The following is a 57671-nucleotide window of genomic DNA, read 5'->3' on the forward strand; positions in this document are numbered from 1 at the left end:
TAAAAAAGAAAAAACGAAATAAGCAGTAGTCCAAGAGAAAAACACTACTGCCTGAAAAGAAAAAATCGAAATAGGCAGTAGTATATCACACAGAGCTCGTGGTATTTGATAATAAACTAGCTTTTCAGAGATTCAAGAGTTATACTTATATGGCTTATGAAGGAAAAGAATAGGTAGAGAATATGAGTAAACAAACAAAAAGTATCGTGAGTACCACACTGGTGGTTTCCATACTTACTTTGTGCTTTAAGTTACTTGGCTTTGTCAAACAGATGGTAATAGCCAAGGTCTTCGGCACAGTATTTGAAACAGATGCATATAATGTGGCATTCAATTTTGTGGGGATGCTTAGCTCTGCGTTTATAAGGGCTATAACTATTTCATTGGTGAGTATATACACTCATTGCTTGGTGCAAAAGGGCAAGGACGCAGCATCCCGTCTGATGTCCGCTTGCCTTGAGATATTGGTACCTGTTGTATTGATGGTGCTTCTAGTGGTATATATGATTACCCCATTTATTGCTGGAGTGTTAGCGCCTAAATACACGCCGGATCAGTCTTTGGTTTTGCAATCCTATTTGAGAATATGTTATCCATTCTTTTTATTTGCAGTGGTGACGCTTGTGTGGACATCACTTATGGATGCTAACAAAGATTTTGTGGTGAGTCGTACAGAATCATTTGTTACTAGCGTTACAACAATTGGATGTTGTATTTTCTTAAATTCGATTTTAGCTGTTAAATCCCTTGTGGTGGCGCAGTATTTAAGCTACATCATCTTCGGAACTCTTCTATTGATTAGGGGACGAAGATATTTTAAATTTACACTTGTAAATATTTTTGAGGTACCGGAAATACGATTTGTACTTGCGACAGCCCTTCCGCTTTTTGTAGGAAATTCTGTATCTCAGATTAATAAAATAGTTGATAATGCACTTTCGACTGGACTCGGTGAAGGCAATGCCTCTGCTCTTACATATTCAGTTACACTAGAGGATTTTGTAATTGTAATTCTAGTAAACAATGTGGTAGATATATTATATGTTAATTTCTCCACTTACATTGCGGAGGGGAATTTTGATAGCCTTATAGCCACAATGAAAAAGGCAATCAATATCATGATTTGCATGATGCTACCGATAACAATTGTTACTTGTCTTTGCGCCTCTAATATTGTTTCTATAATATATGAAAGAGGTAAATTTGATGGTGCTTCAGTAGCTATGACAAGCGCGGCTCTTATAGGATATGCACTTGGTTTCGCTAGCATGGGTGTAAGAGATATTATTTTGCGTGGTCTCTATTCATTTAAGAATATGAAGGGACCTATGATTACAGGTATTATAGCAGTAGCAGTTAATATTCTCTTTAGTGTAATATTATCCCGATTCCTTGGAATAATGGGAATAACTATTGCTAGCTCCATTAGTATGACAGTCAATTTTATAATTAATTCGCAGATGCTAAAGAAGCACTTGCCAAGCTACAATTTTTTGGCACACATTCCAGTGCTAATTAAGCAAATACCATCGATTGCTTTTTCTTTGGCGGTTATAATATTTATAAAAGAACATGTAACTAATAACATACTCGTCTTCCTGCTTTCGGCTGTTATAGGAATAGCAGGCTATGGGCTAATCCTTCTATTTATGAAAATAGAAGAGGTGGATTACATAAAAGCAAAAGTATTAGCTAAACTTCCAACCCGTAAATAATTGACGAGTTTAGATTTAGTTTTATATAGTAAGTAAATAATAGCATCTATAAAGATTATAAATAGCTTGTAGTTATCAAGCTCTAAGTGTTACGTAGGTTCACATGTAGTGAACCGAAGTAATATCTTAGGCTTGAGAACGTAACAAGCGAGAGAATCACTAAGGTGCGTATGTATTATAAAGGAGGAAATTATGATTCCTGTTATGAATGTCCAGAGACAATATGCGTCTCTCCAGGATGAATTAGATAAAGCAGCTCTTGAGGTTCTTCACTCAGGTGGATACATTTTAGGACCAAAGGTTGCAGATTTTGAGAAGCAGTTCGCAGACTACTGCGGAGCGAAATATTCTGTTGGTGTAGGCAATGGTACAGATGCCCTTGTAATTGCACTTTTAGCAGCAGGTATTGGCCAGGGTGATGAGGTAATCACTACAGCCATGACATTTGTATCTACTGCTGAGGCTATTGCTCAGGTTGGTGCTACACCAGTATTTGTTGATATTCAGCCAGAGGTTTACACAATGGACCCAAGCAAGCTTGAGGCTGCATTTACAGACAAGACAAAGGCAGTTATTCCTGTTCACATCTATGGCCAGGCTGCTGATATGGATGAGATTTGCCGTATTGCACATGCTCATAATGCAATCGTAATTGAGGATTGCGCTCAGGCAGCTGGTGCAAAATATAAGGGACGCCGCACATGCTCTCTTGGAGATATGGCTTGTGTTTCATTTTTCCCTACAAAGAATCTTGGCGCAGCAGGAGATGCTGGAATCATCGTTACCAACAACGAAGATTTCTACAAGGGATGCTTAGCTTACCGTGTTCACGGTTCAGGAATTAATGGCGCATACACTTATGCTCGCCTTAACAATCAGGAGTTTGATGAGAGCAAGATTGATTTCCACGGAAATCTTCCAAAGTACTACAACTACCTTGTAGGCTTCAACTCACGTCTTGATGCTCTTCAGGCAGCTATGCTTTCTGTAAAGCTTCCACATTTGGATAGCTGGAATGAACGCCGCCGTCAGATCGCAGCAATTTATAATGAAAAGATTACAAATGCGAAGATAACAAAGCCTGTTGTTGCAGACTACAATGAGCACATTTTCTATGTATATCCACTTCGTGTTGAGGATAGAGCAGCTTTCCGTTCATTCCTTGAGGAGCGTGGAGTTACAACTGGCGTATACTTCCCAGTTCCAATGCACGAGCAGGCATGCTTCGCAGGTCTTGGCTACAAGCACGGTGATTTCCCTGTTGCAGAGGATTTGGCAGAGCACGGTGTTACAATACCAATGTTCCCGGAACTCACAGACGAAGAAATTCAGACAGTAATAGATGCAGTAAATGCATACGCAAACTAATTCAGACTATGATGAGGGCTTACACGAAAGTGTGGGCCCTTTTTGTCTTGACATGCAGTACGGCAATACCGTATTATAAATACGAGGAGGACGTAATATGCAATTATCAAATGAAGATATTAGAATAACAATTTCTAATAATATAAAGTTTTATTTGAATAAAGAGGGTAAATCTAGAAAAGAAGTATGCAAGGATTTAGGATTAAAATATACGACTTTCTGTGATTGGATTAATGCAAAAACTATTCCTAACTATGGCTCTTTAGAACAGTTAGGGAAATATTTTGGGATTGAAGCATGGGATTTTTATAGATCAAGTGAAGATCAAATTAGAAGATTGAGTATATATGCGCAGGAATTAGAAAAGGGGAGGTTGCTTGATATGAGTATTATAGATAATTTAGATGACGAACAGATTAAAAAACTTTTAGAATCAGGCTTTAGATTTAAACATAGAACACTAGAAGAATATATACGTTTATCTGGAAAACCAATGCAAGCATCAGAAGAATATGAATGGGGAGAACCTGTAGGAAGAGAAATATGGTAGAGCAAGGTGATATTATAAAAATTGAAAATATAAATGATTTAGCGTTGGTTATTAGTAAAAACCAATATAACGAATCTGAAAAAGCTATTCTATGTCCTATTCTAAAAAATAGTTGTGGTTCAACTTTTGAGATTGAATTTACTTATAATGAACAATCATATTATGTTGTTTGTGATAGTATTAAGCAAATAGATTTAAGGCCAAGACATTATTCTAAGAAAGGGACAATCCCTCTTAATAAATTAATGTATATTTCAGATATGATTCAAGCAATAATAGATTATGTGTAGTTTTTTTGAAAACTCCAGGATTATAAGCACCTGGGGTTTTATTATGCTCTTTAATGTGGTAAAGTGGAAAAAGCGAATTTAATCAGGAGGGAAATGATTATGAGCAATAATGGAATAGGTACAAAATGTGTACAAGCTGGTTACACACCAGGAAATGGCGAGCCACGTCAGATTCCTATCGTGCAGTCGACTACTTTTAAATATGACACAAGCGAGGATATGGGCAAGCTTTTTGATTTGGAGGCATCTGGATACTTCTACACAAGACTTCAGAATCCTACTAATGATTACGTAGCTGCTAAGATTGCAGCACTTGAGGGTGGTACAGCAGCAATGCTTACATCATCAGGTCAGGCAGCTAACTTCTTTGCAATTTTCAACATTTGTGAATGTGGAAGCCACATCGTTGCATCTTCTTCGATCTATGGTGGTACATTTAATCTTATTGAGGTTACACTTAAGAAGATGGGCATTTATGTGACATTTGTAGATCCTAATGCATCAGAGGCTGAGCTTAATGCTGCATTTAAGGAGAATACTCGTGCTGTATTTGGCGAGACTATTGCTAACCCAGCACTTACAGTTTTAGACATCGAGAAGTTTGCTAAGGTAGCACATGAGCATGGTGTTCCACTTATCGTTGACAACACCTTCCCAACACCAGTGAACTGCCGCCCAATCGAGTGGGGTGCTGATATTGTTACTCACTCTACTACAAAATACATGGACGGTCACGGTGCAGCAGTTGGTGGATGTATCGTAGATTCTGGTAAGTTTGATTGGATGGCACATGCTGACAAGTTCCCAGGACTTTGCACACCAGATGACAGTTACCACGGTATCACATACGCTGAGAAATTCGGCAAGGAAGGCGCATTTATCACAAAGGCTACAGCACAGCTTATGCGTGACTTTGGTTGCATCCAGTCACCACAGAATGCATTCCTTTTAAATCTTGGTCTTGAGTCACTTCACGTACGTATGCCACGTCACGTTGAAAACGGACTTGCTGTTGCTAAGTTCTTAAGTGAGCAGCCAGAGGTTAAAAAGGTTACATACCCAGGCCTTGAGGGAGATGATTACTATGAAATCGCTCAGAAGTATCTTCCAAATGGCGGATGCGGCGTAGTATCATTTGAGCTTGAGGGTGGCCGTAAGGCAGCTGAGAGCTTCATGAAGAAGCTCAAGCTTATTGCAATCGAGACACATGTTGCTGACGCTAGAAGCTGCTGCTTGAACCCAGCTACATCTACACATCGTCAGATGACAGATGAGCAGCTTGAGGCAGCTGGTATCCCAGCAGGTCTTATCCGTGTATCATGCGGTCTTGAGGATAGCGCTGATCTTATTGCTGATATTGCACAGGCACTTAAATAAATTAAAAGTATAAAAAATAAGACATCCTACACTTATGCCAACTGGCCATAGTATAGGATGTCTTTTTTAGTGGACGTTTCTTGACTAGTGCAAACACTGATAAACATAGTCCACTTAAGAAATCCACTACACTTAAATCCACTATAGGTATACAATAAGCGTATATTGAATGGAGAAAAATATGACTTTTACAACGCTTTGTTATTTAATAAAAGATAATAAATATCTGATGCTTCATCGGACCAAGAAAAATGCTGATATCAATGCTGGCAAGTATATCGGTGTAGGTGGTCATGTGGAGGAGGGAGAGTCTCCAGCTGACTGTATCAAAAGAGAAGTGTTTGAGGAGACGGGACTGACTCTTAATTCCTACAAATGCAGAGGTCACATTACATTTGTGATGGGGGACATTACAGAGTATGCATTTGTATATACTAGCGATGATTTCTCTGGACAGCTGAGCTCTAACTGTGATGAAGGTGAGCTTGCCTGGGTGGATATTGATAGAGTTATGGAGCTTAATCTCTGGGAAGGAGATAGAGTTTTTCTTAAGCTTCTTGGTGAGACAGAGGAGTTTTTTAGCCTAAAGCTTGTGTATGATAAAGATGATAATCTGATTTCTACAACTATAGAATAGAAAATCACCATGGCACCCATGATAAAAGGGTGCCATTTTTATAGTGATTTTAGTTATAAAATATGAGAAAATATTATTTAATGTAAATTAAAGGGTGAACCTAAATAAGGAACAGATATGTTATTCAATTCATATATATTTATATTTTTATTTTTACCAATTTGCATAGTGGGATATTTCCTCTTAAACAAGACGGGGAAGTATCAGTTGGGGAGAGCCTTTTTGCTGGGCATGTCTCTTTGGTTTTACGGTTATTTTAATCCAGCATATCTGCTGATTATTGTTTCTAGTGTCTGCATCAACTATCTATTTTATCTATGGATGAGCAGATTGCAGCAGCAGGATAAAAATAAATTCCGCGAGCCGGTTATGATTTTTGCTGTGGCGGTTAACTTAGGGATTATCGGCTACTTCAAATACATGGATTTCTTCATTGAAAATGTAAATGCTGTTGCAGGTACCGATTGGCCACTTAAGCATATTATGTTGCCACTTGGAATCAGCTTTTTTACATTCCAGCAGATTTCCTTCATTGTAGATACCTACCGCGGACAGGTTCCGAGGTACGATTTCCTTACATACGCTTGCTACGTGACATTTTTCCCACAGCTAGTTGCAGGACCTATCGTAACTCACGATGAGCTGGTGCCTCAGCTTTTGGATGCTAATAAGAAGAAAATTGATTGGGATAACTTGGCAAAGGGATTTTATATTTTTGCCATGGGTCTTGGAAAAAAGGTGCTGATTGCGGATGTGTTTGGAGGTGCTGTTAACTTAGGCTATGGAAATATAGCTACACTTCAGGCTACTAATGCTATCGTGGTAATGTTTGCCTATAGCATCCAGCTTTATTTTGATTTTAGTGGTTACTGCGACATGGCAATTGGTCTTGGCAAGATGCTTAACATTGACCTGCCATTGAATTTCGATAGTCCATATAAGTCACTTAATCTAGCTGATTTTTGGAATCGCTGGCACATGACTCTTGGTCGATTTTTCACTAGATATGTCTATATTCCACTTGGTGGTAATCGCAAGGGAAATATGAGAACATACTTCAACATTTTCATTGTATTTTTGCTCAGTGGTTTTTGGCACGGCGCAGCATGGACCTTTGTAATTTGGTCAGTGCTAAACGGACTTCTTGTTATAGTAACTAGGATGTTTAAGAAGGCATTTGATGCTATGCCATCAGTGCTTGGATGGCTGATTTGTCAGGTTTATTTTAGTATGTCACTGGTGTTCTTTAGAGCAGTTAGAACTAGAGATGCTATAGATTTCTTTAAGCAGATTTTTCATTTGAATTTTACAAGCATAGATAAAAATATTATGACAGCATTTGCGACCCCTGGGCTAAAGTTTCTTCTTGATGGCTCAGCTCTTGCAAATTCATTGCCAGTAATTTACGCGGCCATCTACTATGTGATAGCCCTAGTTATTATTATAGGATGTAAAAATGCCCATGAAAAAATGGTGGCATTTAAGCCTAATGTACGAAGCCTGCTTTGGACTGTGGTGCTCTTTGTTACCAGTGTTTTGTCCTTCAGCGGAATCAGTACATTCCTCTACTTTAATTTTTAAAATTAGGGAGAATATAATAAGTGAGCTAGAGTAGTAAACAAGCTCTTAGCTTACTTAAGCGAAACGTGTATTGTTGAGCGAAGTAAGACTAAGGCTTGTTCACGTAACTCTAGCAGAGTGATTTGATATGATAAAAAACGTTAAAAGTTGGTTGGTATGTGCCTTGGTGCTGGTACTAGCGGCACTTGGGATTGTAGGTGGAACTATCGCTTACATTGACCCATATTTTCACTATCACAAGCCACAGCCTAACCTATACTATGAACTTGATAATCAGCGAAGCCAAAATGATGGCATCATCAAGAGATTTGATTATGATGGCATGATTATTGGTACCTCTATGTCGGAAAATTTTAAGACAAGCGAGGCGGAAGAGCTCTTTGGAGGTACCTTCATAAAGGTTCCATTTGCTGGTGGCACATATAAGGAGCAAAATGAAAATATTGCAAATGCCATAGCAGCTAATCCAAATTTAAAAACCGTGATTCGCCCTCTTGATTACGCATATATAATAGACGAGCCTGACAGAATCAGAGATGATTTGGGCGATTACCCAGAGTACCTTTATGATAATAATCCATTTAACGATGTAAACTATATTTTCAATAAAGAGATTTTATTTGATATCTGCCTTCCAATGATTCAAAAGTCTATAGCAGGAGCGCCAGCAGGAATCACTAGCTTTGACGACTATTCCAACTGGATGGATGAGGCTACATTTGGGGCACAGGCAGTTTTAGGAGACAGGACTGAATTTGCGCCAGCTCCATACAAGGTGCCTTTTGTAGATGAGATTAAGGCCAACGTATATGCGAATATTACTGAAAATGTTACTGACATAGCAATGGCTAATCCAGATATTGATTTTTATTATTACCTTACCCCTTACTCGGCTGCCTGGTGGGGAGCTCAAAATGAAAAGGGTGAGGTCCAGAGATGGATTGAATCAGAGAGATATGCCATTTCTCTTATGTTAGAATGTGATAACATTCATCTCTATTCTTTTAACAATGAATATGACATCACCACCAATCTGGACAATTACAGGGATGAGTGTCACCATGGTGATTGGGTCAATTCTCAGATTTTAGCTTGGATGTATTCTGGCACTGACCAGCTTACGCTTGAGAATTACAATGAATACATCGAAGTTGAGATGATGTATTACCTGACATTTGATTACAACAGTCTGCTAGAGCAAAAATAGCACCACTGTTTTGTATATAGGGACGATTGAGCAATTCTAGTCCCAGTTTTAAGGAGTTTATAGTTATGATAGAAATTAAAAACATCAACAAAAGCTACGGCAAGCACAAGGTGCTTAATGGCGTAGACTTTACAGTTGAGCCAGGAGAAATCGTTGGTATTCTTGGCGAAAATGGTAGTGGCAAGTCCACTCTTCTCACTATTCTTGCAGGCTTGCAGCATCCAAACAGCGGTTTTTTTAATCTGGATGGCAAGGATCTTATGAAAAATACGAAGCTCAGAAATGAGCTTGTTTCTTACGTTCCACAGGAGACTCCACTTATTACGGAGCTCACTGCATGGGACAATCTTAGAATGTGGTACCCAGTAGATAAACTTAAAAAGGAGCTGGAGGGAGGATTCCTTGCGATGCTTGGAATCAACCAGTTTATTAAGGTTCCGGTTAATCAGATGTCAGGTGGCATGAAAAAGCGCCTGACTATTGGCTGTGCCATTAATTCCAATCCCAAGCTTTTACTTTTAGATGAGCCAACAGCTGCACTTGATTTGGTGTGCAAAGAGAGAATCTATACCTACTTTGAGCAGTTCAAGCGTCAGGGAGGCTCTCTCATTATTGCTACTCATGAGGTTCAGGAGATTGAGCTTTGCGATAAGTGTTTTATCTTAAAACAGGGAGTACTTTCTCCATACAAATACGACGGGGACATTCCACATCTTATAGGAAGATTATAGAGTTATGATTAAGTTTAGAGATTATTTAATAATACAGTACAAGCGAATTTTCAAACTGCTTCCTGGAATTGTGGCAATGATTTTAGTTATTGCAGCACTTTTGGGTGCGGCTGGTATCGCGTTGATGTACAGTGATGCTTACAAAGAGGAGCAACAGAGATACAAGCTAGGCGTTGTAGGTGATACTGATGATGAGATGATTAGTCTTGGTGTTTATATGATAGGCACCCTTGACGAGAGTCGTTACATGATTGAGCTTGTTCAATTTGATGACGAGGACGCCGCAAGAGATGCAATGCGTTCTGCGGATATTTCTGCCTATATCGTAATTACGGAGGAGTTTAGTGATGCCCTTAATGCTATGACTAATGACCAAAAGCTAAAATATTACGCTACCTCTGGTCAAAAGGGCATATCCAATGTGATGATGGATGAAATAGCTGCTATCGCCACCAATATTATCGTATATTCGGAGACTGGCATCTGTACAGTGCGTCAGCTTATGAAGGAGCAAGGCTATAATAAGGCTTACCGCGCTGAAAAAATAGACGAGCTGTTTATGGTTTATATAGCCTCTCTAATGGTACGTACCAATGTTGCTGAAATAACAGAACTTGGGCTATCAGACGGATTGTCTACGCCAGCATATTATTTTTCAGGAATATTGGCATTTTTCATGATGCTACTTTCCTTCTGTGCTATTTCATTTTTCCTAGGCCAAAAGAATGCTCAGTATAAATTTATGAGTTCAAAGGGAATTACAGCACCATACCAGATAGGGGGAGAATACATCCCATTTTTATCTATAAATGTTTTGTGCACTGCTGTTACCCTAGTAGTTATATTTACAGTTATGGGACTTGGCATCTTTTCTATGGAGGAGTTTGCTAAGAGCTACGTATCCGACTATATCGGATTTGGAATAAAGCTTATCCCAGTGTGCATTATGTTTTCAGCACTTGGATTTATGATTTTTGAAATCCTTATTGGCGTTATCAATAAAATTTTAGTGGCATTTATGCTTTACATTGGTATGGGATATGTTTCAGGGTATTTCTATCCAAAGACATTTTTTCCAGGAGTGGTTCAGCGTATAGGTGAAATCATTCCGTCCGGTGTAGCCTTTAGATATATTGGACAGATTCTCACAAGAGGACATGCTCCCCTGTTAGCTCTGTCATTGTTTGCATATTCTTTGATATTTTTAGTTGTGGCGACAGGGCTTCGCCAGCAAAAGATTAGATAAAACTATGAGATATTTATTACTTTTAAAAAGATTATTAAAAAAGAAAAGCTATATAGCCATGCTTCTAGTGGTGCCGCTTATGGTATTTATGTTAAATGTCATGAGTTCGGCAGATGCGGGACTTATGACTATTGGCGTGTATATTCCTGGGGAGGATCAGTTCTCTCAGACTTTGCGAGAAGATATAGAGAGTAATCCTGGTGCTTTACAGTTCATTTTCTATGATGATAAGGATGAGGCGATTGCAGATGTTGAGAGACAGCAGATAGCAGAGGCATGGATTATCCCTGAGGATTTTGAAAAGACTGTCTCTGACATGGCGTCAAAGGGCAGGACTAAGGAAAAGGTGGAAATTGTAATCCGAGAGTCGGGGCTTACCCATATGCTAGGACGAGAGGTGCTTTGCAGCAGAGTCTATCCACTTGTAGCTAGAGAGATAGGTATTAAATATACCGCAGAGGCTGTCTACAATAATGAGCCAACAGACGCTGAGCTTTCCCACATTATTGATACTTACGACACTTACGGAATAAATGGAAATCTATTTGAAATGGGATATGTGGACCAGCCAGATGGTGATGATACAGAAGTTAGTTACCTGATGATGCCTCTTCGAGGAATTTTAGCTTTGTGGCTGTTGCTTTGTGGTGTTGCGGCATCAATGTATTATATTGAGGATGATAAAAATAGTCTCTTCATCTGGTGGAAGACAAAGTTCCCACTTGTTAGGGATTTCCTATATTATCTGGTAATCATTTTGATTCCATCAATTATGGTTTTAATTGGATTGGCCTATGGAGGAGTGTTTACAAATCCTCTCCGGGAAATATTAGCCCTTATGGTCTATGACTTTGCAGTCATCTGTCTGGCCAGTGTTTTGAGACTTTTAATTCGCGGAATTAAGGGGCTTGGAATAATAACACCAATACTGATTATGTCATCGGCAATACTATCGCCAGTTTTCATAGATTTAAAGGAAGGAAGGTTTTTGCAAAAACTTTTCCCTACTTTTCATTATTTGTATTGCATTCACGATGAATATTTTGTAAAATCATTATTGATTTATGGTACAATTTTGTTAATAATATGGTATGTGCTAAATACTTTAACCAGACGGTTTAAGTAGATAATTAGGAGGAGATGAATTATGAATTGTTCTAAATGTGGACACGAAATCAATGGTAACATTAAGTTCTGTCCTAAGTGCGGTACTCCAGTCGAGGCAGTTTCAGAGGCTACTGAAGAGTTATCAAACATTGAGGTAGAGCCTGAGACTACTCCAGTAGAGGAGACAGTTGTAGAGCCTGAGACACCAGTAGCTACAGAGGAGACTTCTGAAGAGGAAGCACCAGTGGCTGAAGAGGAGACACCAGCAGAGGAGACTGCTTCTTTATTTGGTGATAATAATGAACCGCTATTTGAAAAAAATGAGGGTTCTATTTTTGATGAGGCACCTGTTGCTGAAAATGATATTTTAGGAGATGCTCCTACTGAGGAACTTACTCAGAATCAGATTCCAGCTTCACAGGCACCAGCTGCAGACCCTGCTATGATTCAGCAGCCTGCATATGATTATGGAACACCTGAATATATTCCAGAAGCACCTAAGAAAAAGTTTAATAAGGTATGGCTTATTGTTATTGGTGCAGTAATTTTAGTAGGTGCTATCGTTGCACTTATTTTCTGCAATTTCCGCGCAGCTTTCTCTAGCCCAAAGAGCTTGATGAAAAATGCCCTTGTTGGATATGTAGAAGATACATTTGATAAGAATCAGGCATACTATGATTTGCGTGCGCAGACATTAAAAGACGATGGAAAGCAGCAGGTTGTTGATGCTACGGTCACTTTAGATGACGGCTTCAAAGACTTACTTGATAATTACGATGTAGATATGGACTGGCTTGAGTCAGCACATATCAGAATGGAAGTTGGTGCTAAAGATGAGAATAATGTAGGTGCCAATATCTACGGTGGAGTTAACGGAGTAGACGTTATTTCGTTATTATACCTTGCTCAGATGGAGGATGAGGCATTCTACATGCAGATTCCAGAGTTATCAGAAGAGTACTTAGGTGTAGATTTATCCGAGATGAGTGATGATGAATTAAGCGGTGCGGTTGCTAGCTTAGATGCTATTTCTCAGATGGGTCAGATTTCTAATGAAGACCTGAAAAAATTAGCAGTTAAGTACATTAAGTTGGCAGCAGATGAACTTAAGGATATTGAAAAAGATAAGGATGAGCTTGAGGTAGATGGCGTTTCAGCTAACTACTACACACTTACAGCGACTATCGATCAGGAGACATCGGCAGCTATTTCTGTAGCAGTTGGTGAGGAGATACTTGAGGATCAGGAGCTTAAGGCCCTGATGAATATTTACTTTGACTATTATGGTTCTAATCCAGTATTTGCTGAGAGTTACGGAATTTCTTCAACAGACTTCGAGGACTGGTATGATGATTTCTTAGATAGTGTTGAAGATATGGTTAAGGAACAGAAGAAGAACCTTAGAAACTATCAGAAGCATCACGATGGAGATACAGAGCTTGCAGAGCTTATCGTTTATGTAAATGCTAAGGGAGACCTTAAGGGATTTGAGCTTACACCAGAGTCTGAGGATGGCAAGCTCTATGCTTACTATCCAGAAGATGGCGATGAATTCGGTATGGAAATCGGATTTGTAGATGGTGGCAGCGAATCTATTATTACAGGTTCTGGTACAAAATCACATGATGTTATCAATGGCGATTTTACAATCAAGTCAGATGGTGATGAAGTTCTTGAAATTGAAGTGATTGACTATGATGAGGGAGCTTATGAAAAGGGACATATTATAGGTGAGTTTGTTGTAAGATCTGGTGATGATATTGATGCTGGTGGTGATATCGCAACCCAGATGCTTGCCAACTTAGAGTACGATATTCTCTTTGATTCATCTAAGGATACTTCAAAGTGTACAGTTACTATTAAGAATGACAGCGTAAGCTTTGCTACAATCAACTTAGAGACTTCATATGGTGAGGTCGAGCTTATGTCAGCACCATCTCATTATTTAGATATAAATGATTACGAAAATGAGGAAAAATACGCAGATTCAATGAGCTTTAAGACTCTTATCGCTAATCTCAAGAAGGCTGGTGTTCCTTCTGAATATACAGATGTCCTTGAGCAGTATGAGGAATTGATTCACTACTAATAATAAGTTTAGCCCCTGCTATTTGGCAGGGGCTTTCATATATTCTCTAGGTGTTTTATTGTATTTCTTTTTAAAGCATCGGTTGAAATGGGACAGGTTTTCAAAACCTACCTGCTGAGAGATGGTGAGAATGTTTTCCTCTGTGGATAGCAGGAGTCTGGCCGCCATCGAAAGCCTGTAGTCATTAAGATAGGTTATAAAACTTACTCCAAAAACGTCCTTGAAAAATCGCATAAAGTGGGATTCTGAAAATCCTGCAAGCTTTGCCATCTCAGCAACAGTCATCTGTTTACTATAATTCAATTCTACATACTTGATGACTGGCTTCAGTTTATCTATTCGTTTGTTTTCTGCAATATTTATTTTTGTCTCATAAAGTGTTACCAAATTAAATAAAAGAAGGTACATGTTTCCTTTTATGGCTAAGCCCCAGGCACCCTCTCTATGACTTGAGATATTGTCATTGGCATCTAAATATTTTTTGATGCTCTCGTATCCAGTAACCCCTCGACGGAAAATGTGGGGGATTTCCACTGTGTTTTCAAAAAAGGGCAGCAGAAAAGTATCATAGAAATCGTCTGTGGTGGAGGAGAACAATTTGGTATCGAAAAGAATGTTTTCATACTCCATGGAAGAGTTCTCAAACTGATAAATACCGTGCATACGTCCAGGAAGAATAAATGCTATATCTCCGGCAACAACAGTATGTTCCTGTCCGTCTATGACAATTATCCCTTTTCCCTTTTTTATATAGATGAATTCCGTGTCCTCGTGCCAGTGTAAGGGCACGCTGTCAAAATCCAAAGGAATGGTGCAAGGATATGTATTATATGGAATGTTGTAGTCAAAATGACTTATCTTTTCATGTATCGCTTGATACTCATTTATATTAATCATGATAGAATAGTATCACTTTTTAGCGTAATAACGCAAGCAAATCGTGGTAAAATAGCAGTATACTCTTACTATCGTAGGGTGTTAATTTAAATTAGTCTGTAGCTAACAAGCTCTAAGTGTTGTCGCAGGAGACGTGTTAGTCGACGAAGACAATATCTTAGGCTTGAGAGCGTAACAGACGGATTGATATCAATAGGAGGAGAATACAATATGACAGCTAACGAGTATATTAAGATAAGATTTGGTCGACACATGGATCAGTGCACTAATGAGGAAATCTACATTGGCCTCTTAGAGTATGTTAAGGATAAGGCTCAGAATAAAGAAATAAAGGGCGGCAAGAAGAAGCTTTATTATATAAGCGCAGAGTTTTTGATTGGTAAGCTTCTATCAAACAATCTGATTAATCTTGGCATTTATGATGAGGTTAAAAAGGAACTTGAGGCAAATGGAAAGTCACTTGCTGAGATTGAGGAAATAGAGGTGGAGCCATCTCTTGGTAATGGTGGTTTGGGACGCCTTGCTGCATGTTTCCTTGATTCCATTGCTACACTTGGTCTCAATGGTGATGGTGTAGGACTTGCTTATCATATGGGACTTTTTAAGCAGGTGTTTGCAAACAATCTCCAGAATGAGGAGCCAAATCCATGGATGTCTGAGCATAGCTGGATGACAAAAACAGACAAGACATATCAGGTAGATTTCGGTGGATTCAACGTACAGTCTCGTATGTATGATATAGATGTAACTGGCTATGACTCAGTGACAACAAAGCTCCATCTTTTTGATGTGGAAACAGTTGATGAGTCTATTATAAAGGACGGAATCAATTTTGATAAGAGCGAGTTTACTAAGAATCTTACACTTTTCCTTTATCCAGATGATTCTGATGAAAACGGAAGACTTCTTCGCGTATACCAGCAGTATTTCATGGTTTCAAATGCCGCTCAGCTTATTTTAGATGAGGCAGTTGAAAAGGGCTCTAACCTTTATGATTTGCCAGAATACGCTGTTATTCAGATAAATGATACACATCCATCAATGGTTATACCTGAGCTTGTTCGACTCCTTCAGATTCGTGGCCTTACTATGGACGAAGCGATTGATGTGGTTTCAAAATGTACCGCATATACGAACCACACAATCCTGGCTGAGGCCCTCGAAAAGTGGCCAATCCACTTTATGATGAAGGCTGTTCCACAGCTTATGCCTATAATTAGAGAGCTTCACAACCGTATTGCTAAAAAGGTGTCTGACCCTGATGTGGCAATTATAAGAGATGGCCTTGTACACATGGCACATATGGATATCCACTATGGTATTTCAATCAATGGTGTTGCGGCTCTTCATACAGAGATTTTAAAGGAAACAGAGCTCAATAAATTTTACAAGCTCTATCCAGAAAAATTTAATAACAAGACAAATGGTATTACATTCCGCCGCTGGCTTTTGTATTGCAATCCAGAGCTTGCTAGCCTTGTGGAGGAGCTTATTGGCCCGGGATTTAAAAAGGATGCCACAGAGCTTAAAAAGCTTGAGCAGTACATGAATGATGATGCTGTAGTGAATAAATTCCTTGAGGTAAAGGATCTTCGCAAAAAAGTTCTTAAGGATTATTTGGCTAAAACACAGGGAATTTCACTTGATGAAAATAGCATTTATGACATTCAGATTAAGCGACTCCATGAGTACAAGCGTCAGCAGATGAATGCACTTTACGTGATAAACAAATATTTTGAGATTAAGGAAGGTAAAAAGCCAAGCCGTCCAATCACTGTTATTTTCGGTGCAAAGGCTGCTCCTGCCTATGTAATTGCAAAGGACATTATCCACCTTATCCTTTGCCTCCAGGAGGTCATTGCAAATGACCCTCAGGTAAGCCCATATCTCAAGGTGGTTATGGTTGAAAATTATAATGTGACACTTGCTGAAAAGCTTATTCCAGCTTGCGATATCCATGAGCAGATTTCCCTTGCTTCAAAGGAGGCATCTGGTACATCTAACATGAAATTTATGTTAAATGGTGCGGTTGCCATTGGTACTATGGACGGTGCAAATGTGGAGATGCATGATTTTGTAGGTGATGACAATATATTCATCTTTGGTGAAGATTCTGATACTGTCATCAAGCGTTACGCTGAGGGCAGCTATGTTTCAAAGAATTACTACAAGAAGGATAAGAAATTAAAGAAGGCTGTAGACTTCATTATTTCAGATAAGCTTTTAGAGGTAGGCCAGAAAGAAAACTTGGAGCGCCTTTACAATGAGCTTTTAAACAAGGATTGGTTCATGACATTCCCTGATTTTGAAGACTATTGTGCAACAAAGGAAAAGGCCTATAAGGCATACGAGAACCGACTTGAGTGGGGCCGCAAGATGATTAAGAATATTGCAAATGCAGGCTTTTTCTCAAGTGACCGTACAATAGCACAATACAATGAGGATATTTGGAAATTGTAATGAATGTACTGGTGGCGGTTTCGCGAAGATTAGATTGATTTTGGGGTTATGGCATGATAGAATATCACTTAGTTGTGGCCCAGTAAGGGTCTAGGTAGGAGGATTATTTTATGAGCCCATTAGCAATTACTTTGCTTGTTATCGCAATAGTGCTTATCGTAGCTATTGTTGTTTTATATTTCTTAGGTAAGAAGGCTCAGGAGAGAGAGGCAGCTCAGAAGGAGCAGATGGATGCGGTTGCACAGCAGGTTTCAATGCTTATCATCGATAAGAAGCGTATGAAACTTAAGGACGCAGGTCTTCCAGAGGCTGTTGTTAAGGAGATTCCTTGGTACGCTAAGAACACAAAGGCTCCAGTAGTTAAGGCTAAGGTAGGCCCACAGATGATGACACTTCTTTGCCAGGCAGATATCTTTGATGAGATGCCAGTTAAGAAGGAAGTTAAGGCTACTGTTTCTGGTCTCTACATCACAAAGGTTAAGGGACTTAGAGGTGGCAATGCTCAGGCAGACACTAAAAAGAAAAAGGGTCTTAGAGCATGGGCTGCTAGAAAGCGCAAGGAACTTGCAGAAGAGCAGGCAAATACAAAAAAGAAATAAAATTAAGAATCTATAGTAAAACACCTTGTTTTTAGCGCAAGGTGTTTTATTTTTTTATGCAACGTGCTAGAATTGAGTAAATAGTCAGAATAATGTCCCATGTATATGGGAAATAATGATTTTATTCATTATTTAGAATTATGTTATGAAACATGGAGGAATTATGGAAAAAATTTTAAAAATCAACAAGCGAATTGTTGCATCAATTCTGTGCATTTGTTTGGCATTTGCCTTTGTGCCTAGTTTAGAAGTAAAGGCAGCAGCAAATGACAACATCCAGGCTGTAGCGGCAGTCTTCGATGAGGCATACTATGCCACAATGTATCCAGATGTAGCAGCAAATGCAAATGGTAGCCCACTTTATCTTTTAAACCATTACGTAAATTGCGGTATTTACGAGGGTAGAAATGCTAGTGCTACTTTTAATGCAACAGATTACAAGACAAAGAATCCAGATCTTGTTGCCCTTTACGGAGACAACTTGATTGCTTATGTTTATCACTACGTTCACATGGGAGCATCTGAGGGAAGAGATGCTACACCAACAGTAGGTGGTGGAATAGAAGTGCCAAGACAGCTTACACTTCTTGGCGTATACGCTACAGAGTATGATCCAACAGCTGCACGTGCAACTAATATTGCTCTTGCTGCAGCCAGTGTTAATGGCACAGTAGTTGCCCCAGGAAAGACATTCTCAGCAAATAGTGCAATTGGTCCTCGTTCTACAGCGAATGGATATGTTACTGCTCCTGTATTTATCAACAAGGAGCATGCAATGGGACTTGGCGGTGGTATTTGTCAGGTTTCTTCTACTATCTATGCAGCAATGAAGGTGGCAGGAATTCCGGCTACAGAGCGTCACGCTCATTCCCTTCCTGTAAACTATCTTCCTGCTGGTTGGGATGCTACAATTTCATGGGGTTCCCTTGATATGAAATTTGTAAATCGCTATGACAAGAACATGGTTATTTACATGAATACAAACAATGGCATTTTGACAGCTGCGTTATATTTGCAAAATTAGTCGTTTTGTCTAATGGATTTATAACGAAGCTGATGTTATAATTCTCTCATAATGTTATGCAAGTAGAGGGAGTGTTGGTTTTGGAAGATATCCTTAGCAAGAAATCACCAGAAGTCACCGAATTGGTTGATGAGATAAATAAAATTCGCAAGGTAGACAACGAACGTCACCTTGATTTGGCGTGCGATTTATTTGACATGGCCCAGGAGCGAGGCAATGACGATCTTAAGGATTTTGCTAGCTGTATTTTGGGCGATGCTTGCTGCCAAAATGGTGATTACTCCCAGGCTCTTTACTATCTGTCAGCAGGTCTTCAGGGACTGGCTCAGACAGATGAATATCTTTTAGCGTGTCTTTGTTACAATGAGCTTGGCATCATTTTCAGAAGTGAGTGCCACTATATTACCAGTGAAGAACATTTTATAAATTGCATAGAGTTGGCTAGAGCTCAGCGCCTGTATGGCGCTGAGGCTAATGCTTGCACCAATTTTGCCTCACTTTGTAAGGAGATGGCATCACCTGAGAGAGCTCTTGAGTACAACTATAGAGCTATTGAGTGCTGCGCATACATGGAGGATGGCATACAGAAGAGCTCTGTTATGGCGGGCAATTACGCATGCATCTTCAATATATATTGTGAGATGGGCAAGCAGGCTAATGCAGAGGATGCTTATAAAGAGCTGGAAAAGGTTATGGCAGAGTGTCCAGCCTGCGAGAAATATTTCGATATTATTCTTGCTAAATATCACTACTATCGCATGATAGGAGATGAAAAAAAGGCAGAGGAGACATTAAGTGATACTCTTGCAGCATTTTTCTGCTGCGATGATTACTATACATATTTTGACGAGATTAAGGATTTGCTTCAGATTCTCCTAGAGGAAAAGCAATATGAGACTCTTGAAAAGATGTTTATCAGAATCGCTGAGACATCAATAAGAGGAGACGTTTCCAATCTGAATCTGTTTGTTTGCAATTGCAAGATTCAGATGTATGAGGAGCTTGGGGATGAGCAAAAGAAGCTTCAGTGTGCTTACGATTATTTCAAGTATTCACAGCAGCAGTCTATCGATAATAAGAGAGCGTTCCTTACCACCCTTAGACTTCGTTCTGAGCTTGTTCAGCAGCGCACCAGAAATCTTTTCCTTTCTGCAGCAGCAGAGACAGACCCATTGACTGGAATCGCCAATAGACTAAAGCTCAACTCAGTTATTGATGAGCTTTTCGATATGGCAAATAAAGAGGGTAAGAATCTAGGCGTGGAGATGATGGATGTTGATTCCTTCAAGCACATCAATGACAGCTATGGTCACGATATGGGAGACAAGCTTCTTGCAGCCATAGGTCGCGTTCTTAAGAAGATTGTAAGTGACAATATTTTTGTCGCCAGATATGGTGGCGATGAGTTTATCATTTATTACTACGATATGAGCGATGAGGAAATTGTGGAAAAGGCAAAGTTTATCCAGAATGAGATAGATGCAGTATCTAAGAAATTAGAGCTTGAAAGAGTCACTCTTTCTCAGGGTGTGGTCAACCACATTCCACAACATGGAAACAGAGCTTGGGACTATATGAATTCTGCTGATTATGCTCTTTATTTTGTTAAAAAGCATGGCAAGGCCAATGTGAGACTTATCCACAAGCGAGTTGACCTTGAAAAGGAAGAATGGAAAAAGGTATTTTAGCCCAAGAATTTTGACACTACAACAATTAAAATGTAAAATATGTAATTAACTGGACAGAAGACTTCTATCAGTCTTCTGTCAATTTGTGTAAAGGGGTTTTGTTATGGCGAAACTGTATTTCTATTATGGCGCAATGGGCTCATCAAAAACTGCCAATGCGCTTATGACTCATTTCAATTACGAGGAGGTTGGTCAGAATGCTCTCCTTGTAAAGCCGGAGGTAGATACTCGTTTTGGCGAGCGAGTAGTTCGCTCTAGGATTGGTCTTGAACATGAGTGTGTTTTCCTTGAGGATCTTATGGAGATGTCTGAGGAGGAGATTAAAAAATTCGATTGTATTATTGTGGATGAGGTGCAGTTTGCCACACCGGAGCAGGTAGATTATTTGTCGGATATTGTTGATTTTATGGATGTGCCTGTAGTAGCTTATGGATTGAGAGCTGATTTTAGAAATGAGCTTTTCCCAGGTTCAAAGCGTCTCATTGCTATCGCAGATGTTATTCACGAGGTGAAAACAGTCTGCTGGTGCGGTCGCAAGGCTACTTGCAATACCCGTTACAATGAAAACGGAGTAGTGCGCTCGGGCCCTCAGGTCATGCTTGGTGCCAATGATTCTTACGTAGCACTTTGCCGTAAGCATTTTAAATTGGGACAGTTAGCTCCTGAAAAATAGAAAGGATTTTCCATGTTATCTAATATAGGAATTACATTTGTATTTTTTATATATAGCTTAATCTGGCTCCAGCTTCCAGGTATGCTTTTTGCCCAGCTTCTTTTGCCTAGGAGACTAAAGGTAGCCACCAGACTTTTAGCTAGCTACTTTTTAGGTTTTATGTATCTGGCGTTGGTATATTATATCCAGTCATTGGTGGGATGTAGTTGGCTTATTACTGTAGCTGGTCCTGTGGCCACAGCCAATTTTCTCTTCATATATTGGAAAAAGGGCAGACCATCTATATTTAATGCAGGGGAGAAGCTTAGCCTGTCATTTATAGTTATTTTTGTGGCTACATACATTATATCGCTGATTAATTTTAAGCTTAAATTTATTGGAGCTTTATCTGGACAGACTACCCAGATTTATCATGATTTTCTTTTCCATACTGGAAATATTGTATCTCTTAGCAAGGGCTTTCCTTCCGGAGATATTCGAGTTGATGGTCTTACATTTTACTATCACTATTTTTATGAGCTTATTTTTGCTATGTGCAAAAATATCTTCCATTTTGATGCCTTCAAGACATATCTCAATGGAAATGCGTTAGTGTGCGCTTGGCCACTTTCCCTTTCTCTTATGATTATAGGAGAGCGACTAAAGGGCGGCAGATACTGCAGACCTAGGACATTCTTTTTCTATTGCATAGGTACTCTAGTGTCTTGCATTTGTTTGCTTCCTCTTAATGTGGTGGGCGGTACATTTCCAGTGTCTTGGCTGGACAATCACCTATTTGGTAATGGCAATGCTATGGGCCTTGCTATGGCTCTTACCATTCTCTGTGTGGACATACTGGTGGAGGTTTGGTACGACAAATATTCATTCAAGGTGATGTGCGCAATATTTGTGCTTGCAGCAGCTACTACTGGATTTAAGGGTACATCTGGAGTTTTGCTTGCAGCTATTACTTTTATCGTATTTGTTGTAGAGCACGCTATCACCAGGAGATTTCACTGGGGTAGATTCTTGTATGTAGTTGCCACTGTTGTAGGCTTTTGCGTTACTTATATGACAGTTACAGTTGGACTTAGTTCTACAGGCTCTAATAACAGAGCCATGACCCTTACTCCTGAGGGCACCTTAGAGGCAGGGCGTGTAGGTCAGATTCTTTCTAAATTAGGTATTGATTACATGGATTCTCCTTGGATTATACCTGCAGTGATTGCAGCAGCTATTTGTATTGTTGGACCATGTATTTTGCCATTTGTTGGATTTACTGTTTCAAAATTTAAGACTCTTATACATGATGGAGTTATCGGCAATATTTTTGATTGGTTCGTCATAGGCTCAGTTATAATGGGCGTTATCGGCTTTTGCTTTGTTTCTGTGCCAGGACTTTCTCAGGGATATTTTGTCATTACCAATGCTGCCTTTATTTTCTACGGCGCTATGATGTATGTCATAGACAACAGGGGTAATTTGATATCTCACATTATGAATGGATTCTGGTGTTTGGGAGCTCTGCTTTTAGTGGTAGATATAGCATACTTTTGCCGCGACGACATCAGACAACATGCTATTTATAAAATGGAAGCAGGCGACAGAGCAGATCTTGTTTCTCGGGATACCATGGAGGCTTATCTATGGCTGAGGGACAATACACCTGAGGATGCCAAGATAGCAGTAGATAGATTTTCAGAAGAGCTAGATTATCGCAATATTTATTTTTATGCAGGAGCCTTTTCTGAGAGACAGTGTTATCTAGAAGGGTATGATTACTCAGATATTAGCGAGGAGCGCATTGGCGCAATGCGAGCTGTGAATGAGAGATTCTATAGCAGCGACTGGAAGGAAGCTGATGTAGCTATTGAGATTTGCGGCATTGATTACATCGTTGTGACAGACATGGGACATCCTGATTACCAGGGGGACAACTGGCAGTTAGATTTGGTGTTTGAAAATGATGATGTTAGAATATATAAATACAACTACGAAGCTAAGCCATAAGAAAGGCAAGGTAAGATGAAGGAACTAGAATATCCATTTGACAGTGATTATTTACTTTCCAAGAAAAAGAGAATAAAAAAGGAGCTGCTTGCTTCAGATGTTAAATTCATCGACAAAAAAGTAGCTATATTAGGCGGTAGCACCACAGCTAATATTATGCTGATGATGGAGCTGTTTTTGCTTAATAATGGTATTCGACCTACCTTTTATGAGAGCGAGTACAATAAATACTACGAGGATGCAGTTTTTCCTAATCCAGAGCTTGAAGAATTTGCTCCAGATATTATTTATGTTTGCACTAGCAATAGAAATATCAGCGACTATCCAGATTTATCTATGTCTAGGGAAGCGGTGGATGAGCTCATTAACAGCCAGTACGCCAAGTACGAGACAATCTGGAAGACATTAGCTGAAAAATATAATTGCCCAATTATCCAGAACAATTTTGAGATGCCTCTTTTTAGGCTTATGGGCAATCGCGACGCATATGATTATCATGGTCACATGAATTTTATCTCTAGACTCAATCAGCGCCTCTATGATTACGCTGAGGCCACTGAGAATTTCTACATTTGTGACCTTAACTATATTTCGGCAGACTACGGACTTAAGGAGTGGTCAGATCCATTTTATTGGTATATGTACAAGTATGCTATGTGTGTGCCTGCTATACCTAGTCTTGCTTTTAATGTTGCCAATATTATCAAGTCAATTTTCGGTAAGAATAAAAAGGGATTTGTCCTTGATTTGGATAACACTCTTTGGGGCGGTATAATTGGTGATGATGGTGTTGATGGAATTGTCATTGGACCAGAGGAGGCTGAGGGGCAGGCATACAGCGAGTTCCAGCAGTATCTTAAGGCACATCAGCAGCTTGGTATCATTTTAAATATTGATTCGAAAAATGATTATGAGAATGCAATAGCAGGAATTAATCATCCGGACAGTGCATTTAAAGAGGATGATTTTATCTCTATTAAGGCCAACTGGAATCCAAAGGATAAAAACTTTGCAGATATAGCAAATGAGCTTACCCTGCTCCCTGAGAGCTTGGTTTTTGTTGATGATAATCCTGCTGAGCGCCACATTGTAACAGAGCAGCTTAAGGGTGTGTGTGCACCTGAGCTTGATAATGTGGTTCATTACATACAGACTATTGATAGGTCAGGATTTTTTGAGACCACAAGCATTTCTGCAGACGATTTAAAGCGCAATGAAATGTATCAGGAGAATGCAGCTCGTGCCAAGCTACAGAGCAGCTTTACAGATTATGGTGAGTATCTTGATTCTCTTGAGATGACAGCTGAGATTGATGCTTTTTCGTCAGTTTATATGGCGAGAATTGCACAGCTTACTAACAAGTCAAATCAGTTCAATCTCACCACTAAAAGATACACTCAGGCTGAGATTGAGGCTACTGCAGCAGACGACAATTATGTCACACTATACGGCAAGCTCATCGACAAGTTCGGTGACAATGGAGTGGTAAGTATCACAATTGGCCACGTTGATGGCGAGGTATGCGATATTGATTTATGGCTTATGAGTTGTCGAGTTTTAAAGCGTGACATGGAATATGCTATGATGGATGAGCTTGTGGCTCGTCTTAAGGCTAGAGGCGTTAAGACACTTCGCGGTCACTACCTTCCAACAGCTAAAAATAAAATGGTTAAGAATTTCTACGGTGATATGGGATTTACACTTGTAGAGGAAAAAGAGGATGGAACATCTGATTGGACACTTGACCTTCAGGGCTATGTCGACCAGAATACACACATTAAACGCTAGTTTATAAAAGAGGTATTATGTTAAAAGATATTATTGCTAATAAAAAATTAATAGCAAAGCTTGCAAAAAATGATTTCAAGCAAAAGTTTGCCGGCTCCACACTTGGTGTTATCTGGGCTTTTGTACAGCCGGTTATCACTGTGCTTGTGTACTGGATTGTATTTGATAAGGCACTTAGCGCAGGAAGTCAGGGCACAAGAGAAGGAATAAAGGCACCATTTGTGCTTTGGCTATCAGCAGGTATTGTTCCTTGGTTTTATTTTAGCGAGGTACTTTCGGCGGGCACTGTTGTATTGCAGGAGTACAATTACCTAGTTAAAAAGGTGGTATTTCCAATTAACGTGCTTCCTGTGGTAAAGGCAGTATCTTCGTTATTTGTCCATGGATTTTTCGTGTTGTTTACATTGGTTATTTATCTGCTCTATGGATTTGGAATTACACCATACATTTTACAGGTTATTTATTATTCATTGGCAATGATGATACTTGTAGTAGGACTTATTTATTTATCAAGCGCCCTTTGTGTGTTCTTTAAGGATATGGCGCAGCTTGTTAATATTTTCCTTCAGGTTGGTATTTGGGCTACACCAATCATGTGGAATTTTGACGATATGCTCGATAAAATTCCTCTATGGCTGGCGTATTTGCTTAAGCTTAATCCTATGTATTACATAACAAGCGGTTATCGCGATTGCTTTATAGCACGTGTAGGTTTTTGGAATCGACCATTGCTTACCGCATATTTTTGGATATTTACAGTGATTGTATATCTTATTGGTACCCACGTCTTTAAAAAGTTGCAGCCACAGTTTGCAGATGTGCTATAAGAATTTTAGAAAATTTAGTAACGAAAAATTTATTGTAGCTATCGAACTATAAGTGTTACTAAAGCAAGGTTTTTGAATGTCAGTGGACGGTAATGACAACAACATTTTAGCCTTGTGGTTGTAATAAAAAAATATATAAAAATTGCTCGAAATTTTCGGGCAATTTTTTTATTGGAGTTTTAATGTCAGATAAAAGTCTCCGTGGTACAATATAAATAGCTAGAAGAGAGGGGGCTTGAATTATGAGGGGGTTATTATTTTCTAAAGTGAGGAGAACCGTTGCTGTCAGCGTGGTTGCCTTGCTTTGTTCTTTTCTATTCTTCAATGAATTCAAATTTTTACCAGCCGACGCTGATGAAGATATTGTGGTTCAAATAGTGGCTCACAGAGGTTACTCGGGAGCCTATCCTGAGAACACCCTTAGTGCCTTTGCAGGAGCTTATGCATGCGGTGCTAAGACGGTTGAATTCGACGTAAGAAAAACAAAAGATGGGGAGCTTGTTATCTTCCACGATGACACGCTAGAGAGATTTACTGGTGACGAGTCTACAGTTGCGGACTACACTTATGATGAGCTTCTTCAATTGGATGCCGGTTCTTGGTACTCAATTGATTTCATCAGTGAGCGTATTCCTACTTTGGATCAGACATTATCACTTCTTCAGTCTACGAACATGCGCATGTTCTGTGAGCTGAAAGACATTGGTGATGATCCAGAATTTGTGCAGCAGGTCTATGATAAATGCGCTGAGTATGGTGTGCTTGATAGAGTGATTTTCTTATCATTTAACTATGATTATTTGTCAGCTATCAAGGCAATCAATCCAAGCCAGCCAATAATGGTGCTTGCATCATTTGGTAAATCAAATTTACCAACAAAATATCCTGCTGATTACTACGGAATCAACATGAAGACTCTCACACCAAAGACTGTTAGAGCAATTCATGAGGCCGGAGCTAAGGTGTATTCATATGCGCCAGAGAATAAGGGCCAAATGCTTTCTTTGCAGCGGTTAGGCGTTGATGGAGTAATCACAGATTACGCTGATATTGACGCTTTATAATTCTATATCCTCCGCTTCAGGTATGGGGTTGCCTGAAGCTACTGTGCAAGTGGCACCTTTTCGGGTGCCACTTTTTTGGCCCTAGGGGACGGGGTCATAGGGCCAAAATGAAAATGGACCACTAACCCCGTCCCCTAGGACCATTTGCTCTTATAGCGTTTTATGTTAAAATATAGTGTAAATTTGGAGGCACTATGAGCAATAACGTAATCGAGGTAAAGAACGTAGACAAAGTCTACAAGCTTTACGACAGTAACAAGGCTAGAGTGGCGGATACTTTAGGCCTTACAAGAAAGAAAAATTACAAGGAGCATTTCGCTCTTAAAGATATGTCCTTTGAGGTTAAAAAGGGAGAGTGTGTGGGACTCATTGGAACTAATGGTTCCGGAAAGTCTACTATTCTTAAAATTATTACTGGTGTACTTTCTCCTACTAGAGGAGAGGTTAGTGTGGACGGCAGGATTTCAGCTCTTTTGGAACTTGGTGCTGGATTTAACCAGGAGTACACAGGTATTGAAAATATTTATCTTAATGGCACCATGCTTGGCTACTCCAATGAGGAAATAGATGCTAAGCTTGATGATATTTTAGCATTTGCAGATATAGGAGATTTTGTTTTCCAGCCTGTTAAGACATATTCATCTGGTATGTTTGTCAGACTTGCATTTGCGGTAGCTATCAATATTGATCCAGAGATTTTGATTGTTGATGAGGCACTTTCCGTAGGTGATGTTTTCTTCCAGGCTAAGTGCTACAAGAAGTTCGAGGAGTTCAAGGAGGCAGGCAAGACCATTCTCTTTGTATCCCACGATTTGGGTGCAATCAGCAAGTACTGTGATAGAGCAATCCTTATCAACAAGGGTGACAAGGTGGCTGAGGGTACACCAAAGGATATGATTGATATTTACAAGAAGATTCTTGTAGGTCAGGAGCCTGCCCTTAATAGCAAGGTTGATGCCTTAGATGATTTGACTGAGGCTAGTCCAGTGGCAGATGATGGGACTCTTTGGAAGTCTAACTATCAGCTTAATCCAAATGTTAACGAGTACGGCGATGGAAGAGCAGCAATCGTTGATTTTGCAGTGATTGATGACAATGGCACATTTACTAATGCTATTATGAAGGGTAGCACCTTTACAGTTAAATCCAAGGTACACTTCAATACAGATATTGAAAATCCGATTTTTACCCTTACATTTAAGACCCTGAAGGGTATAGATGTGACAGGCACTAATACCATGTATGAAAAATGTGACGTGGGCCTTTGTAAGGAGGGCAGTGAGTACGTCGCAACATTTACTCAGAAGATGGATATGCAGGGAGGAGAATACCTGATGTCTATCAGCTGTACTGGCTATGATGGAGTGGATTTTGTTGCTTATCATAGACTGTATGATGTAATGAATATTACTGTTGTTAGCACTAAAAATACCGTGGGATTCTATGACATGAATTCCAAGGTCAGTGTTGAACAGGTTAAATAATGGGGTGAGTTCTGAGAAAAATGGAGGAGAGTCTATGCTTCAAGAAAAGTACAACCGACGTATTTTTGATGAGGGAACTGAGGACGCGATACAGATGCTTTCGCATTTGCGAAGCAATGTACTTTCGCCTCTTAACATAAGAGAAGGTGACAATGTATTGATTCTCAATCCGGACAGTGTATCCCTAGTTGAGTGGCTCCTTGAGAAAGCTTCGGATGTAACCATTGGGATGACAGAGGATTATAAAGACGAAATGATAAATGTCCTATCTATGTTACCCAATGTGAAAAAAGAGATTATCGAGGATATTAAGGGCACATTTAATATAATTATCAGCTTAGGCCAGTTGGTAGAGACACCTACAGTCCTAAAGAGATTACTTTCAGCGGAGGGCAAGCTTGTATATGCCCTGTCTCAAAAGGATAGACTTTCGTCTTTCACAGAAAAGCTTCTTGATGAGGCTGGTTTTACTGACATCTTAAGCTATAGAGTTAGTCCTGATTACTTGTACACTACAGAGATTTATGCGGAGGATTACAAAGGGGGAGGAGCAGGTGATTATCTGCTTATTGCGAAATAATAATGGAACGATTACTTTACGAGAAGCTCTCTAATGAGCGCAACCCAAAATATAATATTATCACCGATATAGTAGAGCGAGATGGAAAAAAGGTGGTAATAAAAAAGCCATACGATGAAATGGCTATAGACCATATTCACAGAGTTTATGATAGTTACAGAGGCTTGCAAAATGTTTTGCAGGGCTCTGATTTTTGCGTAAATGAAAGTGAACTTGTAGGGGATACCATTGAGAGTGAGTACCTAGAAGGTGAGCATATTACAGCTGATGATGCCCCAGCATATATCGAGGCTGTTAAAAAGGCATATATGGGTCACGCTAAGGAGTTTGTCTCATCTCCAGAGTTTGAGCAGGTGTTTGGTTCTGTGGATTTGCCTAGAGGAGTGCTTGCAGCGAACTATTTAGATATAGATTTAATTTTTGAGAATATTATCAAAACAGACAAGGGCTGGGAGATAATTGATTACGAGTGGACATTTGATTTTCTAGTGCCAATCAACTACGTGTTATATCGAGCAGTGAAGTTTAGCCAGCTTCCTGGTAATTTGGTGGAGATTTCAGATGCTGAGAAGGAAGTATATCAGCAGATGGAGGATCATTTCCAGAAGAACTACTGCTTCAAGGACGTGAAGAATCTATTTGAGCTGAGAAAGCATGCGGATAGCCACAGCAAGACAGCAGCAGATTTTGCTATTGCATCTCGTGATTATCAGATTAAGCAGCTTCAGGAGCTTATCGCAGCCAAGGATGTTCACATCAGAAATATTGAGGCTGTAAATGCTGAGCTTCGCACTATCTACGACAATACTGTTAATACAAAGGGCTATAGGGCTCTTGAAAATATCCGTGCCTTCAAGGCATTTATAACTGGCAAGGACACACCTGCCAGACAGGAGCGCAGACAGCGCAAGGAATTTGACAAGGCAGCTAAGCTTGCAGAAAAAGAAGCTAAAAAACTTGCTGCAAAGGGCGAGCTTCCACCATCAGTTGCTGTGCATTTGCACCTTTTCTATGTGGATTTGCTACCTGAGTTTGTCAGCTATTTTGCTAACATTCCTTTCAAGTTTGATTTATACATTTCGTGCACGGAGGATTCTGATGTCAATGTAATCAGAGCAGGTCTGAAGGAGCTTAAGAATCTGGGAAAGGTCGACATCAGACAGCTTCCTAATAGAGGACGTGACCTAGCTCCTTTATATGTTAAGTTTGCAGAGGAAATATTAAGTCACGATTATTTTTTGCATATACACAGCAAGAAATCCCTTTATTCCGGACAGGAAAAGGGGGGCTGGAGACAGTTTTCTCTTGAGTTGCTTCTTGGCTCGCAAGAGAAGATTAACCATATTATGGAACTGTTTAAGACTGGCAATGCTGGACTTGTGTATCCAGACATTCACGAGGAGGTTCCTACAATTGCCTACTCTTGGTTAGCAAATGAGGCTATTGGTCGACAGCTTTTTGAAGAATATGATTTAGGCGATATGCCATCAGTTTTCAACTATCCAGCAGGCTCATTTTTCTGGGCCCGCACAGATGCCCTTCGCCCACTTTTGGAGCGAGGCTACAGCTATGAGGATTTCCCTCAGGAGCATGGTCAGACTGACGGCACACTTGCTCACGCCCTAGAGCGTATTGTTCCATTTGTATCTAGAAAACAGGGATATGATGATTATATTTTGTATCTCAAGGACGAGGATACAGCGAAGAACAAGAGCCTTAGACCATTTTTTAACACCTTCAAGACTGACAAGGAAATTCTCACTATGAAGCTTGCAAGCTATGATGTGATTTCTTTTGACATCTTTGATACCCTCATCACTCGAGGTATTTATGAGCCTGACGATGTGTTCAGACTCATGGAAAAGATAATTAAAAATACATACGGCAAGTCTGTCAACTTTTTGAAACTTAGAAAAGAGGCGGAGGCTGTAGCCACTGAGAAATACGGTGCCCTCACCACCATAGATAAGATCTACGTGGAGGTGGCTAAGGACAAGGTAATCGGCGATATTGCCATGGATGTCAAGCGCCTTGAAATCGACCTAGAGACTAGACTTTGCATGCCTAGAAAGGATATGGTAGAGATATTTAATTCTCTCAAGGCTATGGGCCGACATGTGATTCTTGTCAGCGATATGTATCTCAACAGAGTTGAGGTGGTAGGCCTTCTTCATAGGTGTGGAATCGGTGGCTATGATGAGCTTTTGATTTCATGTGAAGTAGGAGTTAGAAAAGATGATGGCTCAATGTGGGATTATGTACTTTCTGGAATTAATCCAGACAGATTTATCCATGTGGGAGACAATTTCCGCAGCGACTCACAGATCCTCATGGATAGGGGAGTTGCAAGCCATATAGTTCTCAATTCAAAAGCTATGCTTGAACTGTCAGATTTCACATATCTTGCTGATTTTGCAAGAACAAGTCTTGCCAACTCAATTATGGTGGGACAGGCAATTAACGGAGGTATTTTCAATTCTCCATTTGCATTTGGCGATACTGGAAAGCTTACATTCAAGGATATCTACGATTTTGGATATACCACTATGGGGCCACTTATGGCCAGATTTGTCCAGTGGATTGTTGAGGAGAATAAGGACAATAAGGAACGACTCCTTCTTTTGGCAAGGGAAGGCTACATGCTTCAGAAAATGATAGAAGGATACTGTGGCTGCAGAGGACTTGAGGTTCCTGATATACATTATTTCCTTGCTTCTAGAAGAGCCTGTGCGGTGTCCGCTCTTGAAAATGACGAGGATATTAGAGAGCTTATTCTGCAAAAATATCAGGGCAGCTTCAGCAATCTTTTGAATGAGCGATTCGGCGTTGAGATTCATGAGGATGATGAGGATAGACAGCTTGATTACAACACTAAGCCAGAAGAGATAATGGAGATGCTTGCTCCTTATAAGGCTGAGATTTTTGCCAAGGCGGCTAAGGAGAAAAATGCATATATTAATTATGCTAATGAATTTATCTCAGGGGCCAGCGATATTGCTGTTGTGGATGTAGGATTTTCAGGAACAATCCAGTATTTCCTTATGAAGCTTACTGGTAGAGATATAGCAGGACATTATCTTGCTCTCCATTCTAACAAGCCTGAGCGAATTGGCGGTAAGGCAGATGCTATTTTTGAAATTCGCGACAAGAAATTAATTGATAATAGCAAGCTTTTACGGTACCAGCTTTTCCTTGAAAATGCCCTTAGCGCGCCATCAGGTCAGCTTATTAATTTTACAATGGAAAACGGCAAGCCAGAGCCACACTATAAGGACGACGATTTTGTCAGCGACCAGGTCAAGAGGCTTCAGTTTGGCATGATAGACTTTGTTCTTCAGTATGCTTACGCCAGCAAAAATTCTCCTGATGGTCTTTTTGCAGATACCACACTTGTAGAAGATTTATTCTATGATATAATTGCAGCTGGCACACTGACTGAGGATATTGCGGATTCCCTCACTGTTGAGGACGGCTATAGCCGCGGTGGTGTTCAAAAATTTGACGTGGAATCTGGCACATGGAAAGTGAGCTAGTTATTCCAAATGATGAATTAGAAGGAAGAAAATATTGAGAGATACTTTTAATGTGGTGTTTATCAGATACCACCTGACAAAGAAAAATACATTATTATTCCAGGGATTTTACCCATTTGACAATCCTAAGGGATATTCCCTTGTGGCAGAACTTAATGGCAAGCCTTATGACATGGATATTACTATCAATGAAGGCAATGAGGTGCGCCGTCGCTACATAGCAGCTCACAAGAGTGTTTCCAAGGAATATGTGGGAGAGATTCAGCTTCCTGAGGAGTTGTCTTCAGTTAGAAGCCTTCGTCTTATTTGCGTATTAGGTGAGGATGGAACAAAGGGACAGGTTCGCTCAGTAGTTTACAAGGCTACTGGCAGAGACCTTGAGAAGCTTAAAAAGGAGTATGAGTACAACTTAGAGCGCTCTGCTGTTACCGATGACAAGATTCAGATTCTTGGCTGGGCAATTGGCAATGTTCCAGAGGAGTTTCATCTCTATGATGGCAATACAGAGATACCAATCACTGTTAAGCGTATGTTTAGAAAGGACGTTTACGGTGTTTATCCAGAGCTTACTGAAAAGTGCGACTCTGGTCTTGAGATAGTTTTTGACAAGGGAGACTATAAAAAGCTTCGCCTTACTATCACTGCAAATGGTCAGGTATACGATTGCAAGGTGGATACAGCCCATGTTCTGACAGGCGGCAATCTCCTTCCAAAGAAGAGTCTCTGGGAGCGTATCGAGCTCTATCGCCAGGACAATGGTCTTGGTGCAACTATCAGACATGCCATTGATAAATTTAAGGATGCAGATGCACCTAAATATACATACATGGATTTCCTTACAAGCTTTGGCCCTACAGAGGTGGAGCTTCAGCGTCAGCGTGACGAGAAATTTGAGTATAATCCTCTTATGAGTATTGTTATTCCTATGTATATGACTCCTGAGAAATATTTGATTGAGCTTATTGATTCTATCAGGACACAGACATATTCCAACTGGGAGCTTTGTCTTGCAGATGGCAGCCCAAAGGATATTATGGGCGAGTTTATTGCCAAGAGATATGGCGGTGATTCTCGTATTAAATATACTCACCTTGAGAAGAATTTAGGTATCTCAGACAATACTAACGCAGCAATTGCTCTTGCAACAGGAGACTATATCGTGCTTTCAGACCACGACGATACACTTGCACCTAATGCAATGTATGAGCTTGTTGCTGCTATTAACAAGGACAGAAGCATCGATGTGCTTTATACTGACGAGGACAAGATTTCCATGGATTCTAAGGAATATTTTGAGCCAGTATTCAAGCCAGATTACAATTTAGATTTACTTTGTTCTGTAAATTATATTTGCCACCTTTTTGTTTTCAGCAGAGCAATCTATGAAAAGGTTGGCGGTTTCAATAAGGAATACGATGGTGCACAGGATCACGATTTGATTTTGCGTTACTGCGAGGCAGCTACCAAGGTTCATCACGTGCCAAAGGCCCTCTATCACTGGAGAAGCCATGCAGCGTCCACTGCTATGTCTGCAGAGTCCAAGCTTTATGCATTTGATGCAGGAGCCCGCGCTGTTCAGGCACACTATGATAGACTTGGCATTCCAGCCACTGTAGAGCAGGATACATTCTACGGTTGCTATCGCACCACATACCATTGGAACAAGGAGCCACTTGTTTCGATTATCATTCCTAACAAGGATCACACTGATGACCTTGATAAATGTATCAAGTCAATTGACGCCAAGAGCGTTTATAAAAATATTGAGTTTGTTATAGTGGAGAACAACTCTACAGAGCCTGAGACTTTTGAGTACTACAAGAGCATTGAAGGACGTCCTGATGTGAAGATTGTTCGCTATGAGACACCAGGATTTAATTTCTCAGCGATTAACAATCTAGGCGCTAAAAATGCCAGCGGAGATATGTTCTTACTTCTCAATAATGATACTGAGATTATCAATGAGACCTGCATCAAGGAGATGGTAGACGTGTGTCTTCGTCCTGATGTTGGTATCTGCGGCGCATTGCTTTACTATCCTGACAACACTGTTCAGCATGCAGGCGTTGTTATGGGAATCGGTGGTATCGCTGGTCACACATTTGTTGGACTTGAGCGTTCAGAACCAGGCTACATGTTTAGAGCGGTAACTACTCAGGATTTATCAGCAGTTACAGCAGCTTGTCTCATGATTCGAAGAGAAGTATTTGAGGAAGTTGGAGGTCTTACAGAGGACCTTGCAGTTGCATTCAATGACGTGGACTTTTGTATGAAGGTCCGCGACAAGGGATATCTTGTAGTTTACAATCCTCATGCAGAGCTTTATCACTATGAGTCAAAGTCACGTGGATACGAGGATACCGGCGAAAAGGTTGCTCGCTTTAATTCAGAGGTAGAAAAGCTTGAAAAGCTTTGGCCAGAAATCCTTGAAAAGGGTGACCCTTACTACAATCCAAATCTTTCAATTCTGGATGGGTGGTATCGTCTCAAGGAAGAATAATATAAGGAGTTTATTATGAATAGACGTATTGCTGTGGCAGGTACAGGCTATGTTGGTCTTTCGATTGCTACGCTGCTTTCCCAGCACAATCATGTTGTAGCAGTGGATGTTGTACCTGAAAAAGTTGAATTAATCAATAATAAAAAGTCTCCAATTGTGGATCCTGAGATAGAGGACTATCTTGCAAACAAGGACCTTGATTTGGTTGCAACTTTAGATGGGGAGTCAGCATACAAGGATGCAGAGTTTGTTGTTATTGCTACACCTACAAACTACGACAGTGCTAAGGACTATTTTGATACATCAGCTGTAGAGGCTGTTATCGACCTTGTGCAGAAGGTCAATCCTAATGCATACATGGTAATCAAGTCTACAATTCCTGTAGGCTACACTAAGCGCATCCGTGAGAAGACAGGCTCTGATAAAATCTTATTTAGCCCAGAGTTCTTACGTGAATCTAGAGCGCTTTACGATAATCTCTATCCATCTAGAATTATCGTAGGTACAGACGAGAATGATGCAGAGCTTACAAAGGCGGCTAAGGATTTTGCTGCACTTCTTGCTGAGGGAGCTATCAAGGAAAATATTGATACTCTTGTTATGGGATTTACAGAGGCAGAGGCTGTAAAATTATTCGCAAATACGTATTTAGCTCTTCGTGTTAGCTACTTCAATGAGCTTGATACATATGCTGAGACAAAGGGACTTGATACACAGGCTATCATCAAAGGCGTTTGCCTTGACCCTCGTATCACAGACCAGTACAACAATCCATCATTTGGCTACGGCGGATACTGCCTACCAAAGGATACCAAGCAGCTTCTTGCTAATTATAACGATGTACCACAGGAGCTTATCCGTGCAATCGTTGAGTCCAATAGGACTCGTAAGGATTTCATTGCAAATCAGGTTCTCAAAAAGGCTGGCTACTACACCTATGAGGATATGAATCAATACAGCAAGGAACATGAAAAGGACGTAACTATCGGCGTATATCGTCTTACCATGAAGTCCAACTCTGACAACTTCCGCCAGTCATCTATTCAGGGCGTTATGAAGCGTGTCAAGGCAAAGGGTGCCACTGTTGTTATATACGAGCCAACACTTGAGGATGGTACAACATTCTTTGGTTCTAGGGTTGTAAATGACATCGAGAAGTTCAAGGCTATGAGTGATGCTATCATTGCTAACCGCTATGACAGCTGCCTTGATGATGTAAAAGACAAAGTATACACAAGAGATGTATTCTCTAGAGATTAATTAAATTTGTTGAAATAAAAAGGATTCAGGAACTATCAGATGATAATTTCTGAATCCTTCTTTTTATTCTATAGTTTCAACTGCGGTGTAGTAGGAAAGTACCTGACTTAAAAAGTCGTCTACTTCTAGGTCGTCAAGGTAGCGTACCTGACCGCCCTCTGTGCTTACCAAATATGAGGCATCGTAGAATATGCTGTCAAATTCCGAGCTAGCTTTTGAATCAAATAGGCTGGTGCCTAGGAAATAATTTTCTGAATTAATATCTAAATAATCAAGTACTGTTGGTGCAAAGCAAAGTGAATTCTTGCCACCTGCATCAACGGTCTTATGGTCCATGCCCTTGTAGTAAATGAAAAATGGAATGGTGTCCACATCGGTGCATTCTCTTTTGTAGTCAGGGAAGGCCTTCATGTAGGTCTGATCTGCGTATGTGGCGTGGTCAGTGGTGAAAATCAAAATAGTGTTGTCTGCTAAATCTGATGCCTTGAATTCTTCAAGGAACTCACCGAATTCTTTGTCTAAGTAGTAGAAGCGATTAAGTACTTCATTTGAGCCGTCATCGTACACAACCTCAGAATCAGGTGTATCAAATGATACATGGGTGCCAAAGGTGTATACGCTTAAGAAGAATGGCTTATCAGATTCTGACAGGTCATAGGCTGAGTCCATGAGAAGTCTATATGCCTCGCCGTCAGTCATTCCTTTTGCCTCACCGGTACAGTGGGTTATATCTGTGATGACATTGTCAAATCCTAGGTTATTACAATACTCAATAAAAATATCATTAATAGGCTCCACATTTATAAATGAGGTGGTGTAGCCCTGATTTTTAAGTATGCCCTGAACAGATATGAGATTGTTGGCTACCTCATTGTCATCTAATTTATAACCGCTGTATAGCTGTCCCTGTACACCTCTAAGGGTTGGGAAAGTGTGGTTGTAGTAGTTTTCAAATGTGAGACATTCATCTTCAAAAGCTGCCAAGTTTGGCATTATTTCTCTCTCATCGGAGATAATATTAGAAGACAATCCCTCAGTGAAAATCACAATTATATTTGGATTCTCAGGTAGGCTTTTTGGCTTTGCAATGCCATCTTCAAATGAAGGGCGATAGTAGCTTTCTCTTGCAATCTCTGGATTGACACTGGCTCTTTTTACCTTTTGATATCTGATTTCACTTGCAAATATAGTTCCAAAACTCTGGACTGGGCTAAATCTCTTATATGAACCGTGAAGTACAATTTCCACAACCAAAAGAAGAATAACAGGCGCCAGTAGTATCTTTTTATTTATCTTATATAAAATGTTTTGCCCTGGCATAAAAACTATAGCAAGAACAATGACTGTGCCTAAAATATAAGCTACAGCTCTGCCACCTAAGTCCTGTAAAAACTGGACATTTTTTAGCATGGTAAGTGTGATAAAGCTGTTTCCAAAATAGAGAACCAACATCTGCGCCACATAAATAAAAAATAGCAAGTCAGCTAAAAGCCTGAAGACTATTTTTGTATCCACAAGTAAATTGTAGATGACAAAAATAAGTGCAAGTTCTATAAGCCCTACCCAAAGGTAAGCTGGCTCCTTGGCAGTTAAATAAGCAAGCACAGTAAGAGCTACAGCAAAAACAAATTTTATAATAGTAAGCAAGACCCTGCGGGCTGCTTTATCTTTAAATGAAAAATTAATCAATGGTAATCCTCTCGTCCTATTATTTTGTCTCATGAGTTGCATTATATCATACACAGCTGCAAAGAGATAAACTATTAGGACAATCATTACTTAATTGAAATTGATTTAAGATGGTTAAATGAGGTAAAATGACTACCCGTAGAAAGGAATCATCTGGTGATTATTAATGAACAGTAAGGTTATATTTTTTGATATTGATGGTACTCTTATTAATTTTGATGGAGAGTTTCCAGAGTCAGCAAAAGCTGCTCTTAAAGCGGCAAAGGAAAATGGTCATAAAATTTTTCTTTGCTCTGGCAGAAGCAAGTGCCAGATAGAGGATAGACTTTTAGAATTTGGTTTTGACGGATATGTTACAGCTTCAGGTGCATACGTAGAATACGAAGGACAGGAAGTTTTTTCTAGCTATATGACTGAGGCTCAGCTTAAAAAGCTAATTTCATTTTGTGAGGAAAATGAAATTATATACATGCTTCAGTGCACAGATTCAACAGTTTCAAGCAAACGCTGTCTAGAAATTATGCGACAGGGATTTATGGCTAGAATGAAAGATAAAAAGGCTAGCAACCTGGAAAAAATTTTTGCCAAGAAAAAATGTGATGACAATATAGTGGGCAACGCAGATAAGTATTTTAACGCAGAAAAACTCTGCTATCATAATTCGAAAAAAGATCCTGATGAAGTTGGAAAAGATTTAGGCGAAGAATTTCAGGTCACATCCATGAGTTTTAGTGAGATGCAAAAGACCTCTGGTGAGATAACCATAAGAGGAGTGGATAAGGCTCTTGGAATTAAAAAAGTAATTGAATATCTAGGCGCCAGCTGGGAGGATACGGTTGCATTTGGCGATGGCCCAAATGACTATGAGATGCTAGAATATGTCCACACAGGTGTTGCCATGGGAAATGCTTCTGATGACTTGAAGGCACTTGCCAGTGTTGTTACAACACCTATAGATCAGGATGGTATTTATAATGGCATGAAAAAGCTGGGATTAATATAGAATTATGCTATTAAATCTTGGCTGTGCACAATTTGTACGAATGAAGGCTATATGGTAAAATAAAGCGGTTAAAGAGATTTACTTTAAGGAATATTTTTGATGGATAATAATACATTAGGAAATAGATCTTTAGGTCGAGATAACAATCTAAACCTAGTGAGATTAGTTGCCGCTCTTATGGTTATGTACATGCATTCCTTTGCCCTTTGCACTAATGCACAGCAGCAGGATTTGATGTACACTTTGACTTTTCATAAGGCGCTTTCGGGCCAGGTTGGCGTTGATATATTTTTTATAATCAGTGGCTTTTTGATTTATAGAAGCTACGATAGAAGCAACAATGTATTCAAGTATTTAAAAGCCAGATTTTTGCGCATATGGCCACTGTTGGCTTTGTTTGTTCTGGTTTCTGCGCTTGCTCTTGGACCAATGTTTTCTGTCCTAGATAGGGCTACATATTTTTCTGGTCACGAGACTGGCAGAGTTGATACATATTTATTGAATTTGCTATTTATTTCAGGAGCTAATAGACTTCCTGGAGTATTTTCATTTCATATTAATCAGAGTGCTAATGGCAGCATTTGGACACTTCAGCATGAGGTGATTTGTTATCTTTTAGTGCTTGCCATGGTTCCTTTGTTTAGAAAGCATAAGAGAGCTATTTTTGCATTTATAGCTGCATCGGCAGCCCTGTACTTTTATATGAAATATGGTTGCTCAGCAGATTATTTGCCTACCAATTTTTTGGTGAACTTTGGCAGACTTACCTGGGAATTTGAAATAGGTGTTATGTATTACCTATACCGTGACAAGATAATCATGTCATGGAAGTATGCGCTATTAGCCCTGGTTGGACTTGTGGCAGCTGTTTATTTTTTAGATTTTGAAATCGCATTTACGATATTTGGAGCATATATAATTTTATTTGTGGGATTTGGATATTGGAAGATTTCTGAGTTCTACAATAAAGTGGGGGATATCTCATATGGCGTTTACATTTTCTCATTCTTTGTACAGCAGAGAGTGATAGATGTAATGGGCAACGCCCCAGACGGCTATCTGGTTGTAATGGACCCTTATGTAAATTTGGGAGTATCCATTCTAATCGTAGTGCCGCTGGCATTTATCAGCTGGCATTTATTTGAAAAGCAGCTATTGAAACTTAAATGAGACTATTAATTAAAACAATATGAGTGATATTAGAGAATATAAACAACCTAAAAATAAAATAGAAAAAGGTCTGCTGTATCTTCAGCATTATGGCCTGAAAAAGACTGTTGCTAAGACTATCAGAAAGGCTCTGGGGCATGACCAGGAGCACTATAGCTATGCACAGTTTTTAAAGGCTCATCCAGTCACAGAAAAGGACCTTGAAAAGCAGCGTCATACTATTTTCAAGTTCAATCCTGTGATTAGTATTGCAATTCCTCTTTACAATACCCCAGAGAGATTTTTAATAGAATTGATTCAGTCATTTACTGCACAGACATATGCTAATTGGCAGCTTTGTCTTGCTGATGGAAGTCCTAAAGAGGGACTGAAGGACATTATTCTCAAGGCGACAGATGGTGTATGGGACGAGAGAATTGTCTACAAAAAGCTTGAGGATAATACAGGCATCGCTGGCAATACTAATGCAGCACTTGAGCTTGCCACTGGAGAATTTATCGGATTTACGGATCACGATGATCTCATTACACCAGATGCCATGTACTACATTGCCAAGGCATTAAATGAGGACCGTACAATTCAGGCCCTTTATTCAGATGAGGATAAAATCGATATGGAGTCCAAGGAATATTTCCTTCCTCACTTCAAGTCAGATTTCAATATAGACTTACTTTGCAGCCACAACTATATCACCCACCTTTTTGTTGCAAGGGCTGATATTGTTTGGGCAAGCGGAGGAATCAGGTCAGAATTTGATGGTGCGCAGGACCATGATTTTGACTTGCGAGTACTTGAAAAGTGCAAAAATATTTATCATATTCCTAGGGTGCTTTATCACTGGCGTACCCATCCTGCCTCAACAGCAGATCATCCAGAGGCCAAGATGTATGCCTATGAAAATGGTCGTAGGGCGGTGGAGGAGCACTACAAGAGACTGGGGATTCCTGCCAATGTACAGCTGGATACACACCTTGGATACTATCGCACCAAGTACCGTTGGCCAGGTTCACCACTTGTTTCCATAGTGATTCCAAACAAGGACCATATTAAGGATTTACAGGCTTGTATTGATAGCATCATTGAAAAAAATGAGTACAATAATATCGAGTTTGTAATTGTGGAAAACAATTCTACTGACGAGGCATTACGTGGATATTACCACGAGCTTCAGATGAGAAATGACATAAGTGCAAGAGTATTTGATTATACAGCAGAGCACCCTGAGTCAAAGGGGCAGTTCAACTACTCAGCCCTTGTTAATTTTGGCGTTCATCAGGCAAAGGGAGAGTACATTCTTCTTTTGAATAATGACACTAGAATGATTAATGGAGATGCCATTTCTGAGATGCTTGGATTTGCTCGCCGTGAGGATGTTGGTGCAGTTGGAGCCAGACTTTATTATGGCAACAACACAGTTCAGCATGCCGGCCTTATTTTGGGTCTTGGCGGTGTTGCCAATTCACAGTTTTTGGGAAGCGGTCGCGAGCAGGTAGGATATTTTTACAGGAGCACTTGCGTCCAGGACTTATCAGCAGTGACAGGGGCCTGCATGCTTACTTCAAAAGAGGACTATCTTGCAGTAGGCGGTTTTGATGAGGGACTTGCAGTTGCATTTAACGATGTGGATTATTGCTTAAAGCTTCGGGCTAAGAATCTTCTTTGTGTGTACACACCATTTTCTGAGTGGTATCACCTTGAGTCTGTTAGCAGAGGACTTGATCTAGAGGACCCTGAGAAAAAGATGCGAATGGAAGCTGAAACACAGTACTTCACAGCTAAATGGAAAGAGGTTATAGAGAAGGGGGATCCATACTACAACCCAAATCTTTCCCTGAAAAAGTTTGATTACTCATTTAACATCTAAGTGAGTTTATTAAAAGGTGTTTTGACTTATATAGTTAAAAATATAGCTAAGTAAAGGAGAATAATTTATAATGTTTACTAAAGAACAAGCTATTAATGTATTGAGGGAGAATAAGCAGGAGCACGTCATGAAGTTTTTTGACGAGCTTGATGCTTCAAAACAAGCAGAATTTCTTAATCAGATTGAGAATATCAACTGGTCTGATTTCAAGCTTATCGGCGGAGATGAATCTGCCGGAAGAGGACAGTTTTCTGTTCCACCTGCTGTTGAGATTTCTGAGATTGAAAAGAGACATGATGAGTTTCAGGCTGTTGGTCTTGAAGCTATAAAAAAGGGTGAGGTTGCAGCAGTACTTCTTGCAGGAGGCATGGGTACTCGACTTGGATTTGATTTACCAAAGGGCTGCTTCAATGTAGGCAAGACTAGAGAGCTCTATATTTTTGAGTGCCTCATTAACAATCTTATGGATGTGGTAAAGCAGGCAGGATGCTTCGTTCCCCTCTATATCATGACAAGTGAAAAAAATGATCAGGCTACTAGAGCTTTCTTCAAGGAGCATGATTATTTCGGATATAATCCTGAGTACGTTCAGTATTTCATTCAGGATATGGCATGCGCTGTAGACTACGATGGCAAGCTTCTCTTAGAGGACAAGGGCCGTCTTGCAACATCACCTAATGGTAATGGTGGCTGGTATGCATCTATGGTAAAGGCTGGTCTTGATAAGGATTTAAAATCAAAGGGCGTTAAGTGGATTAACATCTTTGCAGTAGATAATGTTTGCCAGCGTATTGCGGATCCAGTATTTGTAGGTGCTACAATTGCAGGTGGTTTCCAGGCTGGCTCCAAGGTAGTTAGAAAGGTAGACCCACAGGAGAAAATGGGACTTCTTTGTCTTGAGGATGGCAAGCCATCAATCGTTGAGTACTATGAGATGTCTGACGAGATGGCAGAGGCCAAGGCAGAGGATGGCAGCCTTCTTTACAAGTACGGCGTTATCCTTAATTACCTTTTCTCGCTTGAGAAGTTGGATGAGATTGTTAATAACAATATGTATGTACATGTTGTTGAGAAAAAGATTCCTCATATTGATGCCGATGGCAATCAGGTTTCACCTGAGTCACCAAACGGCTACAAGTTTGAGTTATTAGTGCTTGATATGGTCCACATGATGGATTCAAATCTGGCATTCGAGGTGGATAGAGTTAGAGAATTTGCACCAATCAAGAATCTCCATGGTGTTGATTCGGTTGATAGTGCAAGAGAATTACTTGAGAAAAATGGAGTTACACTCTAAAAATTAGGGTACATCCCGAAGCTTTTAGGAGATAGACGTGTATAAAAAGAAAAAACGTTCCTGGGTAAAACATCTAGATTTCATAATACTTGATATGTTGGCAGCTGAGCTTGCCATCTTTATAGGTGTATACCTTAAGTTTCACAGTATTATCTTTCTAGATAAATATGAGTGGTACAACTTGTATCAGAACTTGGCAAAGATTTTGCCATTCATTGATTTGACAGGTGTGCTTTTCTCAGAGACCTACACAGGAATACTTAGACGAACTAAATATCAGGAGCTTACTTCCACTATCTGGCATTGTGTAATTAATTTCTTGGGCGTATTTATTTACATGTATGGTACCCAGACTACATATTACTACTCTCGTTTTGCTATAGGTGCTTTTGCTGTTGCAATGGTAATTGTCACCTATTTCTTCAGAGTAATTTGGAAGAGATTAATTCGACGCAGAAAGCTTCTTGATATCAATAAGAGGTCTATGATTGTGGTTGCTGAGGCTTCCACTGTAGAGCACTGTCTTTCTGAGATTGCCCACAGCCCATACACAGAGTTTAAGGTAGAGGGTGTGGCAGTTGTAGACGAGGATATGACAGGTCAGGAGATACAGGGCATTCCTGTAGTTGCATCAGCTGACAATCTACTTGAATATTTGAGGACTAATGTTGTTGATGAAGTGTTCCTTGACGGTAACACTAGAGCCAGTGAGGAGAGCCTTGCAGGACGACTTGTTGAGCAGGGACTTACAGTTCATATGGCCCTCATTCACACTAACAACCTGATGCCTAACAGAATAATGGAGACTTATGGTGACTACGTGGTACTTACTACAAGTATGCACATTGCCAATAATAAGCAGGCTTTCCTTAAGAGGGTTATGGATATTGTTGGGGCGATTGTTGGTCTTGTTCTTACAGCTATTGCATTCATTATATTTGCACCTATTATTAAGATTCAGTCACCAGGACCTGTTTTCTTTACCCAGACACGTATCGGTGAAAATGGCCGTCGTTTCAAGATTTTTAAGTTCCGCACAATGTATGTGGATGCAGAGGAGCGAAAAAAAGAACTCTTAGATCAAAATGAGATGGATGGAAATATGTTTAAGATGGAAAATGATCCAAGAATCATTCCTATCGGACATTTCCTTAGAAAATATTCTATTGATGAATTGCCACAGTTTTTAAATGTTCTCATTGGAGATATGTCCCTTGTTGGCACCAGACCTCCTCTTGAGGATGAGTACGAGAGATACGCTCTTCACCACAAGGCTCGTCTTTCAATCAAGCCAGGCCTTACTGGTATGTGGCAGGTAAGTGGTCGCAGCGACATCAAGGATTTTGAGAAAGTTGTTGCTCTTGATACACAGTATATTTCTGATTGGTCATTGGGACTTGATATTAGAATTATATTAAAAACAATAGCCGTTGTTTTTGGCGGAAAGGGCTCGAAATAGTGGCAGATGCATATTTTACATTAGTCGTATGGACTATTGACACCAACATGGACCAGTTTAAGGACATGCTGGAGTCCATCGACCAACAAGAATATCGCGAATTTGAACTTTATATTTTAGACAACAATCCTTCTAATGCAATCGAGATTACTATCAAGGAGTTTTTCCCTGATATTGTGGACAAGGTTCATTACAGAAGATTGAAGAAGAAATCAGGTGGCGCCTATGCTTACAACATTGGCGCTCATTTTGCTGAGGGAAATTATTTGGTTTATCTGGGTCAGCACGATAGACTCAGTGCCAAGACCCTTGGGGCATTAAATGAAAAAATAAATTCTAGAGAGGATTTTAATTCTATAATCTATACTGATTCAGACGAGCTGATTGGCCTAGATAGAATGAATCCTCACTTCAAAAGTGATTTCAATAAAGAACTTCTTTTGCAGACTAATTACATAGGAGATTTCTTTTGTTTGCCAGTGGCTCTCTATAAAAAGCTAGGGGAGTTTAATGAGAAGGCAAAGACCGCCTATATTTACGAGTACTACCTGAGGGCGGCATTTAAAAAAGAAAAAATCGAGCACATCCCTTCCCTTTTATATCACAAGAGAATAGATAATAAAATCAAGACAAAAGAGGATAGGGCTGCTGGGAGATTCTATTGTAATGAACACATGGCTCTTGCTATTTCCTACCTGAGGAAGACAGGTGTTATCTGCCGAGGACGAGTGGATGCCAATATGAAAAAGTGGCACATCGACTACGACGAGACGGCATTTAGGAGGTTTTCTGGTGACTACATGTTTTTAAGGGATGAAAATGTAAAGCTTTTCACCAGAAACAATGCCAAGAGAATGTATGCTTACCTTAGCCAGCCAGATGTGGCGGTGGTAGGATGTCGCTTTATAAATAGAGGATTTACCCTTGATAATGTTGGATACATTTATGGAGAGGATGGAGCTCAGTATCCTGCATTTCACGGACAGCGAATCTTCAGGGACAGCTACGAGGGACTTGCCAGTATGCCTCATGATGTGGCTATGGTGGACAGCGGATGCTGTATGATAGATGCAAAAGTATATAGGATGCTAAGAGGCTTTGATCCTAGGCTTTCAGGCCGAGATGCTATGCTTGATTTTTGCATAAGAGCACGTGAAAGGGGATTCCGTACGGTAGTAGTTCCAAAGTGTATTGCAAGGTACAAAAATAAAGACAATATCTCTACAGAGGAGTCTCATGATTTTCTTATGGAAAAACACAGGGAGCTAATAGAAAAAGGTGACGGCTTTTACAATAAAAACCTGCCTGTAGGTATGGAAAATTATCGACTTCCAGGAATGGAGGAATAAGACCTAAAAAAGCTAGACGTGTTTATTGATTTTTTGTTTATTTTTTTAGTGAATGTGACGGAATAATCTCCGTTTTCTTGACAATTTGAGAATACCTAGAGTAGACTTAATCAGTATTACTATTTTTAAAAGATTACTACTTAAAGATGGGAGACAGTGGAAATGAGTAATTTCGAAGATTACGATTTGACTAGAGGCGCTGGCACTAGAAGTCGTGCCAACAGAACACCAAATCGTGTAAATAATGGAGCACCTCGTAGAAGACCAGATTCTCAGTACTCACAGGGACAGATGAATTATGATTATGATATGTCCCTTGATGATGAGATGGATATGTATAATTATGACTTACAGGGAGAGGCTATGGACCAGCGTATGCCACGTCAGGGTGTATCACGCCAGGGCACTGCTAGATCAGCAGGAGCTAGAACAGGAGCATCACGTCAGGGACAGCCACGCAGATCATCACAGCCTGTACGTCATTCTGCTAGCCATCCAGGTACTAGAAGCAGTTCTTCTCGCTCAGGTAGAGGTGGTTCTTCTAGACCTAGTTCAGCAGGTGCGTCAAGACGCCCATCTAGTTCAAAGAAGGGCAACACTTCTAGAAAAAATAAAAAGAAAAAGACCAGAAGAACAGTTATTGTAGTTGAGGTTGTAATTCTTTTAGTTCTTGCATTGGTATTCTTCCTTTGGAACAAGATCAGCAAGATCGACACAGGTATTACATACGAGAAAGAGACTAATGACTTGGATGAGGCTACAGTAGAGCTTCTTAGTAACTACACCACCATTGCTCTTTTCGGTGTAGATAACCGTAGCACAGGTAACACTGATTCTGGTAATTCCGATACTATCATGATTGCAGCTATTAATAACGACACTAAGGAAGTTAAGCTAGTATCTGTGCAGCGTGATACATACCTTAAGGTAGAGGATGATAAGTACAGAAAGTGCAACTATGCATATGGACATAGCGGCCCTGATGGAGCTTGTAATATGCTCAATGCCAACTTAGATATTTCTGTAGATGGTTTCGTTGCTGTTGATTTCTGGACTCTTGCTACTATCGTTGATGATCTTGGCGGATTAGAGCTTGAGATTACACAGAAGATGATTAACACTGACAATCCAGACACACATCAGAATGCTTTGGCAGGATATATTGCTGAGGTAGAAAATGTACTTAACTATCATCCAGATGAAGAGGATGGCTGGAAGAAGAGCGATTGCTACTTCGATTCTCCTGGTACATACAAGCTCAACGGAGCTCAGGTAGTTGGTTATTGTCGTAACAGATACGCTGTAGATAACGATTACGGTCGTGCAGCAAACCAGCGTATGGTAGTTAATATGATTGTAGAAAAGGCTAAAAAGGCAGACTTAGTTACACTTAACAAGATTACAGACCATGTCTTTGAAAAGATGTCTACAAACTTGTCTAAGACACAGCTTATTTCTATGGCTACTGCAGTAAAGGATTACGAAATTGTTGGTTCTTCAGGATTCCCATTTGATTTGACTACTGGTACATTCGGTAGCAAGGGAAGCTTGGTTGTACCATGTACACTTAGCACTAACGTTGTTAAGCTTCATGAGTACCTCTATGACCAGCAGGATTACACTGTAACAGAATCTGTTCAGGCTATATCTGATAAGGTATCTAGTGACACTGGTACAAGTGAGGGCAGTGCTACAGTCAACCAGACGCCGGATTCGTCTCAATAAACATAGGAATATTAACTAGGGTTTCTTGTGGGTGCAATGATGTACCCACAAGACTCTTGTTTTATTATGAACAATTTTTATAGTAAAATATTTCATTATAAAGACTAATTTTTTTTAAGAGGATAAATAAATGTGTGGAATAGTAGGTTATGTTGGTAAGTCTCAGGCAGCTCCAATTTTGCTTGATGGACTTAGCAAGCTTGAGTACAGAGGTTATGATTCAGCTGGTATGGCTGTTTATGATGGCAAGAAAATTGAGTTTGAAAAGGCTAAGGGACGTCTTCGTCTTTTAAGTGAAAAGACTCATGATGGCGACAGCATGAAGGGTACTATTGGTATCGGTCATACACGTTGGGCTACACATGGTGAGCCTAGCGAGACTAATGCTCATCCACATTTAAATGAAGATGAGACTATCGCTGTTGTTCACAATGGTATTATTGAAAACTACGCCAAGCTTAAGGATAAGCTTATTAAGCGTGGCTACTCATTTAAGTCAGAAACAGATACTGAGGTAGTTGCACATCTTCTTGATTACTATTACAAGCAGGGCAATGACCCACTTACATGTGTGACAAAGGTTATGCACCGTGTTGAGGGAGCATACGCACTTGGTATTATTTTTGCAGATTTTCCAGATCAGATTTATTCAGTCCGTAAGGATAGCCCACTTATCGTTGGTCTTGGTAAGGACGGCAACTTAATTGCTTCTGATGTTCCAGCTGTTCTTAAGTATACTCGTGAAGTTTACTTCATCGAGAATGAGGAGATTGCTAGACTTTCAGAGAATGCCATTGAGTTCTTTGATGTGGATGGTCAGCCAATCGAAAAGGAATCTAAGACAATCGATTGGGATGTTGATGCAGCAGAAAAGGGTGGCTACGACCACTTTATGATTAAAGAGATTCACGAGGAGCCAAAGACTGTTCGTGATACTCTCAATCCTCGTATCAAAAATGACAAGGTTGATATCGAGGAGCTTGGCATGAGCGATGAGGAGATAAAGTCTATCTCTCGTATTCGTATCGTTGCCTGCGGTAGTGCTTATCATACAGGCGTTACTGCAAAATATGTTTTCGAGGAGATGGCTCGCATTCCTGTAGAGGTAGATATTGCATCTGAGTTCAGATATCGCAATCCAATTCTTCAGGAGAATGAGCTTGTTATTGCAGTCAGCCAGTCTGGTGAGACAGCAGATACAAAGGAAGCAGTTCGTATGGCTCGCGCTATGGGCAACATGACACTTGCAATTGTTAATGTTGTTGGTTCATCTATCGCTCGTGAGGCAGAAAAGGTTATGTACACATGGGCAGGTCCTGAGATTTCAGTTGCCACAACAAAGGCTTACTCTGCTCAGCTTATTGCATTCTACTTGCTTGCAATGAAGTTTGCAGAGGTTAGAGGTCTTCTTGGCGAGGATGAAATGAAGGAGCTTATCAAGGATCTTAAGATGCTTCCAGAGCAGATTGAGATGCTTCTTGGTAACAAAGAGCGCATTCAGAAGTTTGCAAATAGATTCGTTGCAGCTAAGGATGTATTCTTCATTGGTCGTGGTATTGACTACGCTATTTCAATGGAGGGTTCACTTAAGCTCAAGGAGATTTCATATATTCACTCAGAGGCTTATGCAGCTGGTGAGCTTAAGCACGGTACTATTTCTCTTATTGAAGAGGGTACTTTGGTTGCAGCAGTAGCTACTCAGGACAGTGTATATCCAAAGACAGTATCTAATATTGTTGAGTGCAAGACACGTGGAGCATTTATCCTTGCAGTTACTACAGTTGGTAATGAGGATATTGAAAAGGTAGCCGACTATGTAATGTATATCCCTCAGACTAACAGATACTTTACTAACTCACTTGCAATTATTCCATTGCAGTTGTTTGGTTACTATGTATCAGTTGGTAAGGGTTATGATGTTGATCACCCAAGAAACTTAGCAAAATCAGTTACTGTTGAATAAGTTATCACCTAAACGTCACATTAAGGTCTTACACTACGCTTAGTACATGCGAAATGGAGGCGAGTTTATGAGTGACATGTATAACAACCAGGGCCAAGGCGAATCATTCTATCAGTGGACTCCTTACGATGATGGAAGACAGCCTAAGAAGCCTAAAAAACAAAAGACATTTTTCAACAAGATTGGACAGACTGCGTTAATAGCGCTCGTATTTGGTTTGATTGCAGGCATTACATTTGAGTCTGTTATTACCGTTTCTCATAAGATGTTTGGCAGAGATGTGGAGATAGAGCAGACAGAGACTTCAGATGATGAATCTGGACCTGTTACAAGTACGGATACAACAGAAGGAGCTACAACTGTCAGCAATATAGATATTGCTACTGATGTTTCTGATATAACAGGCAATGTATTGCCAGCAATTGTTCAGGTTACAAATGTGGGCCTAGTTGAGTACCAGACATTCTTTGGTACTTATCAGCAGGAGGTCAATCAGGCTGGTTCAGGAATAATCATTTCACAGGATGACAAGAACATCTACATCGCTACTAACAATCATGTAGTTTCAGGAGCTGAGACTCTTACTATTACATTCAGCGATGGCGAGGCAGTTGAGGGTACTATTAAGGGTACAGACTCTTCTTGTGATTTAGCAGTTGTTTCAGTTCCAGTTAAGAAGATTCCTGAAAAGACACTTTCAACTATCAAGATTGCCACATTAGGTGATTCAGACAAGGTAGATGTTGGAGAGTTTGCTATAGTAGTTGGTAATGCTATGGGATATGGCACATCAGTTACTACTGGTATTGTTTCGGCTAAGGATAGAGAGGTATCTGTTGAGGATGATGCCGGCAATGTAGTTAACAACAAGCTGATTCAGACAGATGCAGCAGTTAACCCTGGCAATTCAGGCGGTGCACTTCTTAATGCCAAGGGTGAGGTAATTGGTATCGTTTCAGTAAAGCTTGTGGATACTCGTACAGAGGGCATGGGTTATGCTATACCTATTTCATTTGCTTGGGATATCATTAAGCAGATGATAGACAACGATGAGGTATCAGCCCTTGATGCATCTTATCTTGGAATAGCAGGATATGATGTTACAGCCGAGGATGCTGAAAAGTATGATGTTCCTCTTGGAATATATGTAATGAAGGTTGCTAAAGATTCCGGCGCCGAGGCAGCAGGCATAGAGGAGAAGGATGTAATTACATCATTCAATGGACGTACAGTTACATCTTTCAGCACTTTGGATAACATAATGAAATACATACCTGCAGGCACTACTGTAGATGTAACAGTTGCAAAGGCATCTAACAACTACAAAGAAGAGACAGTTCAGGTTACTCTTACCCACAAGGCAGAGGATATGAGATAAAGCATCAGGCTACTGAGGATTCAGAAATTGGTGCATGGATTTAAATAATAAATATTATTGAGTGAAGCCAGTTGGCTTCACTCTTTTTTGTATGGTACAATACCACTTATGAATAAGAAGAAAATTGTTATTAGAATTATTATTGTGCTTTGGCTTTGTCTGATTTGGGGTCATAGCTTACAGCCGGCAGTGGTGTCGGAGCAGGAGAGTGGATTTTTCCTGGATTTTTTAATTAAATATTTACCTGCTATATTTGATAATGAGGCTGGGATGTTTATCCTTAGGAAATCAGCCCATTTCATGGAGTATTTTATTCTTGGATTTTTGCTTTGCGGTGAGTTTATTTCATATTTGCGAGGATTCATCAAGCGACTTTCGGTCCCTGTTTTAGTGGGGCTATTTGTAGCATTTATAGATGAGACAATTCAGCTTTTTGTTGTGGGACGCTCAGGTGAAATCAGAGATATGTGGATTGATTTTGCTGGAGTGGCACTTGCCACACTTATTATGCTTGCAATCTCAGGAAATAGAAGAGGCTCTAGAAGATACTAGAATAAATATTTGCCGTTTTTATTTGGTAATTACATTTTTCTAGAGGGGCAAATATGGTAAACTATCTATATAAAAATATGGTCGGATAAGTAATGCACAAGAGCCCTAAGCACCAGCGGAATCGGTGAGAGCGAGGGCATTACATAAGGCAGCATAGGGAGGAAAAACATGAGCAAGAAGAGAATAGTTATTGCACTTGGACATGATGCACTTGGCACTACAGTTTTAGAGCAGTGGAACGCTACAAAGCGTACAGCTGTTGCAGTGGCAGAATTTATTAAGCAGGATTATCAGGTGGTTATCACTCACAGTAATGGACCACAGGTTGGCATGATTCACACAGCTCTTTCAGAGTTCTATCAGAATCATCCAGACTACACACCTACTCCTATGTCAGTTTGTTCTGCAATGAGCCAGGGTTACATCGGATATGATTTGCAGCAGGCTATTCGCTCAGAGCTAGTTGGTAGAGGCATTTACAAGCCAGTTTCTACAGTTCTTACTCAGGTGACAGTTGATCCTTATGATGAGGCCTTCTACAAGCCTACAAAAATAATTGGTCGTGTTATGACAGCTGAGGAGGCTGACGCCGAGGAGGCAAAGGGCAATCACACAGTTAAGGTAGAGGGAGGCTATCGCCGTATAGTAGCTGCTCCAAAGCCAATGGAGATTGTTGAGATTGATGCTATCAAGGCACTCTGTGATGCAGACCAGGTTGTCATCGCAGCAGGTGGTGGCGGTATCCCAGTTCTCTCACAGGATAACAAGCTTAAGGGTGCTTCTGCAGTAGTTGAAAAGGATACAGCAGCTGGACTTCTTGCATCAGAGCTTGATGCAGACATGCTTGTAATACTTACTTCTGTTTCAAAGGTTTGCAAAAACTTTGGCAAGGACAATGAAGAGCCTCTTGATTATATTTCTGTTTCAGAGGCTAAGAAGATGCTTGAGGCAGGAGAGTTTGGCGCTACAGATATGGCTCCAAAGATTCAGGCAGCTATCGAGTACATCGGTGATTCAGCAATCCGCAAGGTACTTATTACAAAGCTTTCTGACGCTGGCAATGCAGTTGGCGGTCAGACAGGTACAATGATTGGTAAATAATAAAATGGATATATGACAGCATCGTCAGATAATGACGGTGCTGTTTTTTGCGTAAATTTATCAATTGGTTAGTCGTGGCTAATTTTAGTTTGACACGTATACCGCGTAGTGATAATTTAAGATAGGTAACAGTGATAAGTAAAATTATTTTCGCAGGGAGGAAATATTAAATGGATGCTGAAGTAAAAAAGAAAAGCGTAATGCCAAGATTGTTTGGATACGCTAGAAATCATAAGTATCTTATGATTGTATCATGGATACTTGCAGGAATAAGTGCACTTTTAGCCCTTGCACCATTTTATTATATTTGGTGCATCATAAAGGAAGTAATAGAGGTGCGCCCTAATTTTAGCCAGGCAACACACATTACTACATATGGCTGGCATGCTGTAGGAATGGCTGCTTTGTCATTGCTTATTTATATGGCGGGACTTATGTGCTCCCATTTAGCAGCTTTTAGAGTGCAGGTAAATATGCGAACAGCCATGATGGAGCATATTATGAAGCTTCCTATGGGCTACATCGAGTCAGAGGGAAGTGGAAAAATAAGAAAGATCGTTTCTGATTCTACAGCTGCTACAGAAACTTTTATCGCTCACAGTCTTCCGGACAAGGTTGTAAGTTATGTGACACCAATTGGAATTATAGGATTCTTGCTTTATTTTGATTGGAGAATTGGTCTTATCTGTATGATTCCAGCATTATTGGCATTCCTTTGCATGGGAAAAATGATGGGAAAGGAAATGCAGGTGGCAATGAAGGAGTACCAAAACGCTCTCGATGAAATGACATCTGAGGCAGTTGAGTATGTAAGAGGTGTACCTGTAGTAAAGACCTTTGGTCAGTCGGTATTTTCATTTAAGCGTTTTAAAGAATCAATAGATAAATATGAGGAATGGGTAATTAACTATACAGTAAATATGCAACTTCCAATGGTTGGATTTGTGACTCTTTGTAATGCAATATTTGCAGCCTTGGTAATTTGCGGATTCGTATTTACGAAGTCAGGAGTTCAGACAGAATTCTTATTTAACATTCTCTTCTATATCATCATCACACCAATTCTAACTGTAACTTTGATGAAGGTTGCCTATGCTAGCGAGAGTCAGATGATTGTTATGGATGCCCTATATAGAATGGATTCTATTCTTAATGTAAAGCCTCTTTCTGAGTCTATGAATCCAAAGCAGCCAGCTGATTCAGGCATTACACTTGAAAATGTTAAATTCGCATATTCGGATTCTAAAAAGAATGCGGTGGATTCAATTAATCTAACAATTAATCCAGGAGAGCATGTGGCGCTTGTAGGACCATCAGGTGGTGGCAAGACAACACTGGCTTCTCTTGTTGCTAGATTCTGGGATGTTAATTCAGGAAGCATCAAAATCGGTGGAGTCGATGTAAAGAATATTGCAAGCAAAGATCTTATGAAAAATGTTTCCTATGTATTCCAGGATAGCAAGCTTCTTAAGATGTCGATTCTCGACAATGTAAAACTTGGAAATCCTAATGCTACAACAGAACAGGTTATGCAGGCATTAAAAGATGCTCAGTGTATGGATATAATTGAAAAATTCCCAGAGGGTGTAAATACAGTTATTGGAACTGAAGGTGTATATGTCTCTGGCGGTGAAGCCCAGCGTATCTCTATTGCAAGAGCTTTTCTTAAGAATGCGCCAATCCTTATTCTTGATGAAGCAACAGCATTTGCAGACCCAGATAATGAGGCAAAGGTGCAGCAGGCATTTGCAAATCTTTCTAAGGATAAGACAGTTATTATGATTGCACACCGCCTGTCTACAGTTGTGGATGCAGACAAGATTTGTGTCCTTTCTGGTGGAAAAATAATAGAATCAGGCAAGCATCAGGACCTTGTAAAGGCAGATGGTGTTTATAACCATATGTGGACAGAGTACAACAAGTCAGTTAATTGGAAGGTAGGTAAAGGAGCATGAGTATAGTAGAAAAGTTACAGCATAAATATGCCCTTTCTGAAAAAGGTGCTAAGGATATTATTAAAGCCATTGCAGCTTGTACATTATCAAATTTCTCAATGATGTTTCCTGTTGGAGTGTTATTTACATTTTCATCGGATTTATTAGAAGGCAATAATTTAAGGGACAAAACTTCATTTTATATTATTGCATCCCTTGTCTGTTTGGCGCTTATTGCCCTGACACAGTACATTCAATATAACGCTACATTCTATTCGACCTATGTGGAAAGTGGCGTTCGCCGTCGTTCTCTTGCAGAAAAACTAAGAAAAATACCTCTTTCATTCTTTGGGAAGAAGGATTTGGCGGATTTGACAAATACAATTATGGCGGACTGCGCGGTGCTGGAAACAGCTTCATCTCACTGGCTTCCAGAGCTTATAGGTGCAATGATTTCTACGGCAATTATTGTTGTCTCTCTTTTCTTCTTTGATTGGAGAATGGCAATTGCGGCTATGTGGGTATTGCCAGTTGCTTTTTTAATAGTATTCTTCTCTAGACCTTTTATGCATAGAATGAATCGCAAGGGTAATAAATATAGAATGGCATGTCTAGATGGCATCCAGGAAGCCCTTGAGACAGTTCGTGATTTGAAGGCCTACAATGCACAGGAAGAATATATGGTGGGACTTAAAAAGAAGATTAAGGCAGTTGAAAGTCACACTATTGCTGCGGAATTTTTAAATGCAGCCTTTGTTGGAAATGCTCAGTTGATTCTGAAATTAGGTATTGGAACAGTGGCTGTAACAGGTTCTGCACTTTTAGTTAAGGGAGACATTAACGTAATTACGTTTTTTATGTATTTGCTTGTGGTTTCAAGAATGTATGAGCCACTTCAGATTTCCCTTCAGAATCTATCCGCAATGATTGCTACAGATACTCAGTGTGAGCGTATGGATGTTATTCTTTCTCATCCAGAGCAGACAGGTGCGGAGGTTCTTACAAATGACGGATATGACATCGAGTTTAAGGATGTTAAGTTCTCATATGAGGATGGTGAGTCAGTTTTAAATGGTGTAAGCTTCACTGCAAAGCAGGGTGAGGTTACAGCCCTTATTGGACCATCAGGCGGTGGTAAGACTACAGTTTCAAGACTTGCTGCAAGATTTTGGGATATTGATTCAGGTCTTGTAACAGTAGGTGGAATGGACGTCAGCAAGGTGGAGCCAGAGACACTTTTATCAATGTATTCTATAGTGTTCCAGGACGTTACACTTTTCAATAACACCATTATGGAAAACATCCGAATCGGTAAGAAGGATGCTACTGATGAGGAGGTAATGGCAGCAGCTAAGCTTGCTAGATGCGACGAATTCGTAGAGAAATTACCAGAAGGATATCATACAAAAATTGGTGAAAATGGCTCAGAGTTATCAGGTGGTGAGCGTCAGAGAATTTCTATTGCAAGAGCATTCCTTAAGGATGCCCCTATTATCCTGATGGATGAGGCAACAGCTTCCCTTGATGTAGACAACGAGTCACTTATTCAGGAAGCTATATCTGATTTGATTAAGGATAAAACAGTTCTTATCATTGCCCATCGAATGCGTACAGTTGATGGAGCTGACAAAATTGTTGTTCTTAAAGATGGTGTCGTTGCCGAGCAGGGCGCTCCAGCAGAACTCCATGGTGTTCAGGGAATCTATTCTCATATGATAAATATGCAGATGGAATCAGATACATGGAAGATGGCATAGGATGACAAAAGATTAATGCTAGGAGGGAATGATATGTCAGAGAAATTCTTGGAAGTAAAGGACATATATAAGGCATATGGAACTGGCGATAGCCGCCAGGAGGTACTTAGGGGCACAGATTTTTCGGTAGCGAAAGGAGAGTTTTGCGTTTTGCTTGGACCATCGGGTTCAGGCAAAAGTACCCTTCTCAATATAATTGGTGGAATAGATAGTGCTGATTCGGGCTATATTTCTATTGATGGTGAAAAGCTAAAAGACATGAATGAAAAGGCTCTTACAAATTATCGAAGAAAGCATCTGGGTTATGTATTTCAGCTATATAATCTGATTCCTAATTTAAATGTAAAGGAAAATATCGAAGTGGGAGCCTATCTTTCAGATAATCCGCTTGAGATTGACGATTTATTAAATACGTTAGGCTTGTATGAGCATCGCTATAAGTTGCCAAATCAGCTTTCCGGAGGACAGCAGCAGAGAACATCGATAGGCAGGGCAATTGTTAAAAATCCAAATATTTTACTTTGCGATGAGCCTACAGGTGCTCTTGACTATAACACTTCAAAGGAAATCTTGGGACTCATTGAAAATGTAAATCAGCGATACGGAAATACGATAATTATGGTTACCCATAACGAGGCAATTTCTCACATGGCAGACCATACCATTAAGCTTAGAGATGGTGTAGTCCGCAAGAGCATTATAAACGAGAATAAAGTATCAGCAGCAGATTTAGATTGGTAATTAGGAGACTAGGATATGAGATCACCACTTAGAAAAAGAATCCCAAGGGAACTGTGCGCTGACTGGAAAAAATATTTTGCCCTGTTTGCAATAATGACAATTACAATTGGATTTATTTCAGGAATGTTTGTTGCCAATGATAGTATGGAGACAGCCGGCAAGGGTTCCTATGAAAAATACAATGTGGAAGATGGACATTTTGAATTAGAAAAAGAAGCATCAGATAAACTTATTTCTTCCATTGAAAAGAAAGGCGTTAAAGTCTATACCCAGTTTTATAAACAGGTAAGGGAGACTGTTCCAGGAAAAAAGAAGGCGGAAAAATCCGATGTAAGGGTATTCGTCATTCGAGATGAAGTTAATAAGGTCTGTCTTATGGAGGGAGAGCTTCCTACTACTGAAAATGAAATTGCTATCGATAGAAT

Annotated in this window: 43 protein-coding genes (1 of these 43 only partly in view); 41 read left to right on the forward strand and 2 right to left on the reverse strand. The window is 39.9% G+C overall.

The genetic code is table 11. The features are described from left to right. The first annotated feature begins 182 nt into the window (after positions 1-182). The 12 genes from murJ (at position 183) to BLP50_RS03695 (ending at position 13898) form a co-directional block, all read left to right on the forward strand. Entirely contained in the window at positions 183-1715 is a 1533-nt protein-coding gene (gene murJ, locus BLP50_RS03640; protein WP_090151185.1) for a murein biosynthesis integral membrane protein MurJ, read from the forward strand. A 192-nt stretch (positions 1716-1907) separates the two neighbouring features. After that, positions 1908-3083 (forward strand): DegT/DnrJ/EryC1/StrS family aminotransferase, encoded by a 1176-nt coding sequence (locus BLP50_RS03645; RefSeq protein WP_330386049.1) that lies wholly within the window; start codon positions 1908-1910, stop codon positions 3081-3083. Positions 3084-3180: 97 nt separating this feature from the next. Then, positions 3181-3633 carry a DUF1731 domain-containing protein gene (locus BLP50_RS03650; RefSeq protein WP_090151191.1) on the forward strand — a complete coding sequence of 151 codons (453 nt, stop codon included), beginning with the start codon at positions 3181-3183 and terminating at the stop codon, positions 3631-3633. Continuing rightward, positions 3627-3923, forward strand: a complete 297-nt coding sequence (locus BLP50_RS03655) for a type II toxin-antitoxin system PemK/MazF family toxin (protein WP_176753667.1) — start codon at positions 3627-3629, stop codon at positions 3921-3923. Before BLP50_RS03650 ends, BLP50_RS03655 begins: the two co-directional genes overlap by 7 nt. 99 nt (positions 3924-4022) lie before the next feature. Continuing rightward, positions 4023-5300: an O-acetylhomoserine aminocarboxypropyltransferase/cysteine synthase family protein gene (locus tag BLP50_RS03660; protein ID WP_090151196.1), complete on the forward strand. Its 1278-nt coding sequence runs from the start codon at positions 4023-4025 to the stop codon at positions 5298-5300. A 181-nt stretch (positions 5301-5481) separates the two neighbouring features. Continuing rightward, positions 5482-5937: an NUDIX hydrolase gene (locus BLP50_RS03665; RefSeq protein WP_090151199.1), complete on the forward strand. Its 456-nt coding sequence runs from the start codon at positions 5482-5484 to the stop codon at positions 5935-5937. A gap of 231 nt (positions 5938-6168) precedes the next feature. Beyond that, positions 6169-7518, forward strand: a complete 1350-nt coding sequence (locus BLP50_RS03670) for an MBOAT family O-acyltransferase (RefSeq protein ID WP_242869212.1) — start codon at positions 6169-6171, stop codon at positions 7516-7518. 127 nt (positions 7519-7645) lie between these two features. Beyond that, positions 7646-8725 (forward strand): hypothetical protein, encoded by a 1080-nt coding sequence (locus BLP50_RS03675; RefSeq protein ID WP_090151205.1) that lies wholly within the window; start codon positions 7646-7648, stop codon positions 8723-8725. Between the two features lie 65 nt (positions 8726-8790). Further along, positions 8791-9456 carry a heme ABC exporter ATP-binding protein CcmA gene (ccmA, locus tag BLP50_RS03680; protein WP_090151209.1) on the forward strand — a complete coding sequence of 222 codons (666 nt, stop codon included), beginning with the start codon at positions 8791-8793 and terminating at the stop codon, positions 9454-9456. A 4-nt stretch (positions 9457-9460) separates the two neighbouring features. Further along, positions 9461-10702, forward strand: a complete 1242-nt coding sequence (locus tag BLP50_RS03685; protein WP_090151212.1) for an ABC transporter permease — start codon at positions 9461-9463, stop codon at positions 10700-10702. 4 nt (positions 10703-10706) lie between these two features. After that, complete coding sequence (locus tag BLP50_RS03690) at positions 10707-11828, forward strand: ABC transporter permease (protein ID WP_090151215.1); 1122 nt, start codon at positions 10707-10709, stop codon at positions 11826-11828. Between the two features lie 21 nt (positions 11829-11849). Next, the gene (locus tag BLP50_RS03695) at positions 11850-13898 is read left to right on the forward strand and encodes a zinc ribbon domain-containing protein (protein ID WP_090151218.1); all 2049 of its coding nucleotides are present in this window, start codon (positions 11850-11852) and stop codon (positions 13896-13898) included. An 18-nt stretch (positions 13899-13916) separates the two neighbouring features. On the opposite strand, the gene BLP50_RS03700 is transcribed toward BLP50_RS03695, so the two are convergent. Next, complete coding sequence (locus BLP50_RS03700) at positions 13917-14795, reverse strand: AraC family transcriptional regulator (RefSeq protein WP_090151221.1); 879 nt, start codon at positions 14793-14795, stop codon at positions 13917-13919. A gap of 210 nt (positions 14796-15005) precedes the next feature. Between BLP50_RS03700 and BLP50_RS03705 the strand changes: the two genes are divergently transcribed. The 14 genes from BLP50_RS03705 (at position 15006) to BLP50_RS03770 (ending at position 36264) form a co-directional block, all read left to right on the forward strand. Further along, positions 15006-17255 carry a glycogen/starch/alpha-glucan phosphorylase gene (locus BLP50_RS03705; protein WP_090151225.1) on the forward strand — a complete coding sequence of 750 codons (2250 nt, stop codon included), beginning with the start codon at positions 15006-15008 and terminating at the stop codon, positions 17253-17255. 110 nt (positions 17256-17365) lie between these two features. Further along, the gene (locus BLP50_RS03710) at positions 17366-17854 is read left to right on the forward strand and encodes a hypothetical protein (RefSeq protein ID WP_090151230.1); all 489 of its coding nucleotides are present in this window, start codon (positions 17366-17368) and stop codon (positions 17852-17854) included. A gap of 163 nt (positions 17855-18017) precedes the next feature. Then, the gene (locus tag BLP50_RS03715) at positions 18018-18878 is read left to right on the forward strand and encodes a VanW family protein (protein ID WP_176753668.1); all 861 of its coding nucleotides are present in this window, start codon (positions 18018-18020) and stop codon (positions 18876-18878) included. 56 nt (positions 18879-18934) lie between these two features. Beyond that, the gene (locus tag BLP50_RS03720; protein WP_090151235.1) at positions 18935-20566 is read left to right on the forward strand and encodes a GGDEF domain-containing protein; all 1632 of its coding nucleotides are present in this window, start codon (positions 18935-18937) and stop codon (positions 20564-20566) included. 103 nt (positions 20567-20669) lie between these two features. Further along, positions 20670-21239: a thymidine kinase gene (locus tag BLP50_RS03725; RefSeq protein WP_090151238.1), complete on the forward strand. Its 570-nt coding sequence runs from the start codon at positions 20670-20672 to the stop codon at positions 21237-21239. 12 nt (positions 21240-21251) lie between these two features. Further along, the gene (locus BLP50_RS03730) at positions 21252-23228 is read left to right on the forward strand and encodes a hypothetical protein (protein ID WP_090151241.1); all 1977 of its coding nucleotides are present in this window, start codon (positions 21252-21254) and stop codon (positions 23226-23228) included. Between the two features lie 15 nt (positions 23229-23243). Then, positions 23244-25016: an HAD-IIIC family phosphatase gene (locus BLP50_RS03735; protein WP_090151244.1), complete on the forward strand. Its 1773-nt coding sequence runs from the start codon at positions 23244-23246 to the stop codon at positions 25014-25016. A gap of 17 nt (positions 25017-25033) precedes the next feature. Further along, on the forward strand, positions 25034-25843 hold the full coding sequence (locus BLP50_RS03740) for an ABC transporter permease (RefSeq protein ID WP_090151247.1): 810 nt from the start codon (positions 25034-25036) through the stop codon (positions 25841-25843). Between the two features lie 242 nt (positions 25844-26085). Then, the gene (locus BLP50_RS03745) at positions 26086-26907 is read left to right on the forward strand and encodes a glycerophosphodiester phosphodiesterase (protein WP_090151250.1); all 822 of its coding nucleotides are present in this window, start codon (positions 26086-26088) and stop codon (positions 26905-26907) included. A 194-nt stretch (positions 26908-27101) separates the two neighbouring features. Beyond that, complete coding sequence (locus BLP50_RS03750) at positions 27102-28391, forward strand: ABC transporter ATP-binding protein (protein ID WP_090151254.1); 1290 nt, start codon at positions 27102-27104, stop codon at positions 28389-28391. Between the two features lie 34 nt (positions 28392-28425). Continuing rightward, entirely contained in the window at positions 28426-28971 is a 546-nt protein-coding gene (locus tag BLP50_RS03755; protein ID WP_090151259.1) for a hypothetical protein, read from the forward strand. A 2-nt stretch (positions 28972-28973) separates the two neighbouring features. Then, complete coding sequence (locus BLP50_RS03760; RefSeq protein WP_090151262.1) at positions 28974-32504, forward strand: rhamnan synthesis F family protein; 3531 nt, start codon at positions 28974-28976, stop codon at positions 32502-32504. A 34-nt stretch (positions 32505-32538) separates the two neighbouring features. Beyond that, positions 32539-35004 carry a glycosyltransferase family 2 protein gene (locus BLP50_RS03765; RefSeq protein ID WP_242869213.1) on the forward strand — a complete coding sequence of 822 codons (2466 nt, stop codon included), beginning with the start codon at positions 32539-32541 and terminating at the stop codon, positions 35002-35004. Between the two features lie 15 nt (positions 35005-35019). Next, the gene (locus tag BLP50_RS03770) at positions 35020-36264 is read left to right on the forward strand and encodes a nucleotide sugar dehydrogenase (RefSeq protein ID WP_090151270.1); all 1245 of its coding nucleotides are present in this window, start codon (positions 35020-35022) and stop codon (positions 36262-36264) included. A gap of 63 nt (positions 36265-36327) precedes the next feature. Here the strand turns inward: BLP50_RS03770 and BLP50_RS03775 are convergent, their stop codons facing one another. Next, positions 36328-37953, reverse strand: a complete 1626-nt coding sequence (locus BLP50_RS03775) for an LTA synthase family protein (RefSeq protein ID WP_176753669.1) — start codon at positions 37951-37953, stop codon at positions 36328-36330. 166 nt (positions 37954-38119) lie between these two features. On the opposite strand from BLP50_RS03775, the gene BLP50_RS03780 reads away from it, so the two are divergent. The 15 genes from BLP50_RS03780 to BLP50_RS03850 all read left to right on the forward strand — a co-directional run. Beyond that, positions 38120-38956 carry a Cof-type HAD-IIB family hydrolase gene (locus BLP50_RS03780; protein ID WP_090151275.1) on the forward strand — a complete coding sequence of 279 codons (837 nt, stop codon included), beginning with the start codon at positions 38120-38122 and terminating at the stop codon, positions 38954-38956. A gap of 99 nt (positions 38957-39055) precedes the next feature. Next, entirely contained in the window at positions 39056-40126 is a 1071-nt protein-coding gene (locus BLP50_RS03785; RefSeq protein WP_090151278.1) for an acyltransferase family protein, read from the forward strand. A 19-nt stretch (positions 40127-40145) separates the two neighbouring features. Further along, positions 40146-41990 (forward strand): glycosyltransferase family 2 protein, encoded by a 1845-nt coding sequence (locus BLP50_RS03790; protein ID WP_090151280.1) that lies wholly within the window; start codon positions 40146-40148, stop codon positions 41988-41990. A 70-nt stretch (positions 41991-42060) separates the two neighbouring features. Continuing rightward, positions 42061-43287, forward strand: a complete 1227-nt coding sequence (locus BLP50_RS03795) for a UTP--glucose-1-phosphate uridylyltransferase (RefSeq protein WP_090151283.1) — start codon at positions 42061-42063, stop codon at positions 43285-43287. Between the two features lie 37 nt (positions 43288-43324). Next, positions 43325-44746 (forward strand): sugar transferase, encoded by a 1422-nt coding sequence (locus tag BLP50_RS03800; protein WP_090151285.1) that lies wholly within the window; start codon positions 43325-43327, stop codon positions 44744-44746. Beyond that, a complete protein-coding gene (locus BLP50_RS03805) occupies positions 44746-46095 on the forward strand; it encodes a glycosyltransferase family 2 protein (RefSeq protein ID WP_090151288.1) in 1350 nt (449 codons plus the stop codon). Before BLP50_RS03800 ends, BLP50_RS03805 begins: the two co-directional genes overlap by 1 nt. A 162-nt stretch (positions 46096-46257) precedes the next feature. Further along, positions 46258-47820, forward strand: coding sequence for an LCP family protein (locus BLP50_RS03810; protein ID WP_090151291.1), 1563 nt, complete (start codon positions 46258-46260; stop codon positions 47818-47820). 130 nt (positions 47821-47950) lie between these two features. Further along, a complete protein-coding gene (gene glmS, locus BLP50_RS03815) occupies positions 47951-49783 on the forward strand; it encodes a glutamine--fructose-6-phosphate transaminase (isomerizing) (protein WP_090151294.1) in 1833 nt (610 codons plus the stop codon). 67 nt (positions 49784-49850) lie between these two features. Further along, positions 49851-51161: a S1C family serine protease gene (locus tag BLP50_RS03820; RefSeq protein ID WP_176753670.1), complete on the forward strand. Its 1311-nt coding sequence runs from the start codon at positions 49851-49853 to the stop codon at positions 51159-51161. A 108-nt stretch (positions 51162-51269) separates the two neighbouring features. Then, on the forward strand, positions 51270-51713 hold the full coding sequence (locus tag BLP50_RS03825; RefSeq protein ID WP_143001115.1) for a VanZ family protein: 444 nt from the start codon (positions 51270-51272) through the stop codon (positions 51711-51713). 168 nt (positions 51714-51881) lie between these two features. Next, a complete protein-coding gene (gene arcC / locus BLP50_RS03830) occupies positions 51882-52814 on the forward strand; it encodes a carbamate kinase (RefSeq protein WP_090151304.1) in 933 nt (310 codons plus the stop codon). Positions 52815-52984: 170 nt separating this feature from the next. Beyond that, entirely contained in the window at positions 52985-54769 is a 1785-nt protein-coding gene (locus BLP50_RS03835; RefSeq protein ID WP_090151308.1) for an ABC transporter ATP-binding protein, read from the forward strand. 2 nt (positions 54770-54771) lie between these two features. After that, entirely contained in the window at positions 54772-56505 is a 1734-nt protein-coding gene (locus BLP50_RS03840; RefSeq protein WP_090151636.1) for an ABC transporter ATP-binding protein, read from the forward strand. 33 nt (positions 56506-56538) lie between these two features. Continuing rightward, positions 56539-57246, forward strand: coding sequence for an ABC transporter ATP-binding protein (locus BLP50_RS03845; RefSeq protein ID WP_090151311.1), 708 nt, complete (start codon positions 56539-56541; stop codon positions 57244-57246). Positions 57247-57261: 15 nt separating this feature from the next. Continuing rightward, a protein-coding gene (locus tag BLP50_RS03850; protein WP_090151314.1) for an ABC transporter permease crosses the window boundary here: on the forward strand, positions 57262-57671 show its 5' end (the start). 1927 nt of this gene lie beyond the right edge of the window; only the first 410 of its 2337 coding nucleotides appear in the window; its start codon is at positions 57262-57264; its stop codon lies beyond the right edge, outside the window.

The organism is Pseudobutyrivibrio sp. AR14, from assembly GCF_900101325.1.
Classification (GTDB): Bacteria; Bacillota; Clostridia; order Lachnospirales; family Lachnospiraceae; genus Pseudobutyrivibrio.

Excerpts from the sequence above, each read along its gene's own strand:
- BLP50_RS03780 (WP_090151275.1), top strand. The coding sequence starts at position 38,120 with ATGAACAGTAAGGTTATATTTTTTGATATTGATGGTACTCTTATTAAT.
- BLP50_RS03645 (WP_330386049.1), top strand. The coding sequence starts at position 1,908 with ATGATTCCTGTTATGAATGTCCAGAGACAATATGCGTCTCTCCAGGAT.
- ccmA (WP_090151209.1), top strand. The coding sequence starts at position 8,791 with ATGATAGAAATTAAAAACATCAACAAAAGCTACGGCAAGCACAAGGTG.
- BLP50_RS03720 (WP_090151235.1), top strand. The coding sequence starts at position 18,935 with ATGCAAGTAGAGGGAGTGTTGGTTTTGGAAGATATCCTTAGCAAGAAA.
- BLP50_RS03835 (WP_090151308.1), top strand. The coding sequence starts at position 52,985 with ATGGATGCTGAAGTAAAAAAGAAAAGCGTAATGCCAAGATTGTTTGGA.
- BLP50_RS03740 (WP_090151247.1), top strand. The coding sequence starts at position 25,034 with ATGTTAAAAGATATTATTGCTAATAAAAAATTAATAGCAAAGCTTGCA.
- BLP50_RS03750 (WP_090151254.1), top strand. The coding sequence starts at position 27,102 with ATGAGCAATAACGTAATCGAGGTAAAGAACGTAGACAAAGTCTACAAG.
- BLP50_RS03825 (WP_143001115.1), top strand. The coding sequence starts at position 51,270 with ATGAATAAGAAGAAAATTGTTATTAGAATTATTATTGTGCTTTGGCTT.
- BLP50_RS03670 (WP_242869212.1), top strand. The coding sequence starts at position 6,169 with ATGTCTCTTTGGTTTTACGGTTATTTTAATCCAGCATATCTGCTGATT.
- BLP50_RS03730 (WP_090151241.1), top strand. The coding sequence starts at position 21,252 with ATGTTATCTAATATAGGAATTACATTTGTATTTTTTATATATAGCTTA.
- BLP50_RS03820 (WP_176753670.1), top strand. The coding sequence starts at position 49,851 with ATGAGTGACATGTATAACAACCAGGGCCAAGGCGAATCATTCTATCAG.
- BLP50_RS03695 (WP_090151218.1), top strand. The coding sequence starts at position 11,850 with ATGAATTGTTCTAAATGTGGACACGAAATCAATGGTAACATTAAGTTC.
- BLP50_RS03705 (WP_090151225.1), top strand. The coding sequence starts at position 15,006 with ATGACAGCTAACGAGTATATTAAGATAAGATTTGGTCGACACATGGAT.
- BLP50_RS03650 (WP_090151191.1), top strand. The coding sequence starts at position 3,181 with ATGCAATTATCAAATGAAGATATTAGAATAACAATTTCTAATAATATA.
- BLP50_RS03700 (WP_090151221.1), bottom strand. The coding sequence starts at position 14,795 with ATGATTAATATAAATGAGTATCAAGCGATACATGAAAAGATAAGTCAT.
- arcC (WP_090151304.1), top strand. The coding sequence starts at position 51,882 with ATGAGCAAGAAGAGAATAGTTATTGCACTTGGACATGATGCACTTGGC.
- BLP50_RS03760 (WP_090151262.1), top strand. The coding sequence starts at position 28,974 with ATGGAACGATTACTTTACGAGAAGCTCTCTAATGAGCGCAACCCAAAA.
- BLP50_RS03770 (WP_090151270.1), top strand. The coding sequence starts at position 35,020 with ATGAATAGACGTATTGCTGTGGCAGGTACAGGCTATGTTGGTCTTTCG.
- BLP50_RS03660 (WP_090151196.1), top strand. The coding sequence starts at position 4,023 with ATGAGCAATAATGGAATAGGTACAAAATGTGTACAAGCTGGTTACACA.
- glmS (WP_090151294.1), top strand. The coding sequence starts at position 47,951 with ATGTGTGGAATAGTAGGTTATGTTGGTAAGTCTCAGGCAGCTCCAATT.
- BLP50_RS03735 (WP_090151244.1), top strand. The coding sequence starts at position 23,244 with ATGAAGGAACTAGAATATCCATTTGACAGTGATTATTTACTTTCCAAG.
- BLP50_RS03810 (WP_090151291.1), top strand. The coding sequence starts at position 46,258 with ATGAGTAATTTCGAAGATTACGATTTGACTAGAGGCGCTGGCACTAGA.
- BLP50_RS03745 (WP_090151250.1), top strand. The coding sequence starts at position 26,086 with ATGAGGGGGTTATTATTTTCTAAAGTGAGGAGAACCGTTGCTGTCAGC.
- BLP50_RS03795 (WP_090151283.1), top strand. The coding sequence starts at position 42,061 with ATGTTTACTAAAGAACAAGCTATTAATGTATTGAGGGAGAATAAGCAG.
- BLP50_RS03665 (WP_090151199.1), top strand. The coding sequence starts at position 5,482 with ATGACTTTTACAACGCTTTGTTATTTAATAAAAGATAATAAATATCTG.
- BLP50_RS03790 (WP_090151280.1), top strand. The coding sequence starts at position 40,146 with ATGAGTGATATTAGAGAATATAAACAACCTAAAAATAAAATAGAAAAA.
- BLP50_RS03755 (WP_090151259.1), top strand. The coding sequence starts at position 28,426 with ATGCTTCAAGAAAAGTACAACCGACGTATTTTTGATGAGGGAACTGAG.
- BLP50_RS03845 (WP_090151311.1), top strand. The coding sequence starts at position 56,539 with ATGTCAGAGAAATTCTTGGAAGTAAAGGACATATATAAGGCATATGGA.
- BLP50_RS03785 (WP_090151278.1), top strand. The coding sequence starts at position 39,056 with ATGGATAATAATACATTAGGAAATAGATCTTTAGGTCGAGATAACAAT.
- BLP50_RS03675 (WP_090151205.1), top strand. The coding sequence starts at position 7,646 with ATGATAAAAAACGTTAAAAGTTGGTTGGTATGTGCCTTGGTGCTGGTA.
- BLP50_RS03715 (WP_176753668.1), top strand. The coding sequence starts at position 18,018 with ATGGAAAAAATTTTAAAAATCAACAAGCGAATTGTTGCATCAATTCTG.
- BLP50_RS03655 (WP_176753667.1), top strand. The coding sequence starts at position 3,627 with ATGGTAGAGCAAGGTGATATTATAAAAATTGAAAATATAAATGATTTA.
- murJ (WP_090151185.1), top strand. The coding sequence starts at position 183 with ATGAGTAAACAAACAAAAAGTATCGTGAGTACCACACTGGTGGTTTCC.
- BLP50_RS03690 (WP_090151215.1), top strand. The coding sequence starts at position 10,707 with ATGAGATATTTATTACTTTTAAAAAGATTATTAAAAAAGAAAAGCTAT.
- BLP50_RS03725 (WP_090151238.1), top strand. The coding sequence starts at position 20,670 with ATGGCGAAACTGTATTTCTATTATGGCGCAATGGGCTCATCAAAAACT.
- BLP50_RS03710 (WP_090151230.1), top strand. The coding sequence starts at position 17,366 with ATGAGCCCATTAGCAATTACTTTGCTTGTTATCGCAATAGTGCTTATC.
- BLP50_RS03685 (WP_090151212.1), top strand. The coding sequence starts at position 9,461 with ATGATTAAGTTTAGAGATTATTTAATAATACAGTACAAGCGAATTTTC.